The 54,459-nt window shown below is 45.1% G+C and carries 58 protein-coding genes (1 of these 58 cut by a window edge); 48 read left to right on the forward strand and 10 right to left on the reverse strand.

Annotated elements, in window-relative coordinates; translation table 11 throughout:
• The 14 genes from tolA to lptB form a co-directional block, all read left to right on the forward strand.
• Positions 1-153 carry the end of a cell envelope integrity protein TolA gene (tolA, locus tag K941_RS0101125; RefSeq protein WP_036387158.1) on the forward strand. The gene continues 909 nt to the left of window position 1, outside the view, so the window shows 153 of its 1,062 coding nt (coding positions 910-1,062); its start codon lies beyond the left edge, outside the window; it ends in the stop codon at positions 151-153.
• A 40-nt stretch (positions 154-193) separates the two neighbouring features.
• Positions 194-748, forward strand: a complete 555-nt coding sequence (locus K941_RS0101130) for a MotA/TolQ/ExbB proton channel family protein (protein ID WP_029102150.1) — start codon at positions 194-196, stop codon at positions 746-748.
• A gap of 9 nt (positions 749-757) precedes the next feature.
• A complete protein-coding gene (locus tag K941_RS0101135) occupies positions 758-1,159 on the forward strand; it encodes an ExbD/TolR family protein (protein WP_029102151.1) in 402 nt (133 codons plus the stop codon).
• A 136-nt stretch (positions 1,160-1,295) separates the two neighbouring features.
• On the forward strand, positions 1,296-1,904 hold the full coding sequence (locus tag K941_RS0101140) for a 6-pyruvoyl trahydropterin synthase family protein (RefSeq protein ID WP_029102152.1): 609 nt from the start codon (positions 1,296-1,298) through the stop codon (positions 1,902-1,904).
• Positions 1,901-2,155 carry a type II toxin-antitoxin system TacA family antitoxin gene (locus K941_RS0101145; protein WP_029102153.1) on the forward strand — a complete coding sequence of 85 codons (255 nt, stop codon included), beginning with the start codon at positions 1,901-1,903 and terminating at the stop codon, positions 2,153-2,155. Before K941_RS0101140 ends, K941_RS0101145 begins: the two co-directional genes overlap by 4 nt.
• A complete protein-coding gene (locus tag K941_RS0101150; RefSeq protein ID WP_051225775.1) occupies positions 2,136-2,648 on the forward strand; it encodes a GNAT family N-acetyltransferase in 513 nt (170 codons plus the stop codon). The genes K941_RS0101145 and K941_RS0101150 overlap by 20 nt, the downstream gene beginning before the upstream one ends.
• A complete protein-coding gene (gene tsaE / locus K941_RS0101155; protein WP_029102155.1) occupies positions 2,645-3,079 on the forward strand; it encodes a tRNA (adenosine(37)-N6)-threonylcarbamoyltransferase complex ATPase subunit type 1 TsaE in 435 nt (144 codons plus the stop codon). The genes K941_RS0101150 and tsaE overlap by 4 nt, the downstream gene beginning before the upstream one ends.
• Entirely contained in the window at positions 3,076-4,215 is a 1,140-nt protein-coding gene (gene miaA, locus K941_RS0101160) for a tRNA (adenosine(37)-N6)-dimethylallyltransferase MiaA (protein WP_029102156.1), read from the forward strand. Before tsaE ends, miaA begins: the two co-directional genes overlap by 4 nt.
• Positions 4,216-4,280: 65 nt before the next feature.
• Positions 4,281-4,886: an RNA chaperone Hfq gene (gene hfq, locus K941_RS0101165; protein ID WP_029102157.1), complete on the forward strand. Its 606-nt coding sequence runs from the start codon at positions 4,281-4,283 to the stop codon at positions 4,884-4,886.
• 161 nt (positions 4,887-5,047) lie between these two features.
• Positions 5,048-6,037 (forward strand): KpsF/GutQ family sugar-phosphate isomerase, encoded by a 990-nt coding sequence (locus tag K941_RS0101170; protein ID WP_051225776.1) that lies wholly within the window; start codon positions 5,048-5,050, stop codon positions 6,035-6,037.
• Between the two features lie 28 nt (positions 6,038-6,065).
• Positions 6,066-6,587, forward strand: a complete 522-nt coding sequence (locus K941_RS0101175; RefSeq protein WP_029102159.1) for a KdsC family phosphatase — start codon at positions 6,066-6,068, stop codon at positions 6,585-6,587.
• A 47-nt stretch (positions 6,588-6,634) separates the two neighbouring features.
• Positions 6,635-7,210 (forward strand): LPS export ABC transporter periplasmic protein LptC, encoded by a 576-nt coding sequence (lptC, locus tag K941_RS0101180; protein ID WP_029102160.1) that lies wholly within the window; start codon positions 6,635-6,637, stop codon positions 7,208-7,210.
• Positions 7,211-7,282: 72 nt separating this feature from the next.
• Positions 7,283-7,762, forward strand: a complete 480-nt coding sequence (lptA, locus tag K941_RS0101185) for a lipopolysaccharide transport periplasmic protein LptA (RefSeq protein WP_407662304.1) — start codon at positions 7,283-7,285, stop codon at positions 7,760-7,762.
• Positions 7,759-8,484 (forward strand): LPS export ABC transporter ATP-binding protein, encoded by a 726-nt coding sequence (gene lptB, locus K941_RS0101190; protein ID WP_029102162.1) that lies wholly within the window; start codon positions 7,759-7,761, stop codon positions 8,482-8,484. The genes lptA and lptB overlap by 4 nt, the downstream gene beginning before the upstream one ends.
• Before the next feature lie 546 nt (positions 8,485-9,030).
• Here lptB and K941_RS0101195 read toward each other — a convergent pair.
• Positions 9,031-10,338, reverse strand: coding sequence for an NCS2 family permease (locus K941_RS0101195; RefSeq protein ID WP_029102163.1), 1,308 nt, complete (start codon positions 10,336-10,338; stop codon positions 9,031-9,033).
• 228 nt (positions 10,339-10,566) lie between these two features.
• On the opposite strand from K941_RS0101195, the gene queC reads away from it, so the two are divergent.
• Both queC and K941_RS14310 read left to right on the forward strand, forming a co-directional pair.
• Positions 10,567-11,316 (forward strand): 7-cyano-7-deazaguanine synthase QueC, encoded by a 750-nt coding sequence (gene queC / locus K941_RS0101205; protein WP_051225777.1) that lies wholly within the window; start codon positions 10,567-10,569, stop codon positions 11,314-11,316.
• A gap of 679 nt (positions 11,317-11,995) precedes the next feature.
• The gene (locus K941_RS14310; protein ID WP_051225778.1) at positions 11,996-12,595 is read left to right on the forward strand and encodes a TetR/AcrR family transcriptional regulator; all 600 of its coding nucleotides are present in this window, start codon (positions 11,996-11,998) and stop codon (positions 12,593-12,595) included.
• Between the two features lie 132 nt (positions 12,596-12,727).
• Here K941_RS14310 and K941_RS0101220 read toward each other — a convergent pair whose 3' ends face one another.
• Positions 12,728-13,288 (reverse strand): hypothetical protein, encoded by a 561-nt coding sequence (locus K941_RS0101220; RefSeq protein ID WP_029102165.1) that lies wholly within the window; start codon positions 13,286-13,288, stop codon positions 12,728-12,730.
• A gap of 152 nt (positions 13,289-13,440) precedes the next feature.
• Positions 13,441-14,754 carry an NCS2 family permease gene (locus K941_RS0101225; protein ID WP_029102166.1) on the reverse strand — a complete coding sequence of 438 codons (1,314 nt, stop codon included), beginning with the start codon at positions 14,752-14,754 and terminating at the stop codon, positions 13,441-13,443.
• Between the two features lie 200 nt (positions 14,755-14,954).
• On the opposite strand from K941_RS0101225, the gene K941_RS0101230 reads away from it, so the two are divergent.
• From K941_RS0101230 to K941_RS0101265, 9 genes are all read left to right on the forward strand, one after another.
• Positions 14,955-15,452, forward strand: coding sequence for a peroxiredoxin (locus tag K941_RS0101230; protein ID WP_407662289.1), 498 nt, complete (start codon positions 14,955-14,957; stop codon positions 15,450-15,452).
• Complete coding sequence (locus K941_RS14315; protein WP_084137636.1) at positions 15,449-16,657, forward strand: glycosyltransferase; 1,209 nt, start codon at positions 15,449-15,451, stop codon at positions 16,655-16,657. The genes K941_RS0101230 and K941_RS14315 overlap by 4 nt, the downstream gene beginning before the upstream one ends.
• Positions 16,658-16,789: 132 nt before the next feature.
• The gene (locus K941_RS18060) at positions 16,790-16,924 is read left to right on the forward strand and encodes a hypothetical protein (RefSeq protein WP_407662288.1); all 135 of its coding nucleotides are present in this window, start codon (positions 16,790-16,792) and stop codon (positions 16,922-16,924) included.
• A gap of 14 nt (positions 16,925-16,938) precedes the next feature.
• Positions 16,939-17,511 (forward strand): hypothetical protein, encoded by a 573-nt coding sequence (locus tag K941_RS14320; RefSeq protein WP_407662287.1) that lies wholly within the window; start codon positions 16,939-16,941, stop codon positions 17,509-17,511.
• 127 nt (positions 17,512-17,638) lie between these two features.
• Positions 17,639-18,268 (forward strand): MarC family protein, encoded by a 630-nt coding sequence (locus K941_RS0101245; RefSeq protein WP_029102168.1) that lies wholly within the window; start codon positions 17,639-17,641, stop codon positions 18,266-18,268.
• A gap of 77 nt (positions 18,269-18,345) precedes the next feature.
• Positions 18,346-19,071, forward strand: a complete 726-nt coding sequence (locus K941_RS0101250) for a DUF1345 domain-containing protein (protein WP_051225779.1) — start codon at positions 18,346-18,348, stop codon at positions 19,069-19,071.
• 109 nt (positions 19,072-19,180) lie between these two features.
• The gene (locus K941_RS0101255) at positions 19,181-21,004 is read left to right on the forward strand and encodes a SurA N-terminal domain-containing protein (protein ID WP_228130344.1); all 1,824 of its coding nucleotides are present in this window, start codon (positions 19,181-19,183) and stop codon (positions 21,002-21,004) included.
• A 56-nt stretch (positions 21,005-21,060) separates the two neighbouring features.
• Complete coding sequence (gene mfd, locus K941_RS0101260; RefSeq protein ID WP_115341104.1) at positions 21,061-24,597, forward strand: transcription-repair coupling factor; 3,537 nt, start codon at positions 21,061-21,063, stop codon at positions 24,595-24,597.
• A 9-nt stretch (positions 24,598-24,606) separates the two neighbouring features.
• A complete protein-coding gene (locus K941_RS0101265; protein ID WP_029102172.1) occupies positions 24,607-25,218 on the forward strand; it encodes a manganese efflux pump MntP in 612 nt (203 codons plus the stop codon).
• Positions 25,219-25,236: 18 nt separating this feature from the next.
• Here the strand turns inward: K941_RS0101265 and K941_RS0101270 are convergent, their stop codons facing one another.
• Positions 25,237-25,944 carry a hypothetical protein gene (locus tag K941_RS0101270; protein ID WP_029102173.1) on the reverse strand — a complete coding sequence of 236 codons (708 nt, stop codon included), beginning with the start codon at positions 25,942-25,944 and terminating at the stop codon, positions 25,237-25,239.
• A 159-nt stretch (positions 25,945-26,103) separates the two neighbouring features.
• Here K941_RS0101270 and K941_RS0101275 point away from each other — a divergent pair, with 159 nt between their 5' ends.
• Positions 26,104-26,490, forward strand: a complete 387-nt coding sequence (locus tag K941_RS0101275) for a helix-turn-helix domain-containing protein (RefSeq protein WP_029102174.1) — start codon at positions 26,104-26,106, stop codon at positions 26,488-26,490.
• Positions 26,491-26,496: 6 nt separating this feature from the next.
• Here K941_RS0101275 and K941_RS0101280 read toward each other — a convergent pair whose 3' ends face one another.
• The gene (locus K941_RS0101280) at positions 26,497-26,961 is read right to left on the reverse strand and encodes an Lrp/AsnC family transcriptional regulator (RefSeq protein WP_029102175.1); all 465 of its coding nucleotides are present in this window, start codon (positions 26,959-26,961) and stop codon (positions 26,497-26,499) included.
• Positions 26,962-27,206: 245 nt separating this feature from the next.
• Here K941_RS0101280 and leuA point away from each other — a divergent pair, with 245 nt between their 5' ends.
• Positions 27,207-28,937: a 2-isopropylmalate synthase gene (leuA, locus tag K941_RS0101285; protein WP_036387189.1), complete on the forward strand. Its 1,731-nt coding sequence runs from the start codon at positions 27,207-27,209 to the stop codon at positions 28,935-28,937.
• A 189-nt stretch (positions 28,938-29,126) separates the two neighbouring features.
• Here leuA and nudC read toward each other — a convergent pair whose 3' ends face one another.
• From nudC to aroQ, 4 genes are all read right to left on the reverse strand, one after another.
• Positions 29,127-29,993 carry an NAD(+) diphosphatase gene (gene nudC, locus K941_RS16280; RefSeq protein WP_051225780.1) on the reverse strand — a complete coding sequence of 289 codons (867 nt, stop codon included), beginning with the start codon at positions 29,991-29,993 and terminating at the stop codon, positions 29,127-29,129.
• The gene (locus tag K941_RS0101295; protein WP_051225781.1) at positions 29,990-31,675 is read right to left on the reverse strand and encodes a hypothetical protein; all 1,686 of its coding nucleotides are present in this window, start codon (positions 31,673-31,675) and stop codon (positions 29,990-29,992) included. The genes nudC and K941_RS0101295 overlap by 4 nt, the downstream gene beginning before the upstream one ends.
• Before the next feature lie 109 nt (positions 31,676-31,784).
• On the reverse strand, positions 31,785-33,329 hold the full coding sequence (gene dnaQ / locus K941_RS14330) for a DNA polymerase III subunit epsilon (RefSeq protein ID WP_051225782.1): 1,545 nt from the start codon (positions 33,327-33,329) through the stop codon (positions 31,785-31,787).
• The gene (aroQ, locus tag K941_RS0101305) at positions 33,326-33,820 is read right to left on the reverse strand and encodes a type II 3-dehydroquinate dehydratase (RefSeq protein ID WP_029102178.1); all 495 of its coding nucleotides are present in this window, start codon (positions 33,818-33,820) and stop codon (positions 33,326-33,328) included. The genes dnaQ and aroQ overlap by 4 nt, the downstream gene beginning before the upstream one ends.
• Before the next feature lie 226 nt (positions 33,821-34,046).
• Here aroQ and K941_RS0101310 point away from each other — a divergent pair, with 226 nt between their 5' ends.
• From K941_RS0101310 to K941_RS16285, 19 genes are all read left to right on the forward strand, one after another.
• A complete protein-coding gene (locus K941_RS0101310) occupies positions 34,047-34,259 on the forward strand; it encodes a cold shock domain-containing protein (protein WP_029102179.1) in 213 nt (70 codons plus the stop codon).
• A 148-nt stretch (positions 34,260-34,407) separates the two neighbouring features.
• Positions 34,408-34,815, forward strand: coding sequence for a hypothetical protein (locus K941_RS0101315; RefSeq protein WP_029102180.1), 408 nt, complete (start codon positions 34,408-34,410; stop codon positions 34,813-34,815).
• Between the two features lie 140 nt (positions 34,816-34,955).
• Positions 34,956-36,131, forward strand: coding sequence for a DEAD/DEAH box helicase (locus K941_RS0101320; RefSeq protein WP_036387165.1), 1,176 nt, complete (start codon positions 34,956-34,958; stop codon positions 36,129-36,131).
• 121 nt (positions 36,132-36,252) lie between these two features.
• On the forward strand, positions 36,253-37,434 hold the full coding sequence (gene hemW / locus K941_RS0101325) for a radical SAM family heme chaperone HemW (RefSeq protein ID WP_029102182.1): 1,182 nt from the start codon (positions 36,253-36,255) through the stop codon (positions 37,432-37,434).
• 20 nt (positions 37,435-37,454) lie between these two features.
• A complete protein-coding gene (locus tag K941_RS0101330) occupies positions 37,455-37,985 on the forward strand; it encodes a tRNA (cytidine(34)-2'-O)-methyltransferase (protein ID WP_029102183.1) in 531 nt (176 codons plus the stop codon).
• A 289-nt stretch (positions 37,986-38,274) separates the two neighbouring features.
• Positions 38,275-38,805 (forward strand): hypothetical protein, encoded by a 531-nt coding sequence (locus tag K941_RS0101335; RefSeq protein WP_029102184.1) that lies wholly within the window; start codon positions 38,275-38,277, stop codon positions 38,803-38,805.
• Positions 38,806-39,326: 521 nt separating this feature from the next.
• A complete protein-coding gene (gene aceE / locus K941_RS0101340) occupies positions 39,327-42,158 on the forward strand; it encodes a pyruvate dehydrogenase (acetyl-transferring), homodimeric type (protein ID WP_029102185.1) in 2,832 nt (943 codons plus the stop codon).
• Positions 42,159-42,169: 11 nt separating this feature from the next.
• Positions 42,170-43,819, forward strand: a complete 1,650-nt coding sequence (locus K941_RS0101345) for a dihydrolipoyllysine-residue acetyltransferase (protein WP_029102186.1) — start codon at positions 42,170-42,172, stop codon at positions 43,817-43,819.
• Between the two features lie 68 nt (positions 43,820-43,887).
• Positions 43,888-45,057 (forward strand): hypothetical protein, encoded by a 1,170-nt coding sequence (locus K941_RS0101350; RefSeq protein WP_029102187.1) that lies wholly within the window; start codon positions 43,888-43,890, stop codon positions 45,055-45,057.
• Between the two features lie 162 nt (positions 45,058-45,219).
• Positions 45,220-45,849, forward strand: coding sequence for a GDSL-type esterase/lipase family protein (locus tag K941_RS0101355; RefSeq protein ID WP_029102188.1), 630 nt, complete (start codon positions 45,220-45,222; stop codon positions 45,847-45,849).
• Entirely contained in the window at positions 45,842-46,387 is a 546-nt protein-coding gene (locus K941_RS0101360) for a hypothetical protein (protein ID WP_029102189.1), read from the forward strand. The genes K941_RS0101355 and K941_RS0101360 overlap by 8 nt, the downstream gene beginning before the upstream one ends.
• 9 nt (positions 46,388-46,396) lie before the next feature.
• Positions 46,397-46,870, forward strand: coding sequence for a hypothetical protein (locus K941_RS0101365; RefSeq protein ID WP_029102190.1), 474 nt, complete (start codon positions 46,397-46,399; stop codon positions 46,868-46,870).
• Between the two features lie 90 nt (positions 46,871-46,960).
• On the forward strand, positions 46,961-47,119 hold the full coding sequence (locus tag K941_RS0101370; RefSeq protein ID WP_156892285.1) for a hypothetical protein: 159 nt from the start codon (positions 46,961-46,963) through the stop codon (positions 47,117-47,119).
• Between the two features lie 15 nt (positions 47,120-47,134).
• Positions 47,135-47,434 carry a hypothetical protein gene (locus tag K941_RS0101375; protein ID WP_029102192.1) on the forward strand — a complete coding sequence of 100 codons (300 nt, stop codon included), beginning with the start codon at positions 47,135-47,137 and terminating at the stop codon, positions 47,432-47,434.
• A 14-nt stretch (positions 47,435-47,448) separates the two neighbouring features.
• A complete protein-coding gene (gene yghU / locus K941_RS0101380; RefSeq protein WP_036387167.1) occupies positions 47,449-48,249 on the forward strand; it encodes a glutathione-dependent disulfide-bond oxidoreductase in 801 nt (266 codons plus the stop codon).
• A 152-nt stretch (positions 48,250-48,401) separates the two neighbouring features.
• On the forward strand, positions 48,402-48,917 hold the full coding sequence (locus K941_RS0101385; RefSeq protein WP_029102194.1) for a hypothetical protein: 516 nt from the start codon (positions 48,402-48,404) through the stop codon (positions 48,915-48,917).
• 21 nt (positions 48,918-48,938) lie between these two features.
• The gene (locus K941_RS0101390) at positions 48,939-49,244 is read left to right on the forward strand and encodes a hypothetical protein (protein ID WP_029102195.1); all 306 of its coding nucleotides are present in this window, start codon (positions 48,939-48,941) and stop codon (positions 49,242-49,244) included.
• A gap of 163 nt (positions 49,245-49,407) precedes the next feature.
• Positions 49,408-50,817, forward strand: coding sequence for a type I glutamate--ammonia ligase (glnA, locus tag K941_RS0101395; protein ID WP_029102196.1), 1,410 nt, complete (start codon positions 49,408-49,410; stop codon positions 50,815-50,817).
• A gap of 120 nt (positions 50,818-50,937) precedes the next feature.
• Positions 50,938-51,465, forward strand: coding sequence for a hypothetical protein (locus tag K941_RS16285; RefSeq protein WP_029102197.1), 528 nt, complete (start codon positions 50,938-50,940; stop codon positions 51,463-51,465).
• A gap of 47 nt (positions 51,466-51,512) precedes the next feature.
• On the opposite strand, the gene K941_RS0101405 is transcribed toward K941_RS16285, so the two are convergent.
• Positions 51,513-52,190: an alpha/beta hydrolase gene (locus K941_RS0101405; RefSeq protein ID WP_029102198.1), complete on the reverse strand. Its 678-nt coding sequence runs from the start codon at positions 52,188-52,190 to the stop codon at positions 51,513-51,515.
• Positions 52,191-52,313: 123 nt separating this feature from the next.
• On the opposite strand from K941_RS0101405, the gene ypfJ reads away from it, so the two are divergent.
• Both ypfJ and K941_RS0101415 read left to right on the forward strand, forming a co-directional pair.
• Complete coding sequence (gene ypfJ / locus K941_RS0101410) at positions 52,314-53,216, forward strand: KPN_02809 family neutral zinc metallopeptidase (protein ID WP_029102199.1); 903 nt, start codon at positions 52,314-52,316, stop codon at positions 53,214-53,216.
• A gap of 190 nt (positions 53,217-53,406) precedes the next feature.
• Positions 53,407-54,318, forward strand: a complete 912-nt coding sequence (locus K941_RS0101415) for a LysO family transporter (protein WP_029102200.1) — start codon at positions 53,407-53,409, stop codon at positions 54,316-54,318.
• Positions 54,319-54,459: the final 141 nt, after the last annotated feature.

Raw genomic sequence — 54,459 nt, forward strand, 5'->3', positions numbered from 1 at the left:
ATTACCAGTGTCTCTGGCGTGAATACAGGCGATAAAGGCTTGGATAGACAAATCTCCCAAGCCCTTCGCCGAGCCAGATTGCACCCCTTTAAATCATCAAGCGGTCAGCCGATGTCGGGAACAGCGACATTCTCTACGACAGTACAATTTTAAATACAACATTCACTTAACCCATTCTTTATAAGGAATGATTATGGATTTTGCGCATTATTGGCAATATACTGACGCTGTCAGTAAAACATTATTTTTTATCTTGATTGCTTTGTCATTGGTTTCATGGTTTGTGGGTATCACTCGCCTGCTGAGTTCTCGCCAAATGGCAGGCGTGATTGGCAATGAACTCACTGCCGAGATTGATAACGTTAGCAAAGATTTTGATGGGCTTGATTTTAATCAACGCAAAATCATCACTGAGCAGAGCCTGTTACAGAACATCGCTCGCTACCGTTTTGAGCTTGAAAAGGGTTTATCGGTACTCGGCACGACCGCTGCCATTGCTCCATTTATCGGGCTGTTTGGCACGGTGTGGGGGATTTTTCATGCCTTGCATTCTATCGGTCAGAGCGGGCAGGCAGGACTTGCCCAAGTGGCAGGGCCGGTGGGCGAAGCCTTGATTATGACGGGTCTGGGTCTGGTGGTGGCGATTCCTGCGGTGGTGTTTTTTAACATCATCACACGTATCAATAAGCGTGCCATTCATCACGCCAATGATACCGCTCACGCACTGCTTGCCCGTGTGGCACGCTAGGGGGTTATCATGGCGTTTGAACTGGGCGACAACGACAATGGGGGCATGAATGAGATTAACCTTATCCCCCTAATTGACATCATGCTGGTGCTTATGATTATCTTTTTGGTAACAGCAACGGTGCTAAACCCGACCGTACCGCTTGATTTGCCAAAGACATCGGCACAAGTCAATGACGTACCGCCAGAAGTGATACAGATTAGCATTGATGCGGACGGTCAAATTTATTGGGATAAAACGGCTTTGAGCCTAGATGAGCTTAATGCTCGTTTTGGCGAAGAAGTGGCAAAAGGGGCTGACCCCCAAGTTCATCTGCGTGCCGACAAAGAAGGCAAATATGACACAGTCGCCCAAGTGCTGGCAACAGCAAGCGGGGCAGGGCTGACTAAGATTGCTTTTGTCAATGAATGAACTGTTAAAAATAAATCATCATCAAATAAAGCCCTACATTATGTGGGGTTTTATTTATTTGGGCTAAAAATGCGTATCCGTCCAAAAACAAAATTTCATGATATAATACAAAAAATTAACCACATAACATTCAAAAATGCGTATCCGTAAACTCTTTAAATTTGAAAATGCCCACATCGTCCGCAACTGCACGTCCGACCGTTGCAGTCGCTCCATCCATGGGCATAGCTATCAGGTGGAACTTATCCTAGAAGCCCATGCCTTTGATAACGGGCAAATGGTCTATGATTTTGGGCTATTAAAGTCGCACATTAAGGACTTGATTGACAGCTTTGACCACGCAATTACTTTTTGGGATAAGGACGATGGCGATTATATCCGTGCGTGCAAGGACTTTTCGGCTCGCTGGATAAGTCTGCCTGTGTCGCCATCTGCCGAGCAGTTTAGTCGTGTGATTTTTTATTGGGCGGATAAAGTGCTAGCCAATACCACAACCCAAAATGGTGAAACGGACGTATCTGTCTATTCGGTCATCGTTCACGAGACCGCCACAGGGTATGCCCAATGTTTTAAAGAAGACGTAGACAACGAACGCATGGGTAAATTGTCGCTGGATATGTTTGAATTTAGCGAGCAAGTCAAAGCCGAGTGGGGCGATAGCGAGCTGTTTGATAAGCTAAAACGTGGCGAGAAATTTGTCAATCCACAGCCGTTAAGACAAGTGAATTTTAAGGATAAACTATGATAGTATTAGACATTACTCCTAGTGAGCAAGTGATTATTGAAAAAGCAAGTCAAATTGTTGGTATGCCATTGAGTGATTTTATTACTGAGCAAGCCTATCAAACCGCTTTAAAAATAGTTGATAAAGACAAAGGTATTTATTTGACTGATGAAGAGTGGAATAATATGATGGATTTTTTAAATAATCCCCCAGAGCCAAATGAAAAAATGAAAGCGTTAATTGCTCGGGGTTATGAACTTGATAAATCGTAAGCATTCATTGGTATTTGAACCGTTAAATAAAAATCACGATAGGTTTTTATTTGACTGTGGTAATGACATATTAAATCGTTTTATTAAACAACTTGCCAGTCAAATTATAAAAAGACAGGAAGCGGTTATTTATGTTAGTCATGAAAATGGTCGTGTCATTGGATTTTACACTTTATCAGCGGATAAAATACAAAAATCGGACAGTCCTGATGAATTAAAAAATCAATCACCACATACTGCCATACCTTGCATATTGATTGGGCGTTTGGCGGTTGATAAAAATTATCAAGGCATGGGAATCGGTATTGATTTGTTGGCACACGCCTTACGGCGAGTAAAAAGAACAGCTGAGTTGATTGGTGTGGCTTTTGTGATTGTTGATGCCAAAGATGAACAGGCAAAATCATTTTATCAAAGTTATGGATTTTTTGAATTGCAAAATACACCATTGAGAATGGCTTTTCCTGTTTCTAAAATTGAACGTGAAGAATGAAAACTTTAATCCTAAAAAACGAAACCGACACCCAGCGCCTTGCCAACGCCCTTGCCAAAACCAATCCCACAGGCAGTCTGTGGCTATCGGGCGATTTGGGGGCGGGCAAAACGACCTTTACCCGTTATCTTTTGCGTGCATTGGGGCATACAGGGGCGGTAAAAAGCCCAACTTATACCCTAGTTGAGCCGTATAACATCAACGGCAAGCCTGTGTACCATGCCGACCTATATCGCCTAAATGACCCAGAAGAGCTGGATTTTATTGGGTTTTTTGAATATTTTGATGAGCCAAATTCACTGGTCATCATCGAATGGGCAAGCCGTGCCGAGAGCATTTTGCCAAAGCCTGATATAACGATAAACATCACAAGACAAGCTGATGAAAGTCGGGTGGTTCAGATTGTTGGGGTGGATTTGGATTTGTCATGAATTTACATTATCAATCCCTACCCGACAACACCGTCCTATCGCTTATCGCCCCAACCGCTAGCGGTAAGACCGATTTGGCGTGCCGTCTGTATGAGACAGGGCGGTTTGAGCTGATTTCGGTGGATAGTGCCCTGATTTATGAGGACATGAACATTGGCACGGCAAAACCGACCGATGATGAGCTTGCCCGTTTTCCGCATGATTTGGTGAATATCATCAAGCCGACCGAAACTTATAATGTGGCGACTTTTGTGGCGGAGGTGGAGCGACTCATTGGCGACATTCACGCACTGGGCAAGATTCCGTTACTTGTGGGCGGTACGATGATGTATTATATGGCGTTACTTGATGGCTTATCCGCCGTGCCTGACACCGACCCTGCCATTCGCCAAAAGGTCATGGTGTGGCTGTCTGATAAAGGCATTGGCGAGCTGTACGCCTATCTGCAAACGCATGACCCCAAGATTTGTGAGCGTCTAAAAATCTCCGACACCCAGCGTATCACAAGGGCGGTGGAAGTTCATGTACAGACAGGCACACCCATGAGCGCATGGCAAGATACGCCCAAAGTCGCCCCTTGTCATAATCCACGCCAGCATTGGCTGACTCTATCGGTTGAGCCTGAGCGTGCGTGGTTACATGAGCGTATCGCCAAACGCCTTGACATCATGTGGGAGCAGGGACTGGTTGATGAAGTGATTCATCTTTTGCAAAAATACCCCGATTTAACGCCCAATATGCCGTCCATGCGGTGCGTGGGCTATCGGCAGGTATTGGAGTTTTTGGCGATAACCGACCATGAGATTATGCAAATCTCCCCCATTTGGCAAGCATTTGCTCTAAATTTACAAAAAAACAACAAAATGACTGCCAAAAATGGCAAGAATTTTGTAACAAAAGGGCAAAATATGCATGATATGGCTTGCCAAGACATGAAAAATAAGGCATTATATGCAACAAGGCAACTGGCAAAACGCCAATCAACATGGCAAAGACAACTGACCAGTTTACCCCAATTTATAAACGCCAATGAAATGAATAAAACAAAGGCTAGCATAACAAGTGACCCCCAGTCACAGCAACGGATTTTTTCATTTGCAAGCATGAAAGATGCACAAAATGAGCTTTTGGCGTGATTTTTAACGTATTTTTCCAAGCACCGTTGGTTGCTTTTTTCTTGTGTTAATTTTGGAGAACAACAATGTCAAAAGGGCAAAGCCTACAAGACCCCTTCTTAAACGCTCTGCGTAAAGACCGCATTCCCGTGTCTATTTTTTTGGTGAATGGTATCAAGCTACAAGGTCAGATTGAGTCATTTGACCAGTATGTTGTATTGCTTAAAAATACCGTCAGCCAAATGGTCTATAAGCATGCCATTTCTACCGTTGTCCCCACTCGCAACCCACGCACAGATGGTGCAACCCCTAGCACAGGTACGGGCTATCCGTCATCGGTGGGCGTGATGAGTGGCAGTAACTATCAAGGCACGGGCTATCCTAATGCAGGCTTTGACCGTCAAGGCTTTGGCGGTGGAGCAGGCACAACCCGTCCTGTGGGTGGCTTTACTCGCACTCCGCCAAACCAAGGTTTCGGTGGCAATCAAGGCTTTGAACGTGGTGGCTATCCACAAGGGGGCATGGGCTTTAATCAAGGCTTTGAGCGTTCGGGTTTTGAAGAGCGTGGCTTTGATGGTAAAGGCTTTGAGAAAAATGAACGTGGCTTTGATGGCAAGGGATTTGATAATAAAGCCTTTGACAACAGCACCTTTGACCGCCAAGGGTTTGACAAAGCCAGTGACGATGAATAATGTCGCTTGTGGTAACTAACCATAAAAAGCTCACATGATGTGGGCTTTTTTATCGTAAAAGTTTTTATGATAAAAGTTATCGCAGTTTGATAAAAATGTACCATAAAACATCGCCAAATATGGTATCATACCCATTTTATTTTACAAACCATCCGTCACTCATGAACGACCAAACCCCGAACACAGCCGATCTTGATACTGATTTTATCAGCGTGGGCTTGACCGCCATTAACACCGAACAAGAAGCATTGGCACTGCTTAAAGATGAGCTTGATGAGCGTTTTGTGCAGGCGTGTCAGGCGATTTTGGCGTGTCGGGGGCGTGTCGTGGTGACAGGCATGGGCAAGAGTGGACATATCGGGCGTAAGATAGCGGCGACATTGGCAAGCACGGGCACGCCTGCATTTTTTATGCACCCAGGGGAGGCGGGGCATGGCGATTTGGGCATGCTGGTACAGGGCGATGTACTGATTGCCATTTCTAACTCAGGGCAGTCCGATGAGATTAAAATGCTTATCCCTGTCGTTAAACAGTTGGGCATTCCCCTGATTAGTATCAGCCGTGACCGTCGTGGGTTTTTACCCAAATCTGCCAATATCGCTTTGACCCTTGGTAATTTTGAAGAAGCCTGTCCGCTCGGACTGGCACCGACATCAAGCACGACCGCCACACTGGCACTGGGCGATGCGTTGGCGGTGGCACTGTTGCATGCTCGGGGTTTTACCAGCAATGATTTTGCCTTGTCGCACCCAGCAGGGGCATTGGGGCGTAAACTGTTGACCCGTGTCAAGGATGTCATGCACACCGAGAACCTGCCTGTGGTGCGAGCCGATACCAGTCTTGATAAAGCCTTGCTTGTGATGACAGGGGGGAGACTGGGCTTGGCGGTGGTGGTTGATGAACAGGATGGTGTGGTGGGTATTTTTACCGATGGCGATTTACGGCGTAAACTGGCGGATAACGTGTCGCTATCGGCCCCCATGAATACGCTCATGACCAAGCATCCTAAGCATACCACGGGCGAGATGCGAGCGTCTGATGCCCTAACGCTGATGAATGAGCATGCCATTAGTCAGTTATTGGTACTGGACAACGGTAGGCTTGCAGGCGTGATTAGCATTCATGACTTGCTAAAAGCAGGCGTGAGCTAAATTTTGTAAAACAACAAAAGGAAAAGGCATGAGCGACTTAACCAAACGATTGCAAGCGGTCAAACTTTTTGCCATGGACGTGGATGGGATTTTGTCAGACGGGCAAATCATCTACGATGCCAATGGGATAGAGACCAAAGCCTTTTATGTCCAAGATGGTGTGGGATTAAAGGCATTAAAAGAGCAGGGCATTATCCTTGCCATCATCACAGGTAGAAACTCGCCCATGGTGGCACGTCGTGCCGATGAGCTGGGCATTGACCATGTGGTGCAGGGGCGAGATGACAAATTTACCGCTTTATCCGCTCTTGCCGATGAGCTTGGACTGTCTGTGGGCGAGTGTATGTACATGGGTGATGATTTGCCTGACCTAAAAGCCGTGCGTGAAGCGGGCGTGGGCGTGTCTGTGCCAAATGGCTGTGCTGAAACACAAGCGGTGGCGGACATCGTAACTACCAAATCAGGCGGTCATGGTGCGGTGCGTGAAGTGTGCGAGCAGTTGTTAAAGGCAAAAGGGGCTTATGATGCCTTTATCGCCCAATACATCTAAACGTTTAAGCTAGCAATAATCAAGCTCAAAGATAGAGATAATCACTCATGAATCTAAAAATTCTCAGCGTGCTTGGTGTGATGGCACTCATGGTCGGGGCATGGTTTTTTTACAAAGAAGACGTCAAAATCGAACCTGCCGTGCCATCTGCCCCTGTCGTCTCTTATGAAGTAACCGAGATTAAGGCGGTGCAGACCAGTCCTGAGACGGGCGAGATTGAATACACGCTAACGGCGGACAGTTTGGCAAAAAACAGTGCGGGCGTTGATGAGATGAAAAATGCCAAAATGGACTGGACACCACCAAATAGCGAAACTTATCATTTAGAAGCCAGCCTTGCCAGTTTGGAGCAGACCACGGGCGATTTGTTATTACAAGAAGGTTTTGTGTTGGTGCGACAAGGCGATGACACTAAGCCTGATATGACCATCAAAGGTAATCTACTAACAGGCAATACCAAACAGCGTCAAGTGGCAAGCAGTGAACCTATCAGCGTCACCCAAGGGGAAGACAGCTTTATGGCACAGGGTTTTACAGGGGATTTACAGACAGGAGAGTATGAATTTTATCGCATTCAAATGGAATTTGCCCCACCCAAGCGTGAAGACAAGCCCTTATTTTAATTCATTTATCATGGATATCTTATGAGAACATCACACTTAATATCAGCCCAATTCCTACTTTTTGTGGCAGGGATGGGTATGGCGTTATCCGCCCATGCTCTGCCATCGGACGCCAGTCAGCCTATTCGTCTGCTTGCTGACAAAGCGACATACAGCGAGCGTACAGGCGTAACCAGTTATTCGGGCAATGTCATCATCGAGCAAGGTACGCTCAAAATCACCGCCGATAACATCACGCTAAACCTAGATGACAAACGCAGTATTAACACTGCCCTAGCAACAGGTCGCCCTGCAACCATGCAACAAGTTGTCACTCAAGAAAAGGGTCTTGCCAAGGGGCAGGCAAATAAGATTGATTACAACGCCGTGACAGGTATCATCACGCTCACAGGTAATGCCAAGCTGACCCAAGCAGGGGCGAGCTTTTCGGGCAATACCATTCGTTATAGCCTAAAATTGGGCGATGTGGAAGCCAATGCTGGCGGTGGTCGCCGTGTGGAGTTGGTGTTTCCGCCAAGCGAGTCCAACAGTCAAACAGGTGTTCGCCCATGACCACGCTTGCCATGCACCATTTGGGCAAACGCTATGGACAGCGTTGGGTGGTTAAAGATGTCTCTTTTGAGATAAACGAAGGGCAAGTGGTGGGTATCTTAGGGCCTAATGGGGCAGGTAAGACCACCAGTTTTTATATGGTTATCGGGCTTGTGCCGATGGATAAAGGGCAAGTCATGTTGGGCAATACTGATTTGTCCAAAAAAGCCATGCACGAGCGTGCCAAGGCAGGTATTGGCTATCTACCCCAAGAAGCATCTATTTTTCGTAAGCTGACCATTGAGCAGAATATTTTAGCGATATTGCAGACCCGTCAGGATTTGGATAAACCTGCCCAATTTGCCGAGCTTGAAAAGCTCATTGGCGAGTTTCATTTGGAGCACGTACGGCATTCGCTGGGCATGAGTGTGTCAGGGGGCGAACGTCGTCGCTGTGAGATAGCCCGAGCGTTGGCAAGCAACCCTAAGTTTATCTTGTTAGATGAGCCGTTTGCAGGGGTTGACCCCATTTCGGTGGGTGACATCAAGGAGGTCATCACCGCCCTAAAACAGCGGGGCATTGGCGTACTGATTACTGACCATAATGTGCGTGAGACCTTATCCATCTGCGAGAAGGCTTATATCGTCTCCGAAGGCAACATCATCGCCCAAGGCTCGCCCAGTGATATTTTACAAAATGAGTTGGTGCAAAGAGTGTATTTGGGCAGAGATTTTATGGTGTAGGCTGGGCATGCCTACCATTAAATCTCTTTTCAAACTAAGTATAAATCCTTGTGAATACTAGGGCGTGCCTCACATTGAGAACATTCTTATAAAAATAAGGATAGTAGTCCAAAAAGTATGCTGAACTAGGTTTTCCGTTCGCCCTGAGCCTGCCTGCGGGTAGGAAAACCGTTAGGTTTCCCAAGCTCGCCACGAACGGTTTTCTTTATAGCATATTTTTTGAACCAGAGCCAAAATAAGATGAAAACTTGAAAACTTCAATCAATTTTTGCATGAAAAATGGCTATCCGACCACTTAATCGTGTAAATTTTCAAGATTTTACCTTAATTTCTTTAAATTAAGTGGTCGGATTGTTTTTCTGTGTCACTTGTCTGATAAAAGACTCATAGCCTGCGATTTCTCTTAAAAAACGGGCGATTTTTCGTGATTTTCATTGCAAATACCAAAGGCACGCCCGCCTGAGGGTTGAAGTTTTTAAAAATCCACAAAAATCTGGGTTTGGAAGGCAGTCTATTGATGGTGTTTTTATAAAAGAATACACGCACCTAGCCCATCCACGCAAATTTAATAATAAACAATAGGGCAACCACCGCAACAGGAGCGTTGATTTCTTTGTAGCGACCTGTGGCAAGCTTCATCACGCAGTAGCTGATAAAGCCAAAAGCAATGCCTTCGGTGATGGAGTAAGTAAATGGCATCATGGCGGTGGTAATAAAGGCAGGCGTGGCTTCGGTCAAATCATCCCATTCTACCTTGATGAGACTGCTCGCCATCAAAATCCCCACAAACACGAGCGAACCTGCCGTGGCATAAGCAGGCACGATACTGGCAAGTGGCGAGAAGAAAATGGTAAGTAAAAACAGCACGCCCACGACCACAGCAGTCAGTCCCGTGCGACCGCCGACCGACACGCCCGAACCACTTTCGATGTAGGTACTAATGGCGGATGTTCCCATGAATGACCCTGCCATGGCACTGGTGCTGTCCACGAGCAGGGCTTGTTTCATTTTGGGGAATTTACCGTCTTTGTCGGCAAAACCTGCCTTGTCCGCCACCGCAATGAGCGTGCCTGATGAATCAAACAGGTTCACGAGCATAAATGAGAAAATAACCCCAAACAACGCCACATCCAATGCCCCCATGATGTCCACCTGTCCGACCACGGGCGTGAGAGCAGGGGGTAGTGAGAGAATTTCTCCTGAGAATTTGACGTTGTCATCAAACATCAGAGCAAGGGCGGTAACCACCACGATAGAAACCAATACCCCAGAGTGACGACCTTTGGCTGCCATGACAACGATGATAAAAAAGCCAAGTACGCCCATCAGTAGCGTGGGCGAATGTAGGTTGCCCACTGTCACAAGCGTGGCTTCATTAGGCACGACCAGTCCCATGTTCTTAAAACCAATCAAGGCGATAAATAGCCCAATGCCTGCACTGATACCCACGCGCAGTCCCAAAGGAATGCTTGCCATGAGCCAATAACGAATCTGAAAAATCGTCATCAAAAACAGCCCCACTGACCCCCAAAAAATCGCCCCCATGCCCGTCTGCCACGAATAGCCCATCTTAGAGACGACCACAAATGCAAAAAAGGCATTAAGCCCCATGGCAGGAGCAAGAGCGATGGGCAAGTTGCTAAACAGTCCCATCGCTATCGTGCCAAAGGCGGCGATAAGGCAAGTGGTAACAAAAACGACCTGTGTGTCCATGCCTGTCACGCCCAAAATGGACGGATTGACAAAGACGATATAGACCATGGTAAAAAATGTGGTAATGCCAGCGATGAGTTCGGTTTTGGCGGTGGTATGGTGTGCGGATAATTTAAAGAAGTTGTCTAGGAGGGTTTTCATTGGTGAGCCAAAAGATAAGCGAGATGTAAAAAGACCAATGAAAAACAAAAGGCTTGTTTTTCTGGCAAATTGTAGCAAATTGTTTGGGTAAACACAATCATTTTATTTCTTGAACTTTCTAAAATGTAAATAAGTTTGTAAAGGCTTAATACGCCCTATTAAAATTGAACGATTTTTTGAATTTTATGCTAAAATTGACCGTTTGATTCTTTGCATGGTTTGTATTTCATGACGACATTTTGCTCCGATAATAATAGCCTTAATATCCCCCATTCTGATGATTTTGCCCACCAAAAGGCGGTCGTTTTGCTCTCAGGGGGGCTTGACTCCACCACTTGTCTGTATTGGGCGAAAGCGGTTTTTAAAGAGATTACCGCCATCAGTTTTCGCTACGGGCAGCGGCATTCAAGCGAACTTGCGTTTTCATCCGCCATCGCCCAGACACTTGGCGTGTCACACCGTATCATTGACATTGACATCGCTCAGCTTGGCGGTTCGGCATTGACCGACACCAGCATTGATGTGCCTGATTATCAAGCGGACAGTGATGCCGTGCCTGTCACCTACGTCCCTGCTCGTAACACCATTTTTCTATCCTATGCCCTAGCCGTGGCAGAAGTGACCGAAGCCTGTGCCATCATCATCGGGGTAAGTTCGGTTGATTTCTCGGGCTATCCTGACTGCCGAGACGACTACATTCGTGCCTTTGAGACCATGGCAAATCTTGCCACCGTGGCAGGGCGAGCAGGCAGACGCCTATCCATCATCGCTCCCTTGCAACACTTATCCAAAGCTGAGACCCTAACGCTTGGACTATCACTGGGCGTGGACTATGCCCAAACCGTGTCATGCTACCGTGCCGATAGTGACGGGCGAGCTTGTGGCGAGTGCGACAGCTGTGTGCTACGTCATCAAGGCTTTGTGCAGGCAGGTGTTCCTGACCCCACCCGTTATCAAAATAAACCAACGCAAGGATAAACCCCATTCTCAATTTTTTATAAGTGCTTGATTTATCAAGGGGCAAATTGAAATTCGCCCCTTGTATATCCAGACTAATCATAGACAATCGATAAGTTATAGTCTGCCAACTTTGAAATAATGCTGTGTCAAACTCGCTCGTAGTGCTACTTGTACAACTTCGCTCGTTTTCCTTGTCTTATTTCAAATTTGTTTGACTATACCATTTTAAGTTGGGAATGAAGCAAGGATAAATAGGGCGTGCCTGCCCTTTATAACACTATTTACAATATAGAAATATTTTAGAAAAAACTAATCGTTTTTGCATGAAAAATGGCTACCCGACCACTTAATCTTATAAGATTAAAGATGGTCTTGGATTTTACGGATTAAGTGGTCGGGTGTTTTTCATAATAAAAACTTGTCTGATAGAATGACTATCAGCCTGCGTTTTTTCCTTGAAAAACGGGCGATTTTTCTCATTTTTCACTGCAAATACAAAAGGCAGGCACGCCCTAACTTTCAAAATTAGGTAGTGGTCTAAAAAGTATGTTGAACTAGGTTTTCCGTTCGCCCTGAGCCCTGCCCACGGGCAGGAAAACCGTTAGGTTTCCCAAGCTCACCACGAACGGTTTTTCTTGTAGCATACTTTTTGAACCAGAGCCCAAAATTATTTTTTATTTTAACCCAAGAGATTCTCATGAACGACTTATTTAACGCCAACACCCCCACGCCTGCACCTGATGACAAAACCAACAAACGCAAAAACAACCCCGAGCTGTTACGCCACACCATCCTAGTCTGTGCCAAAAATCTCATGCTAGATGTCGGCATTGGCAATCTGTCCATGCAAAAAGTGGCAGACATGGCAGGCACGAGCAAAGGCGGACTGTTTCATCATTTCAAATCCAAAGACGAACTCATCACCAGCGTGGCAGAGCTGTTCATCGCCCAAATCAACACCGCCATATTAGCCGACATGGACGCACACCCCACCGAGATGGGAGCGTTTACCAAAGCCTATGTGCGGGTAATGTTTGACAACCAAGAGATTGGACTACAAAGCGACTGGGCGGGACTTATCCGAGCGATGAACGCTGACAGCCAGATGAATGAGTTGTGGATAAGTTGGCTCGCCCAAAAAATCAAAACCCACGCAAGCACCGACAGCGACCCACGTCTGCCCGTCATACGCTGTGCTGTGGACGGGGCGTGGCTCAATAACATTCCCCATGATGAACTGCCTGCCATGCGAACGTATCTGCTGGCATTGGCAGATGATGTTTCGCCAAATCTTTAAAATCATGACAAGCTCAATGATATGCGAACGGTAAGAATAAAACCATTAAAAAAGGGCGTGATGAACACGCCCTCACAAGCTCGTGACAAATATCAAGCTCGTTAGCCATACAGCCAAAATCAGACAGACCCATCAACCCACCGATACCGCCACATCATAATTGGCAAATACATCGGTGAGCTTTTTGATGTCGTCATCATTGTTATGTACCAGCAGAAAAAAGGCATTTTCATGCGAGCCAAGCCCCACCAATTTTAGCCCATGCCCTGCTAATTGTTCATTGAAATAGTTAAAAAACAGCTCACGCATGGCTTCAAATCGTGCCATCTGTTTTTGTATCATGGCATCAAACATCATGTTAATGTCAGTACCATCAAAATCATCGTCTTCATCATCGTCATCGCCACATATTTGGGCATAATGCTCCAAAAACTCATCTTCAATGGCAATGCCACGCTGTTTTATCAAAGCGAATTTGTCAAAATCCAAATAAGGCTCTTTCCACTCCATGTATTCCATAAATTGCCCATCGGCAGGGGTTTGATAGTTATTATCGCTATCCCAACCCAGCACAGGAAACAGCACATCTGCCACCAAATCACATTCGCCATCATAATTAATGCCATCTAGTAACGATATCGGCACACTTGCACACTGCTGTAATACTCCTTTGATGTCGGTCAAATCAGACATAAATTTACTCCCAGTTAATATTTAAAAACGATTCTCATTGTAGCATAGCAAATAAAGCTTGTAAATCCATCAAGCCATCAATGCCATTAATAACACCAACAAAAACCATTCACCGCATGGCAAATGGTTTTTTGTTGTTACCGTGCCCAAATCTAAATGGCATAACCCAACGCATAGAACGCCACCAAGGCAATGGCAATGATGACCGTACCGATGTTAAGCTTTTTAAACTCACCAGAGATGACACGACCCAGCACGAGCGAGCCAAAGCCTAACATGATACCTGTGACGATGTTAGCAGTCAAAACAATAAACACCGCACAAATAAGTCCGCTCATCGCCTCCACAAAGTCATCAAAATCAAGTTTGGAGACGTTACTTAGCATGAGTAGTCCCACATACATGAGTGCAGGGGCGGTGGCATAGTTTGGCACCAAAAATGCCAATGGCTGAAAGAACAGCATGAGCAAGAACAGACCACCCACGACCACTGCCGTCAGCCCTGTTTTACCACCGACTGCCGTACCTGCCGCCGACTCGATGTATACCGCCGCAGGGGCGGTACCGAACACACCCGACATGAGTGATGACACCGAGTCTGCCGTGAGAGCCTTACCGCCACCCACGATTTGCCCGTCTTTGTCAATGAGACCTGCCTGCCCCGCCACCGCACGAATCGTCCCTGTGGCATCAAACACCGCCGTCATGACAAGGGCAAACACCGCAGGCAACACCGTCGCATTTAACGCTCCCATGACATCCATCGCCCCAAACAACGACTCATCGCCAAAACTTGGCAGTTTAAAAATAGAACCGCCAAATTTGACATTCGGGTCAAAAATCAGCCCGATGATGGTAATGGCGATAATCACCCATAAGATACCGCCCTTGACCTGACGTTTTTCAAGACCGACAATCGCCGCCAGACCGATGAGCGACATGATGACCCCAAAGGAGGTAAATTCACCCATCTTGACAGGCAGTCCTGCATCATTTTTGATGACAAGCCCCACGCCATTGGTAGCGATGAGTAGCAAAAATAAGCCAATCCCAATCCCTGCACCATGAGCTATAGAACTGGGTAGGTTCTTTAAAATCCACGCCCGAATGCCTGTGATCGATATCAGCGTAAACAGCAACCCCATTAAAAAAATCGCCCCTAAGGCGACAGGAATACCAATGCCTTGACCCAGCACCAAGCTAAATGCGGTAAATGCCGTCAAGCTAATGGCACAGCCGATTGCCATTGGCACATTGGCAAATACGCCAATCAAAATAGAACCAAACCCTGCCACCAAACACGTGGCGATAAAGACCGACTCGGCAGGAAAGCCAGCATCAGCGAGCATCCCCGGCACGACAATCACTGAATACACCATCGCCAAAAACGTGGTCAAGCCTGCGATGACTTCTTGGCGTACCGTTGAGCCACGTTCATTGATGTTAAAAAAAGAAAGCAAAGACATAAATCGCCTTATCTTAAATTGCTCAAAAAATAGCGGGTAATTTTACCGTATAATTACAATTTTTACAAATATTAACGAAAATTTTTTTATGACATATGCCTTGTTTTATGATTGGTAATTTAGGCAATTTTTGGGTAAAATAGGCGGATTATCTTATTATCTTTTACCCCACTTAAATTCTTAAATTGCAAAATACCATCATGAAAAATTCCCAAGAAAATATCCGCCTACCCAACTTTCATGTTCATCTGGTGCGTCAGCATGATGATGACTTTATCAATGAAGACATTGCTTTGGCAGAGTATATTGGCACCTATGGCAAAGGCTTGATTTTGTATTTTTATCCCAAGGACAACACCCAAGGATGTAGCGTGCAGGCGAGCGACTTTACCGCCTTGTCTGATGAGTTTGCCAAACTTGGCTATGTGGTGCTTGGTGTGTCTCGTGATGGCGTACGCTCGCATCAGAATTTCATCAGCAAAAAAGAGCTGGGCATTGGGCTTATCAGCGACCCTGATGAGACGCTGTGCCAGCATTTTGATGTCATCAAAGAAAAAATGATGTACGGCAAAACCCACCTAGGCGTGGTGCGTTCGACGTTCGTGTTTGACAAAACAGGGGAGATGGTCGCAAGTTTTCGCAACGTCAAAGCCAAAGAACACGCCAACGCTCTACTGGATTTTTTAAAAAATCTATGAAAGTCATGCACTTATCATCATCGTTAAAGCACGATGAAGCCGAACGGGGTATTTTTGCCATCACGCATGCCCTGTCCAAAGCAGGGCATGAATCCGTGGTCATTGGCTCTGCCACCACCGATGATGAGCTTGTACTTCGCTTGCTTCGTGATGACACTGAGTATTATCGCATTCCCATGGCAAAAAAATCGTGGCTGTCATTGGTACACGTCCTAAAACTTAGACGACTCATCAGCGAACACGAACCCGACATCGTCCACGTCCATTCTCGCACGCCTGCATGGGTGCTACATTGGGCAATCCGTCCGCTACCTGACGACAAAAAACCCAAAATCGTGGCGACCATCTATGGCTTTTACCCATTTAACAACTACGGCAAAGCCCTGTTTTTCTCTGACGTCATCATCAGTGCGTCTCGCAGTATTGACAAATATCTCAAAGAAAAACTCGCCATCAAAAAAGAAGAATACAACATCCAAGAATTCCCCTTTAAAATCATCTGCGTCCGCCGTGGTGTGGACACTCGCAAATACCCCTATCGCCATCATGCATCCGTGCATTGGCTTCATGGCGTGTTTGCCGAATATCCCGAACTTGAACACAAAAAATGGCTCGTATTTCCCACACCTGTCGGACATGAATACGGTCAAGACTGGCTTGTGGACATTTTGGGCAACTTACAAGAAAAATTCCCAAGCATCCACGCCATCATCATGGAAGATGATTTGGCGAATGCCACCGACCAAGACATCGCCCACGAAGAGTTTGTCCAACGTCTGCACGCTTTGGGACTAAATAGCCGTGTGACGTTCATCGGACGGCGACCCCCTGACATGAAAGAATGGCTGTCATCTGCCAATGTGGTGCTTGCCCTTGCCGAACGCCCCGAGAGTATTGGCATTACCGCCATTCAAGCGATACATCTTGGCACGCCTGTCATCGGTTGGGCAAGGGGGGCATTTGCCGATATCCTACAAACCACCTACCCCCAAGGACTGGTCAAAGAAGAAACTGCCCTTGCTCTGTGCAAAAACATCAAATTCCACCTACAAAACAAAACTCGCCCCCCAATGACGCACGAATACACCATCGAGCAGATGACTGCTGAGACTTTGGCGGTGTATCAGTCGCTTGTGCCAGACTGTCATTTGGTTGATAAAGATAGACATGATAATCTGGTCTGTGTCAAAGCCGAAAGTGCCTAAAAATCATGGTCTTACAAGTTATTTTTGCACGGAGCGTTTACAGGCGTTTTAAAGTTATTTATAATCGGTTTTGTAGATTATTTGGTTTTATAAAAATAATCTACCTTTTTATTGGTTGTATAAGGCTGTTTTATGAAAAAACTAAGCAAGCTTGGCAAAATCGCCCTAACATCTGTCCTATCAGCAACCCTGCTGTCAGGCTGTGCAACCAGTGCATTGTTAGAAAAGGACTCAGGCGGTACTTACCCACCCAAAAGAGGGTACTAACCAATGACGTCGTTGTGGCATTTGGTAAGCCATCATTAAAGCTACCCAACATCCCATCGGATGCGGTCGTGATTGTCGGTCAGCGTAACAGCTATGTGTTGGTTGAAGGTGGGACTCGCTTTAACAATCTCATCACTCGCCTTGATCCACGCCATATCAGCCTTACCAAAGGCTTGGACTTTTATTCTGCCAATAATGACGGCAGTTTTACCGGTGAACTTGCCTTTAAATACACCAAGTTAAAAGCCGAAGTGACCAACGAAGAGCTAAACTTCTTTTTGCAAAATGGCGTCAAAGAATGCACCAATCACAGCGAATCGAATCTTTGGGCTCAAAGCTACTGCTTTGATATTCCCCTAAAAGGTCATACCTATCCTGCCGTGAGCAATCAGTCCAGCCTAAAAGCACTGAGTAAAGCCTACCCTGTCACCATCTACACCAATGAGCAAACCACGGCTTACCGTGAAGGGCAAAGCAGTTCTGTTGAAAACTGGTGCTGTTTCCTTTCGCCGCCGCTTTTGATGTGGTCACCTTGCCACTGCAAATCATCGGGCAAATTTTTGACTGATATTAAAGTTTATGGTTGATAAATAGGACGTATTTGGGTGCGTCCTATTTTTGTGGATAATTGCTCTATGATGATTGCCATAGGAAAAACATAGAAGTCATGATAAAATACGCCTTTTGCCATGACAATGGCATCAAGGACATCTTGTGGATACCGAACTCATCAAAATCATTCTTGCCTTTGTGGTGCTGATAAATCCGTTTAGTGCCTTGGGGCTTTTTTTAAACCTAACCAAAGGTTATCCTGCCAAAGACCGCCAAAAAGTCGCCCAAATCGCCTGTGTGACGGTGTTTATTGGCATTGTCTTTTTTACCATTTTAGGTGAAAGCCTGCTAAAAGTACTGGGCATTTCGGTGGGGTCGTTTCAGGTGGCAGGTGGGATTTTGGTATTCTTGATTGCCATTAACATGATGAATGGCGGTGGCAACCCTGTCAAGCCCAACGAAGAAGAAGTGGAAGTTAGCTCATCCTTGACAGCGTCAGCGGTTGTACCCCTTGCCATCCCCATGATGATAGGGCCGGGCGGTATCTCAACGGTCATCATTTATTCCAGCCAAGTCAAAGGCGTGTTTGAAGTAGGCATGATTTTGGCGGCGGGGCTGTGCATTAGTGTGTTTTGTTATGCATCACTCATGGCGGCAGGTAAAATCAGTCGCTTTTTGGGTGATACAGGGCTTAACATCCTAAGTCGTATCATGGGCATGCTACTTGCTGCGGTGGCGATTGAGATTTTGATTAATGGACTTAGAACCTTATTTCCACAGCTGATGAGCTAAGCACGCTACAAAAAGCAAACATGACAAAACAAGGCTTGTGTTATAATTTTTGACTTTTTGCTTGTTTAAACATACCCATGCCAATATTTAACATCAAAACTCCCAAAAAAGGCACCTTGCTTTATAAAATCTATGACTTTTTTCGGGATAACATCAACCTTGTTATCTCAATCATTGTCGCTATTTGTGTGTATTTTTCTTTGTCTGATGTGCGTTTTTTAAAGCGGTTTGTGCCAAGCATTAACATGGAGACGGTGTATTTGTTGGCGTGGGACAGCTTTTTGGTGGCGTATTTGCTACTGGCACTTAGAATGTTCATTACAACGAACTCCGAAGACATCAAAAAACGAGCTCATGAGCAGTATGAACGCAAACGCATCATGATTATTTTGATACTAATCACGTCTTTTATTAGCATGATTGCCATTATCAATGAGATGCGTATCAGTGCTCAGTATGAAGGTTGGCTTTCCACCTTACATGTTTGCATCACTTTTGGTACGCTCATTGTCTCATGGTTGTTTATCCATACTTTATTTGCCTTGTATTATGCCCATGGTTATTATGATGCCACTCATGACGATAAATATCCGCTTGATTTTCCTTATGAAAACAACCCTGATTATTGGGATTTTTTGTATTTTTCGTTGGGTATTGGGGCGACAGGGGGCGTGCCTGATGTCTCATTTACCAGTAAAAAACTCCGTCGTGTGGGGACGTTTCATAGTGTATTGTCCTTTTTCTTTAATACGGCAGTGTTGTCGCTTGTGATGGAAATGATGGGGTCGCTGGTTTCGCCATAAAATGATTTAATGTGATGAAATGGGTGTGAAAATTGGTAGAGAATTTTGCCAAAATGTTGTATCATAAAGAGTTTTTTATGATTTTAAAAAGTGATGTATTATGGAAAAAATGCGTAATTTTATGCAGAGTTGGGCGGGTAAGGCGGTGCTTGTCATCACGCTTATTCCTATGGCATTTTTGGGTGTGCAGTCATTTAGCGGTGGCGGGCAGATTGCCCCCAACCAAATCGTCAAAGTGGGTGATACTGCCATTGATACTACAACCTTTCAGTCAGAAGTCAATAACTATCGGACTCGTCTGCTTGAACAAGTGGACGGCAGTCTGATTAATGATAAAGCCCTAAATGATGAAGTGCTAGACAGCATGATTGACAGGGCGTTGTTAGAAAACCAAGCTCAGTTTTTTGGTATGACGGTCTCTGATGATGCCATTACTCGTCTACTGCAAGCTGACCCGACTTTCCATGATGCTAACGGCAAATTCTCTAATGATGTGTTTGCTCAGTATTTACAAAGCCGTGGCATGACCAAGGACATGCTCTTTACCATGTTTCGCACGCAGTTGTCGCTACGACAGCTCACGAGCAGTATTTTGGGAACGGCTGTTTATCCTGACAGCCAAATCAGTCGTCTGATAGACCTGCAAACCCAAAGCCGTGAAGCATGGGTGGTGCGTTACAACTGGCAGGATTTTGCCGATAAAGTGACGGTTAGTCCTGCTGAGATTGAGGCTTATTATAACGCCAATAAGCAGAACATGACTCAGTCGCCAAGCGTGGATTTGGCTTATGTCACTCTAAGCGATGCTGACATTAAAGTGGATGCTGTGAGCGAAGATGAGATTCGTGCAGAATATCAAGCCAGCCTACAAGGTCAGGGCGACGGCAGACAGTTGTCGCATATTCTCTTGACGGGAGATAATGCCGAGCATCGTGCCAAAGACATCAAAGCAAAACTGGACGCAGGCGAGTCTTTTGAAGCACTTGCCAAAGCACATTCGGATGACCCCACAGGCGAGAGCGGTGGCGACATCGGAAGCTATAACCCTGCCTTTTTTGGCGACAGTAGCAGTGCTGTGGAGAATGCCATCAGTGGGCTGACAGCAGGGGGCGTGAGCGAGCCTGTGCAGACAGGGTTTGGTTATCACATTTTTAAAGTCACCAAAATGGGCGATGCCCCAAGCCTTGATAGCATGCGTGACGAGCTAACCAAACGAGCGACCGAGCGTAAACGTGCCAATGCCATGAACGAGATGATTACCAAAATCAACACCATGGCGACCGACAGTATGGGCATTAGTGACATCGCTCAAGAGACGGGACTGACCGCCCGTAGCATTAAAGGCTATACCAAGGACAATAACACCAGCGAGCTGTCCGCTCCTGTGGTGGTGTCGGCAGCCTTTGACGACTTTGCCATCAACGACCAGTCGGTCAGCCCCAACATCACGCTCGCTGACAAAACGGTGTGGGTACAGCCGACCAACTACCAAGATGCCAGAGAGCTGACATTGGCAGAAGCGAGTGAGCAAATCAAGGCGACTCTAACCAAACAAAAAGCCATCAAACTTGCCCTAGACACAGCCAATGCTCGTGCCAAAGAAGACCCAGCGACCCTTACCAAGTCTGCCCAGCGTCTGGGCGTGGTTACTCGCCAAAGCCCAGAGCTACTACCTGCCGAGCGTGCCAGTCTGTTTGTACATAACAAAGACGGCATGAGTGCTTGGGTAGTAGAGACGGACGCAGGGGCGAGTGTCATGGTGGGCGATAAAGCCCAAAGCACGGCAACCGCCCAAATCTCGGATGCAGAACGTCTGTCAGCCTCACAAATTATCCGTGATAATGTCGGTCAAGACCAACTCCAAGATTATTTGCACTACTTGCGTGATACCAAAGAAGTGCAAATCAACGAACAAGCCATGTCTGGACACTAAGACAAGCATAATACCAAAACCCATATGCCAAATATGGGTTTTTCATTAGACGAGTCATGTTAATGATAAATATCAATACCCCTACTCATAAGCCTAACTTTCACACCCACTTTACTGCCCAAGCGGACGCAAGTTTTGCCCTATGGCTTGCCACCCTTGCCAAAGACAGCACGGATTTGACCTTAGTCATTTGCCAATCCCAAAGTGAATTGCAACGCCTTGCCGATGAGTTACATTTTTTTGGCATATCCGCCCATGTGTTTGCCGATTATGAAACGCTTGTTTATGACAATCTGTCGGTACACCAAGACATCATCTCCGAGCGGATTGACCTTTTGACGCATATGCCGACAAGGGGCGTGCTACTGGTGAGCGTGCAGACACTCATGCAAAAAATCACACCGCCAAGATATCTTTTGGGGCGGTTTTTTGATTTGAATGTGGGCGATACCTTTGATATAGAGCATGAGCGTGAACGCCTTGCCAAGGCGGGCTACAAGGCGGTGGATAACGTCTATATGGCGGGCGAATTTGCCGTGCGTGGGAGTATTGTGGATATTTTTGCGGTGGGGCAAGCTTTACCGTTTCGTTTAGAATTATTTGATGATGAAATAGAAACGATTAAATTTTTTAATCCTGATACTCAGCGAACTGTTACCGATGAAGAGCTTGATAAGCTCAAAAAAGACGGCGTATTTGACGACAAAACCGCCCCAATATCGCCCAAAGTGGCAAGTTTTCGCCTACTGCCTGCCCGTGAATTTGACTTAGACGACAAAGAGACGTTCCGCCAAAATTTTGCAAGCCTATTCCCCAATGCGTCCGCTCGCAAGGTGGAGTTTTATAATGATGTCATGAATGGCATACAGCCGTCTGGGGTGGAGTATTACGCACCGCTATTTTTTGATTTGCATGAATGGCAGACGACAGGCACGCTGTTTCATTATTTGCCCAAAAATACACTGGTTGTCTGTGATGACAATTTGTCCGCTCATCATCACGACTTTTGGGAGCAGGTAAACGCACGCTATCATTCTCGGGCGTTTGATAAGGACGTGCCGATTTTACCGCCTGATTATTTGTATTTGCCAAGCAATGAATTTTTTCAAGCCTTAAAAACTTACCCAAGGGCGGTATTTGGCAATAAAGAAAATTCACTGACCTTATTTTGTCAATTTACCGCCCACACCGTCCCCAATTTGCCAATCAATCATCAAAAAGATGAACCGTTGGGCGAGTTTTTGGACTTTGTGGGGGCGTGCGATGAGCCGATTTTATTGGTGTGCGAAAGTGCAGGTCGCCGTGAGATTATTTTAGAATTATTAAAAGGCAAACTTGACAGCGACACGGTGGCGGATTTTGACGAGTTTTTGGCAAATTTGGATAAATTTACCCAAAAAATTGCCTTAACTGTTGCCCCGATAGAGCGTGGATTATGGCTAAAAAATAAGCAAAATCAAGGCTTTTGTGTCATTAGCGAAACCCAAATTTTTGGGCGAGTGGTCGCCACCACCAAACGCAAACGCCAAAATGCCTTATCGCAAGCCTTTTTGATAAAGTCGGTAAGCGAGGTGACCGAGGGGTCGCTTGTTGTGCATTTGTCCTATGGCATTGGGCGGTATCAGGGGCTTGTCGTGCTTGACGTGGGTGAGGGCGAGCAGGAATTTATTCATATCAAATATGCCGATGATGCCAACGTCTATGTGCCAATTACCAATCTTGCTTTAATTGGGCGGTATAGCGGTACCGATAGCGAGGCGGTGCAATTGTCAAAACTGGGCTCAGGCAAGTGGGACAAGGCACGCCAAAAGACCTTGACTGACATTTATGATGTGGCGGCGGAGCTGTTGAATGTGCAGGCAAGGCGAAATGCCAAGCAGGGCATTAGCTTTGACATTGACATGGCAAGCTATGAGCTGTTTGCCAGTGGGTTTGCCTATGACGAAACACCTGACCAGCAAAGTGCCATTGAAGCGGTGATGTTTGACATGAAACAGACTAAGCCCATGGATAGGCTTATCTGTGGTGATGTGGGTTTTGGCAAGACAGAGGTCGCCATGCGGTCGGCATTCATTGCGGTGCAGGCGGGCTATCAGGTGGCGGTGCTTGTGCCAACCACGCTACTGGCGGGGCAACACGAGGACAGTTTTAAGGACAGATTTGCTGATTGGGCGATTAAGGTGGAAAGCCTGTCTCGTTTTGTTGGCAAAAAAGCCCAAGACAAGGTACTGGCTGACCTAGCAGATGGTAAGTTGGATATTGTCATTGGTACGCACAGGCTGCTACAAGACGATGTCAAATTTAAAAACTTGGGCTTGATGATAATTGACGAAGAGCATCGTTTTGGCGTACGCCATAAAGAAAAAATCAAAGCCATGCAAGCGGACGTGGATACGCTCACGATGACCGCCACGCCCATTCCACGCACGCTGAACATGGCGTTATCGGGTATGCAGGACATTTCTATCATTGCCACACCGCCTGCCAGACGGCTTGCCATTAAAACTTTTGTCGCTGAAAAAAACGAGCAGACAACCAAAGATGCGATTTTGCGTGAGATTTTGCGTGGGGGGCAGGTGTATTATTTGCACAATGACGTGGCGAGCATTGACACGGCGGCGGAGAACTTGTCTGAGCTTATCCCTGAGGTGCGTGTGGGCGTGGCTCATGGGCAAATGGCGGAAAAAGAACTCCACGATGTCATGAGTGATTTTTATCACAAAAAAACGAACGTGCTTGTTGCCAGTACCATTATTGAGACAGGCATTGACGTGCCAAATGCCAATACGATTATCATCAACCGAGCCGATAAGTTTGGACTTGCCCAGTTGCACCAACTGCGTGGGCGAGTGGGGCGGTCTCATCATCAGGCGTATTGTTATTTGTTTGTGCCGTCCATTAAGGGGCTGACGGCTGATGCCAAAAAACGCCTTGATGCCATTAGCCGAGCCAATACGCTTGGGGCAGGGTTTATGCTGGCGAGCGAAGATTTGGAGATTCGTGGGGCGGGCGAGATTTTGGGCAAGGAGCAGTCGGGCAATATGCAGACCATTGGTTTTGGGCTGTATATGGATATGCTAGAACGTGCCACAAAGGCGATAAAATCGGGCAACACGCCAAGTCTAGCGACCCCGCTTGATTTGGTGAGTGATATTAACATTCATGCGTCTGCCTTGATACCGAGCGATTATTTGGCGGACGTGCATGAGAGGCTTTTGTGCTATAAGCGTATCGCCAATGCCGAGACGGTGGACGAGCTAAATGAGATGCGTGCCGAGATGATAGACCGTTTTGGGGCGATGCCGACCGCCCTTGCCAATTTGTTTTTGGTGCACAAAATGCGAGTGCAAAGCATACCACTTGGCATTAGCAAAATTGACGTAACTGCTCATGGGCTTAGTATGGAATTTAAAGCGGACACGCCTGTGGACGGTTTGGCGATTATCAAGCTCATTCAGTCTAATGACGGCTATCGCATGAACGGGGCGACAGGGCTAAAATACACCTTTAAAGACGAAAAAGACGTGGTGGGGCGGACGAATGCGGTGTTTGAGCTGTTAAAATATTTGCATGGGTATATTGTCAAAGAATAAGGATAAACCATGAACGCACTTACACTCACCACCCTATCTTTTGGCATGGCAATGGATGCCTTTGCGGTGGCAGTGGCAAAAGGGGCGAGCGAGCAACGCCCACGCCTATGGCAAACGGTGCAGGGTGGGCTGTTCTTTGGGGTGGTGGAAGGGTTTGCTCCGTTTATCGGTTATTGCTTGGGTAAGGCTACTGAGAGTTGGGTGCAAACCTTTGACCATTGGGTTGCCTTTGGACTGCTTGGGGCGTTGGGCGGACGGTTTATCTATGAAGCGGTGTATTATGATGAACAAGCAGATAAGCAAACCAATGAACAACAAGCCGAGCAACAGGATAAGCAAAAACAGACAAGTACTTCAAACATCGCCCTAATGCTCATCACTGCCATTGCCACAAGCATTGATTCGGTGGTGGTGGGCGTGTCGTTGGCGTTCTTGGACGTGAACATCGTTTTGGCGTGCGTACTGATAGGGTTTGCCACGACCATTATGGCGACAGGCGGGCTGTATCTTGGCAACCGCTTGGGAGCGAGCTTTGGGCGTTATGCCATGGGCGTGGGCGGGGTGGTGCTGATTGGCATTGGCGTGTTTATTTTGGGGACACACTTGGCGGAGCATGGTTGATATTCCGTCAGTTTGATGTTAATTTTCTAGTTTTTCTGCCCATCTTTGCTGAAATAGTTCTATGTCGTCTTTTAACTGTTTAATTTCTTTGGTAGTAGCAAATATATGAGCTGGGTAGCAAGTATCAGGAATGCCACGTCGGCGAATGTTATCCTTGATGATGTTGCGGTGATTTCTACCAACGATATTTTCTAATGAAAATTCTATGATTTTTAAAATAATCCAAGTTATGAGAAATCCTGCGAACATATCAAAAAAATTTGCAATCAATAAAACAAAGGAAATCAAGAAAAGAAAATTAAAAATTTTTCTAAATATTTTGTATATGGTAAAGATGCTATGTGTTCCCGCTAATATAGCATGAAAGCCATGTTTAGATTCTTTCTTGTATTGTTTAAGACACCATTTGTTTTCGTACATAATTTTAATAGTGCTTAATGTTTTTTCTAATTCTGCAACGTAAGATAATGCTTTGGTGCAATAAGCATTTAGTTCAAAAGTATCTGTAAAGTCATTGGGTTGTTTCTTATACCAAGCATCTTTTAAGTGAAGAGATTGGTCGGATAAGACTTGGCTGGGATAAGAAGGGTAGGGGTAATCATCGTTGATATACCAAGTTTCTTCGGGGTCAATCCAATCCATATCTGCCATTTCGGACAATTTGCTTGAAGCACCGAAACTTATACGTATACCACTTGAATAAAATCTATCAATTTTTTCAGGCATAAACATCACTCCATTTTGAAATTAATATATCTACCATATCATTTCCGAAATTTTTATGGTACAATAATTCTAGTCAAATTTAATTCCCAAAACCACACACAAATCGGTTAGGTGTCTAACCAGTTTGTTGTGATAATACTCCATTTTGTAGGTAATACCATGAAAACTCATGAAAAAATTCGTGAATTGCGTGAAAATTTAGATTGGTCGCAAGAAAAAATGGCGGAGCAACTACATATGTCTGCTAATGGTTATGCTAAGATTGAGCGTGGAGAAACAAAACTTAAATTGGATAAATTAGAACAAATCGCTCAAATATTTAACATTGATATTGCTGAGTTGTTATCAGATAAAGGTATTTTTGTCATGATGAATGAAAATAGTGATAATAATAAAGCAAATTATTACAATAATAATCCTATATCTTTGGTTGCTGAAATAGAAAAACTTAATGCCATTATTGAGCAAAAAGATTTATTATTAAGTGAAAAGGAACGTCAAATACAAATGCTAAACGATTTTATTAAGACTTTAAAAGGTGAGTAATCAAATTTATACCGCCCCCCGACTAAACACTTCCCGTAACTCAAAACTCGTGTGTAACTGACTGACCCCGTCAATTTTGCTTAGTCTATGGAGTAAAAACTCTTCATAATGGCTCATATCACGCACCACGACCTTTAACAGATAATCTTCCGACCGCCCTGTAACAAGACTGCACGACACCACTTCATCAAAGGTTTTGATGTGATTTTCAAATTCGCCAAAGCGTTCGGCGGTGTGCTTATCCATGCTGACCGCCACAAAAACCGACAATGTGTTACCCAGTGAGCGTGCGGACGTATGAGCGTGATAGCCTGTGATAACACCCATATCTTCAAGCCGTTTAATTCGGCGAATGACAGGCGTGGCGGACAGATTGACTTGCTCGGATATGTCGGCAATAGCAAGGCGAGCGTTGTCCGTGAGTAGTTTTAGGATTTTGTGATCAATGGGGTCTAGATTAATGGCGTTCATGTTGGAAAATTATCAAAATTTGGCGGATTTTACCATAAAATCAGCATTTTTTGGTAAATATGGCTAAAATCTGCCAAAAATTTTTGTAAAATTGGTAAAAATTAGTGCAAAATTTTGGTATGATAATACAATGATTTATTAAGGTTTCCCGTTTGTCCTGAGTTTATCGAAGAGCAGGAAAACCCTTGTGGTTCGACAAGCTCACCACGAACGGTTTTAATTTAAAAAATATAGCGAGCCTAGCCATGCCAACACCTAAAATCACCCCAAAAAATCCTGCGTTTGATTTTACCAAATACCGCCCCTTTGAATTCGCCCCGCACCTGCCCGACCGCACATGGTGCGACAAACGCATAGAAAAAGCCCCAATTTGGGCGAGCGTGGATTTGCGAGACGGCAATCAAGCATTGATTGACCCCATGACCATTGAACAAAAGTTAAAGTTTTTTAAACTTTTGGTGGCGGTCGGTTTTAAAGAGATTGAGATTGGTTTTCCGTCTGCCGCCCAAGTGGAATTTGACTTTACACGCTTACTTATTGAAGGCGGTCATGTGCCTGATGATGTTACTTTGCAGGTGCTTGTACAGGCTCGTGAGCATTTGATTGAGCGCACCTTTGAGAGCCTAAAAGGGGCAAAACGTGCCATTGTTCACGTTTATAACAGTACGTCAAGGGTACAACGTGATAAGGTGTATCAGCTTGACAAGGACGGCATTAAGGCGATCGCGGTGGGTGGGGCGACTTTGCTAAGAGACATTGCCAAACGTTATCCTGAGACCGAGTGGATTTTTCAGTACAGCCCTGAGAGTTTTAGCCAGACTGAGACTGATTTTGCCGTAGAAGTGTGCCAAGCGGTGTGCGATGTGTGGCGACCCCAAGACGGTCAAAAAGTGATTTTGAACCTGCCTGCAACGGTAGAAGCGTCCACGCCCAATCTATATGCCGACCAGATTGAGTATTTTTGTCGTCATTTGCCAAGCCGTAAAGACGTGATTGTGAGCCTACATACGCACAACGACCGTGGCTGTGGCGTGGCGGCAAGTGAGCTTGGCGTGATGGCAGGGGCTGACCGTGTGGAAGGCACGCTACTGGGTAATGGCGAGCGTACGGGCAACATGGATATTTTGACCATGGCGATGAACCTGTACACACAAGGGGTAGACCCTGAGCTTGATTTGTCGCAGGTGAGCGAGATTGTACAAGTGGCGACCGACTGCACCAATCTGCCCGTACACCCACGCCATGCCTATGTTGGTGAACTTGTGTTTACAGCTTTCTCAGGTTCGCACCAAGATGCCATTAAAAAGTCGCTGGATTATAATGAAAAGCACCCTGAAACCGAACAGCATTGGGATGTGGCATACTTGCCGATTGACCCTGTGCATATCGGACGTAGCTATCAAGACGTGGTGCGTATCAATAGCCAGTCGGGTAAGGGCGGGGCGGCGTATATCTTACAGCGTCATTATGGCTTTGATTTGCCACGTTGGACGCAGATTGATTTTGCCAAAGTGGTGCAGAACCAAGCCGAGAGTTTGGCTCGTGAGCTAAAAACGGACGAATTGCTTGACATCTTTACCAAGACTTATTTGACCCAAGAGACCTTTAAATTAAGCGATTATCAGATTAACAACAGGGGCGGAGATGTGTCATTTAACGGGCAAATCGCCACGCCCACAGATGTGCTAGAAATCATCGGGCAGGGAAATGGGGCGTTGTCGGCATTTATTGACGGACTGGTCAAGGCGACAGGTAAGGACATTCACGTGACCAATTACTCCGAACACGCCATTAACACCAAGGCGACCGAGAGCCTGCTTGATGATGAGCTGGGCGACAACCAAACCAACTCAGCGGCAGCGGCGTACGTTCAGCTTAATGTGGCAGGCAAGGTGTATTCAGGCATTGGCGTGTGTAGCAGTACCGTCTCTGCCATGCTAAAAGGCGTATTGTCGGCATTGTCGCAGTCGTGGTAATTGTTGTAATATAATGATAAAAAGAGCGAGAATATTCGCTCTTTATTTTTTCAATATGGGGCGTGAGAATGAATTGTGACTTATTCAAGCACAATAGGTCATAAGGGTAAATTGCAATTTTTTATTATAACTACATCTAAAGGTAAGGTAAATCAATAGTGTTAAGATGTCATCAATGATAGGCATGCACTAGCATTCATTTAGCCCTAATGTTTGGCTGATTAGCTCATAAGCAATTGTCCCTTGCTTGGGAATTAGTGGCAGGTTATCTTTACCAAAGAACTGAGCATGGGACAACTCATCTTCATCGATGATGATATTTCCCGACTTATAGGTGGCACAAAAACCAAGCATGAGATTGGTTGGATACGGCCAGGCTTGGCTTTTGATGTAGTGAATGTTATCCACGAGAATGCCAGTCTCTTCTAGTGCTTCACGATGAATGGCCATCTCGGCACTCTCGCCCACTTCCATAAATCCAGCGATCAGTCCATACATGCCTGTTGCCTGATGGCGATGATGTTGTGCCAACAGGATTTGGGGCTGACCCGTCACAGGGCAGGGACGAGTGATGGCGATGATGACACAAGGCTGTATCTTGGGATAAAAATGCTGATGGCAGGTAGGACATGCCATGGCGTTTTCTTTGTGGCGACTTACTGTTTTGGTGCCACAATAGCCACAGAATTGATTGCCCTTTTGCCATAATAACAGCTGAATGCCTGCCGAGATTTCATGGGCGGTGTGACTGTCGGTTACGGCAACGGCATGGCGATAAGCGATAAACTCGCCATCAAGAGGATGTGGCTTAGTCATCTTTTGATAATCAACGGCAAATACCCGTCTGCCATCATGTCCAAAATGTAGCAGTTCAACCACGCCTAGTGCGTCATTTAAACCATCATCCAAGCTATCTAAGCCATCTATGCCTATCTTAGTATGACAAAACGCATAAGGTTTGCCGTCACGACAAAAAACACGCTCGCCATCAACGACCCATATTACATGGGTAGCCGATGACTGGGTGTCTACTGTGTTGATGCTTTGATGCTTCATGCCACGAGCTGATTTAAACTATTTTGGCTGATGAGAATGCTTTGTTCATTGGTGGGACGGTTTTCTTCAAAGTTTTCAAATTCAAAGTCTGCCGCCACTAAGACATCCGCCCAAGCGTTACTGATACGAATCAGCTCATTATCAGGGGAAGTTTTAACCTTATCAAGCAGTCCGTTTTCTAAGCGACGAGCCAACAGGTATAGCTGAGCTGAGATAGCAGATAGGCGTAGGAACGCCGCCGCTCCTGCCACTTGGCGAATCATCTCAGGCGTGTTTTGCAGATTCATGATGTCGCGGTTACTGTCTGTGATATAGTCAGTCAATGCCAAAGTCGCCGCAGTTAGGTTGCTACGTGCTTCTTTGACCAAAGTTTCATAAGAAGTATCGAGCTGATGTAGTGAGATTTCACGGTTGTGCAGGGGTAATTTAACCGCCCCAGGGGTGTGGCTCTTGGCAAGGAAGATGGCAGAATTTTCAGCGACCAATAACTTATCTAAAAAAGTATCCAAGTCTTCTAGGGTGGGATTTTGCCATCCGCTCACTTGTGCTGAGGCTGCTGTTAGTGCTTGGCTAGCGTCGGCAAGCTCCAACAAGGTCATGGTCTGGGATAAGGTATTAAGCTCGGTTTTGATGCTATCAATGCTGACCATATCGCCAATCTCACCCATGCCGTTAGAGGCACGCACGAATTTATCTACTTTTTGTTTGATGGCTTCTATTTGCTCTTGAATCAAGTCGTTGAGTGTGTCGGTGATTTCACGGTTGGGCCCGAATAAGAAACGTTGCATTTCGCTAAACTTGGTGTCGCTTACTCGGTTTAGAGCGTACTTTTGATTGGCAAGGGTGGCAAATTCTTTGTTTTTGTTGCAAGCAAAGCTGACCATCTCGGCAAAACGACGGTCCTCAATCGGCAAATAGTCAGAAAATTGCTGTTCTAGATAAACCAAGATACGCTTTTTGGCATGGCTTAGCGGTAGGTCGTTGGCGATGTTTTGGGTGATGGTTTTTGCCGATTGCCAAAATAGGGTGTCAGAATGCTGGGCAATCAAAGCACAGGCTTTGGTCATACCATCTAATTTTTGGCGTTCATCATCAGAGATGACGCCGTCTTTATTTTCAAGGATGACAGATAGGCCTGCACGATAGGCTTGGGTTAAGGCTTTGACATTGAGTCCAAGCGTGCTAAGAGAAGCGTAGTTTGCTTGGGGGTCGGCGATGATGACGCTGTTAATGTTTTGGTTTAGGGTGGTGGATTCGATGACAGCATGTCCCAAATGTCCGCCCAGTTTATTGATGATGGGTAGTAGCAAGGCAGGTTCGGGCGTTTCTTTTAATAAGACAAATTCAACATAACGGTCTAGTAGCATGATGGCTTCTGAGATGTCCGTCATCAGAATCTCATTTTCATCTTCGTCGCTATCGGCATTACCATGCAACAGCGTGTAACTTGCTGATAGATTTTTGGCAAGCAGTCCTGCTCCGTTAAAGGCAATCAATTCAAAAATGGCAGACAGCTGTGATAGGTTATTTGCTGAGTCTAACAGCAGGGGGGCTTGGTCAGGGTCATCATAAAACTCACGCAAATGCACTTCGGCGTCTTTTAGCACAGAGCCGATTTCATTACGCAAAATATGAAGTGATGATAAGTCAAAATTGGTGGCGGTTTTGGCTGATTGAGTCATGATAATCCTGTTGTTTTACAGCACGCATTAATAATCGCTACATTTAACCATGTTTGGCGAAACTTGGCAAGTAAAATTATGCTAAATAGGGCAAATATCGGATAAATTGTTATTTAAGTACGCTCTTGCGCCATGCCCCATCGGCAGAGAAGTCATCTTTTGAGCGGATTAGTTGGGCGGATAAGGTACTTAAATCACTAAAACTAATCTCGCCCCTGTTGTCATCTTGGCTTACCCCTTCTTCTTCCATGCTCATGGCAATCTGTCCGCTGGTCATGGCAAGATAGACTTCAAGCAAAATCTGCGAGTCCTTTAATGCCCCGTGGTAAGAACGGTCAATGTCCTGACCGACATCTAGGCGTTTGGCAAGGGCGTCCAAATTGTTCTTTTGCCCTGCGTACATTTTGCGGGCAAGCATGAGTGAGTCGGTGACTTCCACGACATCGGCAAAGTCGGTCATGCCCACTTTGTCAAACTCATGCGATAAAAATTTCATATCAAACTGGGCGTTATGAGCGATGATTTCCGCCCCTTTCATAAACTCATAGACATAAGGGGCGACATCGGCAAACCGAGGCTTGTCCACCAAAAATTCATTGTGAATGCCGTGAACGCCAATGACTTCATCATCCATCTCCCTGTCAGGATTTAGGTACACATGTAATTGAACCCCAGTTGGCTTACGTTTGACCATCTCAACAATGCCAATCTCAACGATACGGTCGCCCGTGGCAGGGTCAATGCCTGTCGTCTCTGTATCCATAATCAGCTGACGTTCTGACGCCCCACGATGAATGGGGTCGGGCAGTACCGCCCAAAACGGCTCACGAATCTCATCGGTGCGTCCGTCATAGTCTGGGTTTTGGTGGTTGTGGCGAACCACTTGCATGGGGGCAGGCGGTGTTTTTTTCTTGGATTTTTTGCTGGGAGTTTTATTTTGCGTTTGGCTGACTGGTTCGCTGTCATTAACATCCGCTCCCACATCTGCCATTGGGCCGGTGGGGTCAAATTCATCATCTGCAACCATGTTTGCCATGTCAGCATAATAACCCATGTCATCACCCAAATCACTGCTGTGAAAATTACTGTCATCAAGGGCGTGGTTGGTGGTCTCGTTCATTGTGGTTGTCTCGTCTGTCTTTTTTAATGGAGCGTTTGCCTTGGTATCGCTTGCAGAGTTATTTGTCGGGGCGTGGCTGATAAACAGCTCACCACTGCCAGTAACGCCATCATTGGCAAGCTTGTCCGCCATCTCATTGCCGATGTGTCCTGCATGTCCTTTTATCCATTGCCAATCAATGGTGCGACGTTGGCAGGCGTTGTCTAGGCGTATCCATAGGTCTTGGTTGAGCACCGCCTTGCCGTCCGCTTTTTTCCAGCCTTTGGCTTTCCAGCTGTTAATCCACTGGGTAATGCCGTTTTTGACATAGCCTGAGTCCGTCCAAATCTGTATCGGTGTATCGGCAGGCGTGCGTTCTAGGGCGGTGATTGCCCCCATGAGCTCCATGCGGTTGTTGGTGGTGTCGCTCTCACCGCCCCAAATGTTTAGCACGTCGCCTGTGGGGTAGATGATGTGCGTGCCAAACCCACCAGCGGACGCCCCTGCCTTGCCGTTGCCTTTGCATGCTCCGTCAGTATAAGCGATGATGGTCATGAGTGTACGCCATTTGTTTTATATAAATTTTTTAAAAACCATGCCAATGCCATGTCATAACCCATGTCGCCAAGCCCACAAATCACGCCCACCGCCTTGTCCGAAAAATATGAATGACTGCGAAACGGTTCACGAGCGTGGATATTGGATAAATGCACTTCAATAAAGGGTTTGCCACTGGCAAGCAAAGAGTCACGAATGGCAACCGACGTATGGGTAAAGGCAGCTGGATTGATGATAACCCCATCAAATTTGTCGTGGTCGTCCGCCAATACGCCTTGGCTACCGATGATGTCCACGATGTCGCCTTCGTGGTTGGATTGAAAATGGTCAAGTTGGATGCCGTGCTGATGAGCGGTGGTAGATAGGCGGTGAATGATGTCTTGTAAGGTGGTCGTGCCATAAATGTGCGGTTCACGCTTGCCCAGTAAGTGCAGATTGGCACCGTTTAGCACTAATAATTTACGGTTTAGGGGGGTGGTTTGGTTCATGAGTGCTGATGTCTATGTGTGTTTATGTGAAATGCTGATTATTTTAACAAATTTTTAAAGGTGGTGGGGTGTAAATTTTTTGTTAATGTTTGGTTACATACGTTTACAGACATTTAAAAGTGTGCTATATTTAGGCGCGAGTTTACGATAACTGCGTAGTGCGTAGGCTTATTGGTTATTTGTATCATTGTAAGTGTTACAATGTGGTATTTTTTAAGGAAGTGTTATGTCTGCTCGTGAACAAGGTCAGGTTAAATGGTTTAACAATGCCAAAGGTTTTGGCTTTATCCAGCGCGCCACTGGCGAAGATGTGTTTGTGCATTTTCGTTCTATTGTCGGTGACGGCTATCGCTCGCTAAGAGAAGGTGAAATGGTGGAATTTGTCGTGACCGAAGGCGATAAAGGATTGCAAGCCGAAGAAGTCACCAAATTAATGTGATGTTTAAATCACGCAAAACCTGCCCTTGGGGTGGGTTTTTTATAAGGTTTTAAAATTGGGCTTTAATATTAGCTTTTAAAATTGGGTTTTGCCTGTTATGATAAGTTATGATAAAATATAAGATTGATTCTTTTATAAAGGCGTGATTATGCAAAAGCCAAACAAACTTATCCATACACTTGGTATCCTAGCGTTGCTTGGTGTTGGCGGTACGGCTCATTCGGCAGTGACCTTATCAGCGGATGAATCAGCCAGAATCGAAGAGATAGCAGGGATTTGCATGCTTGCCAGTAAAGGCGTTTATGACATCGCCATCGACCATCAAAATGGTGTCAGCAAAGACAAAGCCAAGAAAAACCTTGATAAAGCCTTAAAAAGAGTGGAAAAAAGTTTTTCAAAAAAAGACATGGTATCATTTATCGACGAGACATGGCAAAACGGCTTGAACATCATTTATAAAATGCCCGTTTATGATGACAAAGATGACAAAGAGCGGTTTGTTCAGCAAGCTGTGGAAGGCTCACTTAATGCCTGTTTTAATGATTTGGATGGATGATTTAAAAATATCAAAAGATAAAAACGTAAATGTTGCCAATCACTTTTGATTTTTATCATTTTTAAAAATATCATTGATAAAAACCTGACAAACATTTGGTAAAACACCAAACAATATTCGCCCATTTAGTTTAAAAGGACATGCCCTTGACCGAGCAATTTAGCACGTTTCGTGACTTACCCCTAGCAGAACCCATCCAAAAGGCAGTATCGGCTTTGGGTTTTGAGACTCTCACGCCCATTCAAGCCCAAATCTTGCCCCATACCCTAGCAGGACAAGATGCCATTGGGCAGGCACAGACAGGCACGGGCAAGACCGCCACGTTTTTAATTACCATCATCCAAAGTCTGCTGTCTCGCCCGTTTGGTGATGATGAGACACGTTATTTGGGTGAGCCACGGGCGTTAATCCTAGCACCGACCCGAGAGTTGGCACAGCAGATTTATAGCGACTGCCGAGAGCTCGTCAAATACAGTGGGTTGTATGCTTTGTGCATGACTGGTGGGGCGGATTATGACAAGCAAGCAAATGAGATAAACCGTCGCCCGATGGATATTTTGATTGGCACACCAGGGCGGATTATTGACTGGGTGCAAAAGGGCGTGCTGTTTCTTGACCGTGTGGAAGTGTTGGTGTTAGATGAAGCCGACCGCATGCTGGACATGGGATTTATCCCTGATGTTAAGCGACTGATTAGCAAAATGCCTGCCAATACGCACCGCCAAAGTTTACTGTTCTCAGCAACGTTTAACACCGACGTCATGAATTTGGCGTATCGCTGGCTGTATCAGCCGACTTTTGTGGAAATCGCCCCCGAGAGTCGTACCAATAAGAACATTGAACAGCGTTTTTATCTATTGACTGACCGCCAAAAACTGACAGCATTAAAGCAGTTGCTTGGCAGTGATGATGTCAAAAAAGCCATTGTTTTTGCCAATCGCAAAGACCAAGTTAAACGCCTGTATGACAACCTACGCAAGCATGTGGACGTGACCATGCTCTCAGGCGATGTTGCCCAAGCCAAGCGAGAGCGTTACCTAAAACGCTTTAAAGATGACGAAGTGAATGTACTGGTGGCGACCGACGTGGCAGGGCGTGGCATACATGTGGATGACGTGACCCATGTCATTAACTACACTCTGCCTGATTTGCCCGATGATTATGTTCATCGTATCGGACGCACAGGGCGAGCAGGACAATCGGGTGTATCTATTAGCTTGGTGGGCGAAGATGATGCCTTTAACCTGCCTGCCTTAGAGAAGCATTTGGGGATGAAGTTTGGTTTGTTGCAATTTGATGATTTGGTGCAAGACTAGGCGTGAGATGATGTGATGGCTAAATACAATACCAAATAGTATGGCAACTTAACACAAAAATCATAACAACCAATCATTAAAAACAACAAAAGGCATGGCATGTGTCACGCCATATAAACCCATGAACGAACATAGCCTAATCCTTGACCCTGCCAATATCCCATTGTCTTTGTACATTCACATTCCGTGGTGTGTCAAAAAATGCCCGTATTGTGATTTTAACTCGCACGCCTTGCCCGAGTCTGCTCCCTTTGCCGACTATGTCACGGCACTTTTGGCTGACGCTCGCTCGCAGGTTGCCTTAACAGGGGGGCGTGCGATACAGAGTGTCTTTATCGGTGGGGGGACACCGTCGCTGTTGCCGATAGAGCAGTATCGGGTGCTTTTTTTGGGGTTGCGTGAGATGCTCTCTTTTGCCGATGATATTGAGATTACCTTAGAAGCTAACCCTGGTACGCTAGAACACGCCCCTTTTGCCGACTATTTGGCACTGGGTATCAACCGCTTATCGGTGGGTGTGCAGTCCTTTGATGATGGGGCGTTGACGACATTGGGGCGAATACATCGCCATGATGAAGCGGTCAATGCCATCAAAAACGCCAAACAAGCAGGCTTTACCCGTATCAATGCCGACTTGATGCATGGCTTGCCCAATCAGACTGCCACGCTTGCCGTGCGTGACATTGACATGGCATTATCGGCAGGGGCGACGCACATCTCATGGTATCAGCTAACCATTGAGCCGAACACCGCCTTTTATCGCAGTCCGCCCGACCTGCCCTGTGATGATGAGCTAGAACGCATAGAGGATGCAGGGCGAGAGCGACTTTTGCAAGCAGGTTTTGCCAATTATGAAGTGTCGGCATGGGTCGGACGTGATGATGAGCCGTGTCGTCATAATGTCAATTATTGGCAGTTTGGCGACTATCTTGCCATTGGGGCAGGTGGGCATGGCAAAGTAACACTGCGTGGACATGATGATTATCCAGATGGCATTTATCGTTATGCCAAATCTCGCCTGCCCAAAGACTATCTAAATTATGATAACGCCCCAAAGATGGTAGGCTTTGAACGGGTAGCGGATGAGAGCCTGCCCTTTGAATTTATGATGAATGCCCTGCGTTTGGCAGATGGCACGACGACTTGCACCTTTGAAGAGCGGACGGGGCTACTTATTAGCACCATTGATAATGAGCTTTTACCCCTGCAACATCAAGGGCTGATGGTGTTTCACCCTGACATCATCTCCCCGACCAAGATGGGCTTTAAATACGTCAATCATTTGGTGCGGGCTTTTTTATAAAAAACCATGAAATAACAACCATGAAACAAATTCATATCGTTCTCTACACCCCCAAAATCCCCAACAATACCGGCAATGCCATTCGTCTGTGTGCCAATACAGGGGCGAAACTGCACCTTATCAAGCCCTTAGCCTTTGAGCTTGATGATAAAAAGCTAAGACGGGCGGGTCTTGATTATCATGAATATGCCAACATGCAAGTGCATGATGACTGGCAGGCGTGCCGTGCTTATTTGGCAAGTGTGGGCGTGGATACGGTCGTGGCGATGACGACCAAGTTTAGCCGTCCGTTTTATGACTATGATTTTAAAGTTGGTAACAGCTCGGTGGCACTGGTGTTCGGTTCGGAAACGGACGGTTTGCCGTCTTTTGTGCGTGATGACATTGGGGCGGATAACTGGCTAAGATTGCCCATGCTCCCCGACTCTCGCAGTTTAAACCTGTCTAACAGCGTGGCGATTTGTCTGTATGAAGTGTGGCGACAGCTTGGCTTTGTCGGTGATGTTGGTGAGAGCGTGGGCTATCATCGTCTGTCTAGCCGTCCTGAGTGATGGTTTGGTTTGTTATTTGAATAATTTTTCAAATAACAAATATCGGTAACAGTCGCATTTGCCAAAAATAATAAGATTTTAACATAAACAAATTGCAATGCATTCCGATGGGGATTGTCTAAAAATATTGTTGATTGCAATTTTGTTTTTTTTAAAATTTACCTCTTAACAAACTTATCATTTTTTTAAATGATGTCAGTGCTTGATGATTTGCTTTTAAAATTAATAAAATCATCTAAAATCAAAAACTGACAAGAATCAATTTAACTTAACCTTTATTAATCACACCATGTCTATCAAATCTTATTCTTGTATCCTATCCATTTTCTTTGCCCTTAGCTTAACCGCCTGCAACCAAACCGCCCCAACCGATAATGCCTCGACTGCCAAAGCAGATGGGCAGGCAGGGGCATTTGTCGGCTGTTATGGCGTTGAGAAAAATAGCCCTGCTCAGATAAAAGTGAGTGAGCAGGCAGGCGGTTTTGTCATGCAAATGAAAGAGCCTGACGGAGCAAAAACGCTGTGGGATAACCCTGAACCTTTGGATGAGATAAGCGTGGATGAGGCGTGGGATTATTTTGGTGTGAATGCCTTATCGCTTGATAAATCTGATGTCGAGCGTGTACTGGCACGCCCTGATGAGATGATGGTATTGGCAAAGATCAAGGACGCCAGTCAGAACATCAATCCACTGCTTGACAGTCCTTATGTGGTCTATATTTTTAAAGGGGCGAACACCATTTATCAAGTGCCGTGCGATGATACGCCTGTGGACATTGTCAAAGATGGCGAGAAAACAGTACAAGCGTTTTATCAGTGACTTGTTCTGCTTGGTCATCCTTTGGTGGTAGTTGATACGTGTTTGGCTAGTGGGCTTGGGGTGAGATGTCTGTTATGATTTCATCCAAAATTTATTTTCACTAGGACGTGTTGAATGTTGGTATTTGCAATGAAAATCACGAAAAATCGCACGTTTTTCAAGGAAAAAACTTAAGATTGATAGTCATTCTATCAAGCAAGTTTTTGACTTCGAGCCACAAGATTTAGCCATTTTTCATGCAAAAATGGATTAAAGCATTCAAATTTTCATCTTATTTCATAAAAATGTCATCAATGTTCAGCACGCCCTATTTATTTAAAAAATAGTTCAATGATAAACATTTACCAAAAGACATAACAAATTTTAGGCAAAGTCTTTTATAATATATGACTAAAATTAGCTTTTATAAAAAGTAACTTTTCACAGCTTTTCACAAAAGTGACACAGTTTTCTGTCAAGCTATCTGTGCTTGACATTCATCGCTAAGTTTATCTTAGCATTCACAACAGTAGGAAAATTTTATGACGACCTATTACAACGATTCCGACCATGTAGAAACCCAAGAGTGGCTTGATGCATTTGAGTCGGTCATCAAAAACGCCGACAAAGAGCGGGCTCAATTCTTATTAAAAGCCCTATATAACAAAGCAGTACAAGAAGGCTTGCCTTTTAACCGCCTAGATACTGCTTATGTCAATACCATTCCCGCCGAGGACGAGCCTGCTTACCCAGGGGATTTGCACCTAGAGCGTAAAATCCGCTCAATCATGCGTTATAACGCCCTAGCGATGGTGATGCGTGCTAACCTAAATGACGACGATTTGGGTGGGCATTTGGCGACATTTGCGTCATCGGCAACCCTGTATGAAACTGGCTTTAACCACTTTTGGCGAGCTCCAAGCGAGAACCACGGTGGCGACATGATTTATTATCAAGGTCATGGTGCCCCAGGTATGTACGCTCGCTCCTTTATGGAAGGTCGTCTGTCAGAAGAACAACTCAAAAACTTCCGCCGTGAAGTGGACGGCAAAGGTCTATCAAGCTATCCGCACCCTTATTTGATGCCTGACTACTGGCAGTTCCCGACTGTATCGATGGGTCTTGGGCCTTTGATGAGTATCTATCAAGCCCGTACTCAAAAGTACCTAACCAACCGTAGCTTGATTAAGGACGAAGACCGCAAAGTGTGGGCGTTCTTGGGCGACGGCGAAACAGACGAGCCAGAGAGCTTGGGTGCGATTAGCATGGCAGGTCGTGAAAAGCTTGATAACCTAATTTGGGTCATCAACTGTAATCTACAACGCCTTGACGGTCCTGTGCGTGGTAATGGCAAAATTATTCAAGAGTTAGAATCGGTGTTCCGTGGGGCAGGCTGGCGTGTGATTAAAGTCATTTGGGGTGACCATTGGGACAGCCTACTTGCCAAAGACACATCAGGTGCGTTAAAGCAACGCATGGAAGAGGTGGTGGACGGCGAATATCAGCTTTATACCGCTCGTGACGGTGCGTTTGTACGCAAAGAATTCTTTGGTAAATACCCAGAGCTTGCCGACATGGCGTCTGCCTTGTCTGATGATGAAATCATGCGTCTAAACCGTGGCGGACACGACCCCAAAAAGGTGTATGCTGCTTATGCCGAAGCCATGAAAACCAAAGGTCAGCCAACCGCTATCCTTGTCAAAACTGTCAAGGGCTATGGTCTATCCAAGCAAATCCAAGCGGTAAACAAAGCTCACCAATTAAAAAAACTAGACGAGAGTGGTCTAAAATACTTCCGTGACAGATTTGACCTACCAATCAGCGATGATGAATTGCAAAACTTGCCATTTTACCGCCCAAGCGAAGACAGTCCTGAATACAAATACCTCATGGGCCGCCGTGAATCTTTGGGCGGACATTTGCCTGCTCGCCGTAGCGGTCATATCCCACTAGAAATCCCCGAATTGTCTGTGTTTGACGGTGTGTTACAAGGCAGTAAAGGCAAAGAACAATCCACGACCATGGTATTTGTGCGTTTGCTTTCGGCACTATTAAAAGACAAAGGGCTAAACAAATACGTTGTGCCTATCGTCCCTGATGAAGCTCGTACCTTTGGATTGGAGGGCATGTTCCGTCAGCTTGGCATTTATTCATCAGTCGGTCAAAACTATGTTGCCGAAGATGCCGAAGCACTCATGGGCTACAAAGAAGCCAAAGACGGGCATATGCTAGAAGAGGGCATTAACGAAGCAGGGGCGATGAGTTCGTGGATTAGCCTTGCCACAAGCTACTCGACCAATGCTCTGCCGATGATTCCGATGTACATCTACTACTCGATGTTTGGCTTCCAGCGTATTGGTGACCTAGCATGGGCAGCAGGCGATATGCAAGCCCAAGGCTTCTTGTTTGGGGCGACCGCAGGACGTACCACGCTAAACGGCGAGGGCTTGCAGCACCAAGACGGACACAGCCATATTCTATTTGGCACCGTGCCAAACTGTGTCAGCTATGACCCATGCTTTGGCTATGAGCTTGCTGTTATCATGCATGACGGTCTAAAACGTATGTATGGCAATGGTGAACGTGTGTACTATTATATCACACTCATGAATGAAAACTACGACCAACCTGCCATTGGCGACAACAGACAAGCCATTGAGGAGGGTATCAAACGTGGTATGTACCTACTAGAAGACAACGGCTCAACCCAAGTGCAGCTACTTGGCTCAGGCGTGATTCTAAGAGAAGTGCAAAAAGCGGCTCGTATCTTGGCAGAAGAGTTTAACATCAAAGCCAACGTATGGAGTGTAACGAGCTTTAACGAGCTGACTCGTGACGGCATGGCGTGCGACGATTACAACCGCTTGCACCCAACGGACGAACCAAAACTGCCTTGGGTCACCACACAGCTTGCCCCACACAAAGGTATCGTGGTTGCTGCTACCGACTATATGCGTAACTATCCTGAGCAGATTCGTGGCTGGCTACCTGACACACGCCCTTATACCACGCTAGGCACAGACGGTTTTGGACGTTCGGACACTCGTGCCAACTTGCGTAGCTTCTTTAATGTGGATGCAGCTCATATCGTGGTCGCCACCTTGAAAAAGTTGGCGGATGAGGGCGAGATTGACGTGCGTTTGGTTAAAGATGCCATTTCTAGCTTTGGTATTGATGCCGACCAACTTCCTGCATGGCAGCCGCAACCACACCATGACTACTACCCAGATGCCCCAGCTCCTGCACGCCCAACACCAAAAGCCGTGCCTGAGCTAAAAGATGAGCCAGACAGTGCCATCAGCACCGAAGGGCGTAGCGAAGATAAGGCAGATGCCAAACTGCTTAATGACAGCAATATTACCGAACCCAAATAAGGAGACAGATCATGCAAATTAAAGCCCCCGATTTGGGTGTAGACAGTGCCGAAGTGGCAGAAATTTTGGTGAAAGTTGGCGATGTTATTTCTGAAAATGACAGCCTAATTTTGGCAGAATCTGACAAAGCGTCCGTAGAAGTGCCGTCCCCTGTGGGCGGTACCGTAACCTCCGTTTTGGTAAAAGTTGGCGACAGTATCTCTGAGGGTACAGCCCTTTTTGAAGTAGAAGTAGGTCAATCTGACTCTACTTCAAAAGCAGAAGCTCAAGAAGTCCCACAAGAACCAAAAGAAGAGCCACAAGCTCCAACAGCTGAAGAGCCAAAATCTGAACCAGCACCAAGTGCGGTCTCGGGCGGTGCAAGTCAAACGCACAGCCTACCTGATTTGGGCGTGGATAGCGCCGAAGTTGCCGAAGTGCTTGTTAAGGTTGGCGATAGCGTTACCGAAGGTCAGTCTTTGCTACTTGTCGAGTCTGACAAAGCATCTGTGGAAGTGCCAGCCCCACTTGACGGCGTGGTAGAGGCGATTTTGGTAAATGCTGGCGATACCGTAACCAACGGTCAAGCCTTTATTACCATTAAAGGTGGTTCTGCCCCTGCCCAAACGTCTGCCCCAAGCGAACCCAAAGCAGAAGTCAAAGCTGATACGCCTAAGGCAGAAGCACCAAAAGCCCCCGCCCAAACTTCTGCCCCTGCAAGCGGTGCCAAACTGCCAGAAGCAGAAGTGAACGCTCGTGCCAAAGACGCTCACGCAGGGCCTGCCGTGCGTAAGTTGGCTCGTGAATTGGGCGTGGATATTAGTCTTGTTAAAGGAACAGCTCCACACGGTCGTATCCTAAAAGAAGACTTGTTTGGCTATGTCAAGTCGGTCATCAGCAGTGCCAGCACCAAGCCCACTGCCAGCGTGGCAAGCGGTTCGGCGATTAGTCTGCCACCACTGCCTGACATGAGTAACAAGGAAATCTGGGGTGAGATTGAAGTTCAAGACCTATCTCGCCTACAAAAAGTCTCTATCCCACAGCTTAACCTAAACACGCTTTTGCCACAGGTTACGCAGTTTGACTTGGCGGACATTACCGACACCGAAGCCATGCGTAACGAGCTAAAAGCCGAGTTTAAGGCACAAGGCGTGAGCCTTACTATTTTGGCGTTTATCGTTAAGGCGGTGGCGTATGCTCTGACTCAGCACCCCAAATTCAACAGCCACGTGTCGGATGACAACACCCAAATGATTATCCGTAAATCGGTGAACATGGGTATTGCGGTGGCGACCGATGACGGCTTGATTGTGCCTGTGATTCGTGATGCCCAAGCCAAAGGCATTCGCCAGCTTGCCATTGAGATTGGTGAGCTTGCTAAAAAAGCCCGTGATAAGAAACTGTCCGCCAAAGACTTGCAAGGTGCGTCATTTACCATTTCAAGTCAAGGCAACATGGGTGGTACTTACTTCACACCGCTGGTTAATCACCCACAAGTGGCGATTTTGGGGATTTCTGAATCTACCTACCAGCCACGCTGGAACGGCAAAGAGTTTGAACCACGTCTTATGCTACCGCTATCGTTGTCATACGACCATCGTACGATTAACGGAGCGGATGCGGCGGTGTTCACTCGCTATATTGCCAAACTTTTGGCTGACCCAAGACGGATTTTGCTTTGATTGAGTGAAATTTTGATATAAAAAGGGCGGAAATTTTTCGTCCTTTTTGTTACCAATAAGGAAATAAAATGACAATTCGTATTTACAAAAATATTTTAAAAACACTTGTATTAACTACTGTATTTTTTGCAGTTTCTACCAATGCCGATGAACCCAAAAATAATGCATTTAAGCAATTGGAAAACATTCGTGCCGAACAGTTAAATAATGCAACTAATGATAACATAGAAAGTTTTTATTTGTTGTATGGCTTGGCATATGATAGTGATGATATTATTACCAATGGAAAATACCTTTATCATCAAATACTAAACCTGCAAAATGTTACTGATGAAGAAAAAGAAATTTTCTCCAAAAACATAAGGGGGAGTTATCCAGCATTGCCAGAAGTGCCAGAGCAACTACATTCAACTGTATTTTGCACCTTAACCCAAAAAGAATGCTTTAAAGATTTTATTGCCAATAAAGAACATTGGCAGTCTTTGACCAATGATAACCAGAAATTTATTACACGCTATAAGCTATTTTTAAATAAACCACCTGCGGTTTATTTGGACAAAACTTATTTTCCATCTTATACTTATATTGCTTTGCTACGCACCCAACGCTTATGGCATTTAGAATTACTACAATTAAATGATAAAGAAAAAATCAGGAAAGAGTTAACCCGTGAATTATCAATATTAAAAAATCAATTAAAATACTCCAGTGACTTTCTTCAAAAATTGAGAATTAATTGGTTGATTCAGAATAATCTACAAGTTATTATATTTTCTAATCGTTATTTATCCATAAATTTTGATGCTATTAATTATTTAACAACCGATGAAAAATCGTTAAAATTACCATTGGCTTATGAATTTATGTTTCACAAAAGTTTGATGGAAAAACAAATTGAAAAAATGACATTTAATGATTATAATCACATTGATACTTATAATGGTATTGCTAATTATTTTGCTAATCAAATAGGTATTTCTGAAAAATCAGAAAATGAAATTGGAAAATATCAAATCACCTATCAGCAAGAAGAATACCTGATTAAGATTAATGAAGAAGATAATTTTACAGGTTTTCAGCTTGCGAATAGTGGTATGATTAATTATGCAGATTATATTCAAGAGTTGAATGAAACCAACAATATTATAACTAGCCTTATGGTTCGACAAGCTCACCACGAACGGTTTTCCTTATTTTTGGGTTTTGCAGGAAGTCTAATATTACCAATTATATTTTAACCAATGACAAAAAACATTTAAAAGATGTATTTGGTTTAAATGATGATAAGATTGAATTGGGCGATGATGAGATTTGCATTTTGATACCAAAACCACGCCGTAATGAAACAAAAAATTGCGTGTATTTGTGATATACTAATCTTTTTTAACCAAGCTAAAATTATGAAAAGTCGCCGATTATTTTTAAAAACCCTTGCCATTTCGCCCATCGTCCTAGCGATGGCGTGTAGTGATACGCCCAAAGTCGCCAAACTTGCCCAAGGCGGTAGGGTGGTGGCATTGGGCGACAGCTTGACCTTTGGCTATGGGGCGGACAAATCCCAAAGCTATCCTGTTGTCCTTGCTCAAAAAACAGGTTGGAACATCATCAATATGGGCGTTAATGGCGATACGACCAAAGACGTACTTAACCGTATGGACAGCGTCATTAGCGAAAATCCCAAATTGGTGCTACTAGGCATTGGCGGTAATGACGTGCTAAGACGAGTAAATGCCAGCGAAACCCGTGCTAATTTGGTAAGCATTATCAAGGCTCTGCAAAACAAAAATATCCCTGTGGTGCTGATTGCCGAGCCACATTTATCCGCCAGTGCCCTGTTTGGCAAGGCAAGCGATAACCCTGTGTATAAAGACGTGGCGAGCGAGATGGGCGTGCCGTTACTTGAAAAAGCATGGTCAACTATCTTATCGGACGATAAACTCAAATCCGACCAAATCCACGCCAATGGGGTAGGGTACGCCAAATTTGCCGATGAGTTATATCAGTTTTTAAAGGAAATTGGCTATGTCTAAACGCATGATGAGTGCCAGTCTAAGTCTGTGCATGATACTGCCGATAATGGGTCTTGCCAATCCGTCATATAGTCCCCATGCCGATAGCGATAAAGCCCTGATTGGCAAATGGCAATGCCATGTCAAACACGCCAATCCGCTCATCAAACAAGAAAGTCAGTTGCAGTTTTTTAAAAACCACACCATGCACGAGCATATTCGCATTTATTATGGACAGCCCAGCGATTATGCCTATCAAATCGAATCCGCCACTGCCAAATCGTCATGGATATTGGCACAAGAGACCCTGTATTATGGCAATCATCAATTTCATAATTATGCCGTCAGAATGCCAAATGCCAATAAAGATGATTTGGAGCAGGCAAATATCGCCCTACAAAAATCCTTGCCAATGGTGCAGGACATGATGAATAATGACATTAACAAAAGAACGTTTGATATTCATTTTATTAATAAAAAATCTTTTATCATGAATGATGTGGACAGTCAGACATTTACCACGTGTCATAAACAAGGTTTATTTGGTTTTATTTTATAAGGAATAATCATGCAAAAATCTCTTTTATGGGCGATGATATTACCCATGACAGCCTTAGCAAATAGCAATATATCTGTCCCTGATGTGGTAGGTGATTGGCGTTGCGTGGCAGATAGTGAATATCATTCGGTGAAAACACTCATGCGTTATTATGCCGATGGTACGGCAACTGAGTTTATGGAAATCAAAGAAAAAGCAGATAATTTGCCTGAATTGGAATTTAGTATCATGAATTATCAATGGCAACTCAAAGATAATAAACTATTAATGAGTAATCCAGACATCACTTATTATCAATATTATTTTATTTTACCTGATGGTGGCTTTTATAAATTTGACGATAAAGTAAATGCAGAAGGTAGGGCATTAATGATGGAGAGTTTTGAAGAAAACAATTGGCATTATCTTGAATTTGATGGCAAAGATAAACACCGTTATTATTTTGAAGATGGTTTTGAAGGGTATTGCCAACGCTTAAAATAAGTTTGGTTTTAATGATTGATTGTATATTAATTGAAGATAATAATGCTTAAAAATTTTCTTGCGTGTATTTTGTTTTTACCAACATTAGTAATGGCAAATCTTGAACAGAGTTTGGTGGGTAAATGGGAATGTAAGGGCGTAGAAGATGAATATTTTCACCATACCAGCGATATTGAATATCGTGATGATGGCATATTGTCCGAAAAATCTATTGTGCATCAATGGGATAAAGATGATGATTTTTATTAAATAGACACCGTCAGAATGTTGTTTAAATATCGTGTGATGGGCGATAAGGTTGTTTATTATGATGGGGTTGTTCAATCTTATGCGGTGGATATGCCAAATTACAACAGTACAGACGATTTTCCCAAGCACAGCAAGGATTCAATTTTGATTGCAAAATCCATCATAGAGCGGGCAAATTTTGAAAAAGAGATGGCAGATGAAATGATGGTTCGCATTCGTTTTATCGACAAAGACACTTATATTACCGCCTTTGAAAGCATTGATGAAGATTTTCCAACCGATATTGAAAATAACCATTGCAAACGTAAAATTTAATTTGGAGTAAAGTTATGAGCTACACACCCCCAAAAGTTTGGACGCCTAATGACATGGGCGGAAAATTTGGCGGTATCAACCGACCTAGTGCAGGGGCAAGGCACGAACAGACCTTGCCAAAAGGCGATAAGCCTTATCAGTTATACAGCCTAAACACGCCCAACGGCATTAAGGTTAATATCATCTTAGAAGAGTTAAAGGCGTTGGGGCTACTTGACTATGACGCTTTTAAAATCAATATCATGAATGGCGAGCAGTTTGGCACAGGCTTTGTGGAAATTAACCCCAATTCCAAAATCCCTGCACTCGTGGATTATAGCACCGACACGCCCATATCGGTGTTTGAAAGTGGGGCGATACTACTTTATCTTGCCCAAAAGTATGACAAATTTTTACCAAAAAATCCAACCGACCACACCCAAATGCTGTCGTGGCTCATGTGGCAAATGGGTTCAGCTCCCTTTGTTGGTGGTGGCTTTGGGCATTTTTATGCCTATGCTCCCACACCGATTGAGTACGCCATTAACCGCTATGCAATGGAAACCAAACGCCAGCTTGATGTGCTAGACAAGCATTTGGCGGAGCATGACTATATGGCGGGCGAGTACAGCATTGCTGATATGGCGATTTATCCGTGGTATGGGGCGTTGGTGCTAGGCAATTTGTACATTGGCGAGAATGACTATGCCAAATATAACGCGTCTGAATTTTTGAGTGTATACGAATACCAGAATGTCATACGCTGGGCGAATACCATAAAAAATCGCAAGGCGGTAGAGCAGGGCGAGAAGTTGGAATTATTGCCAATGGCATGATAAATCCAATGTTAATTTAAAAGATTGATTGATTATTGGTTAATTTTTAATTTGATATAGGGTGAATTAATTTGCCCTATATCAAATTAAAAATTGTCGCTTAATTTATATTAGTCATTTTAATATTAAAAACATAGGAATAAATATCAGCCATGAAAAAATTATTCATCACCAGTATCATAAGTCTCATGGCGACCATGACTTATGCCAACACCGCTTTTAATAAAGATGATTTGGTTGGGGTTTGGCAATGTGATTTATTGATAGAGCAAGTAGACGGCAATGTTACCAAAAGTCAAAATATGCACCATTTCTTTGCTGATGGGCGTTCGGTAGGTTATGGCGAAACTCGGCAGATTTATCAAGGGATAGACATTCAATCGGTCTTTATGAGTACGCAAGATAATTGGGATTTTGATGGTAAGCATTTGACAGTAAATGCGGGGAATATTAATCATGTAATGATTTATAATGCCATATCAAAACAACGAGAATATGAGAAGGAGCCAGAAATGCAGGCTTTATTTACAGAGATGTTTAGAGAAAATAGCCCAATAATACAAGCGGTAACGGTGATTGATAAAGATAATTTTAGTTATGAGCTGGGGGCGATTAATTATGGTGAGATAAAACAAAAAACGGCTCACTGTAAACGTTTGGGCGGATAAGGTAAATTAAGGTAAATAAAGATGGGTTTTCTTGGTTATTTGATATTGGGTAGTGCGGTATATGTCATCGGATTTATGATAAATTTAAAAATCCTAAATCCCAAACGCAAAGCAGGCACAAATTACACACTCACACACCCGACCATGATACAGCTATTATTGGCGTGTTTTGTGGTCATGCTTGCGGTATCGGCACTGCTTGGGCGGTTTGTGATGGGGCATGAGAGCTTGGATTTGGCATTTATTTTGGCAAATAGCATGGTGGCGACGTTTGTGTTTTATTTTGGGTTAAATCCCGACCAGTCGCAGATGAATTTACCAGATTAATGTTGGTTTTGGAGTATATTTGTTTTCTTAGGCTAAAAGTGGTGCTGATAATTTTTCATGAATAAACACAAATTTATCATAAAATACCGTTTGCATAAAAGCCAAAGCGGTGGTAAATTATAGCAGTTTAACCGATTAACTAAGTTACAAATTTGGAGCGAGCATGGCGAATAAGTTACTTGACTTGATTGAATCATCAGGGGCGAAATGGGTGGATTTTCGTTTTACCGACACACACGGCAAAGAAATGCACCTAACCTTTCCTGCATACAGCGTGGACGAAGACACCCTAGAAGACGGTAAGATGTTTGATGCGTCAAGCGTGGCAGGGTGGAAAGGCGTGGAAAGCTCGGACATGATTTTGTTGCCGGACGCTGATACCGCCTATCTTGACCCATTTTTTGAAGTACCAACGGTGGTGGTGGCGTGCGACATCATCGAACCTGCCACCATGCAAGGCTATGCCAAAGACCCACGTTCTATCGCCAAGCGTGCCGAAGTGTACCTAAAATCGACAGGTCTGGGCGATAAAGCCTTGATAGGCCCTGAACCTGAATTTTTTGTCTTTGATGAAGTCAAATGGGACATTGACATGTCAGGAGCCAGACACGCCGTCATTTCTGAAGCGGCGGCATGGAGTACCAACAAAGACTATGCGTGGGGCAATAGCGGTCAGCGTCCTGCCGTCAAAGGGGCGTATGCCGTCGTACCGCCCATTGACCATTATCATGACATGCGTGCGGTGATGTGCGACCGCATCGATGAAGTCATGGGCGAAGGTCGTATTGAAGTACATCATCATGAAGTGGCGAGCAGTCAGCTAGAAATCGGTATCTCGTTTAATACGCTCGTTAAAAAAGCGGACGAAGTACAGCAGTTTAAATACATCGTACAAAATGTTGCCAGTCAATTTGGCAAAACCGCCACTTTTATGCCCAAACCCTTAGTTGGAGACAATGGCTCGGGCATGCATGTGAATATGTCTATCTCAAAAGACGGTGTAAATACATTTTCTGGCGATGAGTACGCAGGATTGTCCAAGACCGCTTTGTACTTTATTGGTGGGGTCATCAAGCACGCTCGTGCCTTGAACGCCATTACCAATCCTAGCACCAACAGCTACAAACGCCTTGTACCGCACTTTGAGGCACCGATTAAGCTGGCTTATTCTGCCTCCAACCGTTCTGCCAGTATTCGCATTCCGCATGTCAATAGCCCCAAGGCGGTGCGTGTGGAAGTGCGTTTTCCTGACCCATCAGCCAATCCTTATTTGGCGTTTTCGGCACTACTTATGGCAGGGCTTGACGGCATTGAAAATAAAATTGACCCTGGTGAAGCGTCTGATAAAAACTTGTATGATTTGCCCCCAGAAGAAGAAATGCTTATCCCAACGGTGGCAGAAAATCTAGAAGTGGCACTAAATGCCCTGCGTGATGACCATGACTTTTTGTTAAAAGGTGGGGTCTTTACCAAAGAGATGATTAACGACTATATCGCTCTAAAAATGAAAGAAGTACAGCGTATTAATGAAGCGGTACACCCCTTAGAATTTGATATGTATTATCGTTGCTAATCGTTAGGGTACGCCCTAAAAAGACAGACGGCATGAATTTGGTTTTATGCCGTTTTGTTTTGCGTGCATTTTTGGTGATTTTTGGGTACAATAAGATTATTTTGTAACATTGGAACTTAGATGACTCATTTTTCAAAATCAACCTTTTTCAAATCAGCGATGTGCGTGGCATTATCTATCCTGCCGACATTGAGCTTTGCTTATGACATCCAAATCACCGAGCCTGCCGAAGACCGTGCCTATCATCGCCCTGCCCAGAGCATTGATGTGCAGGCTACTGTGTCGCCAACATTGGAGATGGGCTATACCACAGCGGTGCTATTAAATGGCAAAGTGGTGGGTGATGGGCTAACCGCCAGCGTACCAACCATTGATTTGGTGGCAGGCGAGTACACGCTAGAAGCCATCGTGATGGACAAAAACGCCCAAACGGTGGCGAGCGATACTCGCACAGTCTACGTCATTCAAAACAACCAAATCCAACGCAAAAAGAAAGCAGCCATTGCCGAGCGAGAAGCGTATGATAATTCGTCAATTTGGCATAAGATTGCGGTGGGTTTAAATCCCAAAGTTCAAGCCCCACCAAAGGTCTATGAATCCACGCCGACATGGGAGATTAGAGATTTGCCAAATAAACCAAATAAATAAGCCCTGTTTATGAATAACAAAACCCTGTATAAACAGGGTTTTGTTATTTAGCTTTTATCAAACACCTTATTCATCCATTTGCCAATGTCTTTAATCTGCTCCATGCATACTTGATGAGCCATGCCGTAGCGTTTAAATTCAGGCGACAGACCCAAAGTGGTGAGTTTTTCGTTTGCCTTGACCCCAAGCACCGACGGCACGACATCATCGTAATCGCCATGGTCGATTTTAACAGGTAGGGATGCATTAGTGCCAAGCTCGCCAATCTCCTGCTCGGTGGCAAGATAAGTGGATAAGGCAAGTAGTCCTGCCAATGGTCGGCTGTTGGTCAGGGCGTTGTGATAAGCAACGGCACCACCTTGGGAAAACCCTGCGATGATGATGTTCTGGCTGGGTATGCCGAGACGCACTTGTTCATCAATCAAGTCATTAATACGCTCGCTAGATGCTTTGATTTGGGCGGTGTCTACCTTTCTGTCTAGGCTCATCTCCAAGATGTCATACCATGCAGGCATGACATAACCGCCATTGACGGTCACAGGAATTGATGGGGCGTGCGGAAAAATGAATCGCACACTAAGCTCATCAGAGAGTCCAAGCTCAGGTACGATAGGCACGAAATCATGACCGTTCGCCCCTAAGCCATGAAGCCATATCACGGCGTGTTCGATGGGTTTGTCTTTGGGGTTATGAATGACTGTTTCAAAAGGAAGTGGTGAGACCATGTCAGTTCCTAAGCAAGGCTCAATGTTCAATACACGCTAATTATACATAATTTTTAAAAATTCTTACAGATTTTTTGCAATTTTGCCTTATAATAGGCTGATTTTTATGATAATAGGTGAGCTATGCAGTGGCGTGGTCGCAGACAGAGTAATAATATCGAAGACCGCCGTGGCGGTGGTGGTATGAAGGCAGGTGGGCTAAGTATTGGCAGTATCATCCTTGCCCTTGTTCTGTGGAAAGTATTTGGAGTCAGTCCCGAGACCACGCTAGGGGTCACTCAGCAGATAGGGCAAGCGACCCACCAACAATCCGCCCCTGCCAATGAGACTGCCGACCAAACTGAGAGCCGTGAGTTCGTGGCGACTGTGCTTGCCGATACCGAAGACGTGTGGACACCCATTTTTACAAAACTCGGTGGTACTTATCAGCCACCAAAATTGGTGATGTTCACAGGTTCGGTCAAGTCAGCGTGTGGGGCAGCGACATCTGCCAGCGGTCCTTTTTATTGCCCTGCCGACCAAAAAGTGTATCTGGACACGCAGTTTTTTGTGGACATGAGACGGCACATGGGTATTGGCAGTGAGCGTCATGGCAGCACCGAGTTGTCTCGCCAAGACCAAGTGGGCGACTTTGCCCAAGCCTATGTCATCGCTCATGAAGTAGGACATCACATTCAGACACTGCTTGGAATATCCCAAGAAGTGCGAAAAGCCCAAATGCAAGGCAATGAGCGACAGGCAAATGAGCTGTCCGTCCGCCAAGAGTTGCAAGCCGACTGCTTTGCAGGCATGTGGGCAAAGAAAAACCATGAACGCACTGACTTTTTACAACAGGGCGACATCGAAGAAGCCCTAGACGCTGCTGAGAAGATTGGTGATGACTATCTACAACACAAATCGCACGGACACGTGATGCCTGACAGTTTTACTCATGGCACGAGTGCTCAGCGTCAGCGTTGGTTCTATCGGGGCTTTGAGACGGGCGACATCCAAGCCTGCGATACCTTTGGCACCAATCAGCTCTAAGTGCTTGATTTGTAAAATACACAAGGACGGTTTTCGCCGTCCTTTTTGATTGAATGGTTTGGACTTTGATTGAATGTACATCACTTATTTTGAATAAATTTTAATCAAAATCTTGTCTATTTGTCAAAAAATGCTATAATCTTACGCTCACTCTCTGATGTTTCAAAAATCATTCACCAGCCGTCACGCCATGCAAGGTATCATCACACTTCTGCTTATCCTAACCCCGATGTTTGTTGGTTTTGCCCTACCAAACAGCAAAAAAAGCACGCATTTGGCGGAGCGTGGGCTTAATTATCTGGTGTTCATCATCTTGGTGGTGATTGGCATGGAGCTAGGACTGGTTGATGATTTACAGCATAAACTTGCCAATATCGCCCTGTATCTGTCGGTACTTATGGTACTAACCATCGGCTCAGGGTTGATGGCTTTGGTAGTTTTTGACCGTATGTCGCCTTGTCAGTATCGCTCACAGCAAAGCCCGACTGCCAAGCCCAATGTCAGCATTCACGGCAGTCTGACCCAAATCCTGTGTTTGGCGATGGGCTTCATTATTGCTAAGTTTTTACCTACCACGTGGCACCCGCCAGAGAAGACCACGACGGTGCTACTCATGCTACTGTTGTTTTTGGTGGGTATTTCACTCAAAGGCTCAGGTGTCAGTCTCAAACAAGCACTGCTAAATAAGCGGGGCTTGCAAATCAGCTCGATCTTTGTGGGGGTAACACTGCTCTCAGGTGTCCTTTTTGCCCTGCTTTTTGATGACGTGTCAGTCGCTCAGGGCTTGGCGTTGTCATCGGGTTTTGGTTGGTACTCGCTCTCAGGCACGATAATGACGGACGCTTATGGGGCGGTGTGGGGCAGTGTGGCACTGCTAAACGACCTAGGGCGAGAAGTGTTGGCACTCATCTTTATCCCATGGGTCATGCGACATTCATCATCGGCAGCGATAGGGCTTGGGGGTGTGACCAGCCTTGACTTTACTCTGCCAACACTCACGCAGGCGGGCGGAGTTTCTATTATTCCGCTAGTCATCAGCTTTGGTTTTATTACCAATCTTATCTCACCTATTTTAATGGTGTTTTTTGCCAGTTTTTCTTAGATATTTTTAAGGTTTATTAAAAAATTATAGGGCGTATTGAACTTTTGTATTTGCAATGAAAAATGAGAAAAATCGCACGTTTTTCAAGGAAAAAGTGAAGTTTGATAGTCATTCTATCAAACGAGCTTTTATTATGAAAAA

Source organism: Moraxella caprae DSM 19149, assembly GCF_000426885.1.
GTDB lineage: Bacteria > Pseudomonadota > Gammaproteobacteria > Pseudomonadales > Moraxellaceae > Moraxella > Moraxella caprae.

Excerpts from the sequence above, each read along its gene's own strand:
- K941_RS0101330 (WP_029102183.1), top strand. The coding sequence starts at position 37,455 with ATGAAACAAATTCATATCGTTCTCTACACCCCCAAAATCCCCAACAAT.
- K941_RS0101415 (WP_029102200.1), top strand. The coding sequence starts at position 53,407 with ATGCAAGGTATCATCACACTTCTGCTTATCCTAACCCCGATGTTTGTT.
- K941_RS0101360 (WP_029102189.1), top strand. The coding sequence starts at position 45,842 with ATGTCTAAACGCATGATGAGTGCCAGTCTAAGTCTGTGCATGATACTG.
- K941_RS0101140 (WP_029102152.1), top strand. The coding sequence starts at position 1,296 with ATGCGTATCCGTAAACTCTTTAAATTTGAAAATGCCCACATCGTCCGC.
- K941_RS0101175 (WP_029102159.1), top strand. The coding sequence starts at position 6,066 with ATGAGCGACTTAACCAAACGATTGCAAGCGGTCAAACTTTTTGCCATG.
- K941_RS0101135 (WP_029102151.1), top strand. The coding sequence starts at position 758 with ATGGCGTTTGAACTGGGCGACAACGACAATGGGGGCATGAATGAGATT.
- hfq (WP_029102157.1), top strand. The coding sequence starts at position 4,281 with ATGTCAAAAGGGCAAAGCCTACAAGACCCCTTCTTAAACGCTCTGCGT.
- K941_RS0101150 (WP_051225775.1), top strand. The coding sequence starts at position 2,136 with ATGAACTTGATAAATCGTAAGCATTCATTGGTATTTGAACCGTTAAAT.
- aceE (WP_029102185.1), top strand. The coding sequence starts at position 39,327 with ATGACGACCTATTACAACGATTCCGACCATGTAGAAACCCAAGAGTGG.
- mfd (WP_115341104.1), top strand. The coding sequence starts at position 21,061 with ATGTTAATGATAAATATCAATACCCCTACTCATAAGCCTAACTTTCAC.
- nudC (WP_051225780.1), bottom strand. The coding sequence starts at position 29,993 with ATGAAGCATCAAAGCATCAACACAGTAGACACCCAGTCATCGGCTACC.
- K941_RS0101365 (WP_029102190.1), top strand. The coding sequence starts at position 46,397 with ATGCAAAAATCTCTTTTATGGGCGATGATATTACCCATGACAGCCTTA.
- K941_RS14310 (WP_051225778.1), top strand. The coding sequence starts at position 11,996 with ATGAACGACTTATTTAACGCCAACACCCCCACGCCTGCACCTGATGAC.
- K941_RS0101250 (WP_051225779.1), top strand. The coding sequence starts at position 18,346 with ATGCCAATATTTAACATCAAAACTCCCAAAAAAGGCACCTTGCTTTAT.
- K941_RS0101295 (WP_051225781.1), bottom strand. The coding sequence starts at position 31,675 with ATGACTCAATCAGCCAAAACCGCCACCAATTTTGACTTATCATCACTT.
- K941_RS0101275 (WP_029102174.1), top strand. The coding sequence starts at position 26,104 with ATGAAAACTCATGAAAAAATTCGTGAATTGCGTGAAAATTTAGATTGG.
- leuA (WP_036387189.1), top strand. The coding sequence starts at position 27,207 with ATGCCAACACCTAAAATCACCCCAAAAAATCCTGCGTTTGATTTTACC.
- yghU (WP_036387167.1), top strand. The coding sequence starts at position 47,449 with ATGAGCTACACACCCCCAAAAGTTTGGACGCCTAATGACATGGGCGGA.
- K941_RS18060 (WP_407662288.1), top strand. The coding sequence starts at position 16,790 with ATGAAAAAACTAAGCAAGCTTGGCAAAATCGCCCTAACATCTGTCCTA.
- aroQ (WP_029102178.1), bottom strand. The coding sequence starts at position 33,820 with ATGAACCAAACCACCCCCCTAAACCGTAAATTATTAGTGCTAAACGGT.
- hemW (WP_029102182.1), top strand. The coding sequence starts at position 36,253 with ATGAACGAACATAGCCTAATCCTTGACCCTGCCAATATCCCATTGTCT.
- K941_RS0101195 (WP_029102163.1), bottom strand. The coding sequence starts at position 10,338 with ATGAAAACCCTCCTAGACAACTTCTTTAAATTATCCGCACACCATACC.
- K941_RS0101320 (WP_036387165.1), top strand. The coding sequence starts at position 34,956 with ATGCCCTTGACCGAGCAATTTAGCACGTTTCGTGACTTACCCCTAGCA.
- K941_RS0101335 (WP_029102184.1), top strand. The coding sequence starts at position 38,275 with ATGTCTATCAAATCTTATTCTTGTATCCTATCCATTTTCTTTGCCCTT.
- tsaE (WP_029102155.1), top strand. The coding sequence starts at position 2,645 with ATGAAAACTTTAATCCTAAAAAACGAAACCGACACCCAGCGCCTTGCC.
- K941_RS0101270 (WP_029102173.1), bottom strand. The coding sequence starts at position 25,944 with ATGCCTGAAAAAATTGATAGATTTTATTCAAGTGGTATACGTATAAGT.
- K941_RS0101280 (WP_029102175.1), bottom strand. The coding sequence starts at position 26,961 with ATGAACGCCATTAATCTAGACCCCATTGATCACAAAATCCTAAAACTA.
- K941_RS0101375 (WP_029102192.1), top strand. The coding sequence starts at position 47,135 with ATGTTGTTTAAATATCGTGTGATGGGCGATAAGGTTGTTTATTATGAT.
- dnaQ (WP_051225782.1), bottom strand. The coding sequence starts at position 33,329 with ATGACCATCATCGCTTATACTGACGGAGCATGCAAAGGCAACGGCAAG.
- K941_RS0101350 (WP_029102187.1), top strand. The coding sequence starts at position 43,888 with ATGACAATTCGTATTTACAAAAATATTTTAAAAACACTTGTATTAACT.
- K941_RS0101345 (WP_029102186.1), top strand. The coding sequence starts at position 42,170 with ATGCAAATTAAAGCCCCCGATTTGGGTGTAGACAGTGCCGAAGTGGCA.
- K941_RS0101310 (WP_029102179.1), top strand. The coding sequence starts at position 34,047 with ATGTCTGCTCGTGAACAAGGTCAGGTTAAATGGTTTAACAATGCCAAA.
- K941_RS16285 (WP_029102197.1), top strand. The coding sequence starts at position 50,938 with ATGACTCATTTTTCAAAATCAACCTTTTTCAAATCAGCGATGTGCGTG.
- K941_RS0101255 (WP_228130344.1), top strand. The coding sequence starts at position 19,181 with ATGCGTAATTTTATGCAGAGTTGGGCGGGTAAGGCGGTGCTTGTCATC.
- ypfJ (WP_029102199.1), top strand. The coding sequence starts at position 52,314 with ATGCAGTGGCGTGGTCGCAGACAGAGTAATAATATCGAAGACCGCCGT.
- K941_RS0101405 (WP_029102198.1), bottom strand. The coding sequence starts at position 52,190 with ATGGTCTCACCACTTCCTTTTGAAACAGTCATTCATAACCCCAAAGAC.
- K941_RS0101230 (WP_407662289.1), top strand. The coding sequence starts at position 14,955 with ATGAAAAATTCCCAAGAAAATATCCGCCTACCCAACTTTCATGTTCAT.
- K941_RS0101315 (WP_029102180.1), top strand. The coding sequence starts at position 34,408 with ATGCAAAAGCCAAACAAACTTATCCATACACTTGGTATCCTAGCGTTG.
- lptA (WP_407662304.1), top strand. The coding sequence starts at position 7,283 with ATGGGTATGGCGTTATCCGCCCATGCTCTGCCATCGGACGCCAGTCAG.
- K941_RS0101130 (WP_029102150.1), top strand. The coding sequence starts at position 194 with ATGGATTTTGCGCATTATTGGCAATATACTGACGCTGTCAGTAAAACA.
- K941_RS0101355 (WP_029102188.1), top strand. The coding sequence starts at position 45,220 with ATGAAAAGTCGCCGATTATTTTTAAAAACCCTTGCCATTTCGCCCATC.
- K941_RS0101370 (WP_156892285.1), top strand. The coding sequence starts at position 46,961 with ATGGCAAATCTTGAACAGAGTTTGGTGGGTAAATGGGAATGTAAGGGC.
- K941_RS0101145 (WP_029102153.1), top strand. The coding sequence starts at position 1,901 with ATGATAGTATTAGACATTACTCCTAGTGAGCAAGTGATTATTGAAAAA.
- K941_RS0101170 (WP_051225776.1), top strand. The coding sequence starts at position 5,048 with ATGAACGACCAAACCCCGAACACAGCCGATCTTGATACTGATTTTATC.
- queC (WP_051225777.1), top strand. The coding sequence starts at position 10,567 with ATGACGACATTTTGCTCCGATAATAATAGCCTTAATATCCCCCATTCT.
- K941_RS0101265 (WP_029102172.1), top strand. The coding sequence starts at position 24,607 with ATGAACGCACTTACACTCACCACCCTATCTTTTGGCATGGCAATGGAT.
- K941_RS0101225 (WP_029102166.1), bottom strand. The coding sequence starts at position 14,754 with ATGTCTTTGCTTTCTTTTTTTAACATCAATGAACGTGGCTCAACGGTA.
- miaA (WP_029102156.1), top strand. The coding sequence starts at position 3,076 with ATGAATTTACATTATCAATCCCTACCCGACAACACCGTCCTATCGCTT.
- lptB (WP_029102162.1), top strand. The coding sequence starts at position 7,759 with ATGACCACGCTTGCCATGCACCATTTGGGCAAACGCTATGGACAGCGT.
- K941_RS0101385 (WP_029102194.1), top strand. The coding sequence starts at position 48,402 with ATGAAAAAATTATTCATCACCAGTATCATAAGTCTCATGGCGACCATG.
- glnA (WP_029102196.1), top strand. The coding sequence starts at position 49,408 with ATGGCGAATAAGTTACTTGACTTGATTGAATCATCAGGGGCGAAATGG.
- K941_RS14315 (WP_084137636.1), top strand. The coding sequence starts at position 15,449 with ATGAAAGTCATGCACTTATCATCATCGTTAAAGCACGATGAAGCCGAA.
- K941_RS0101220 (WP_029102165.1), bottom strand. The coding sequence starts at position 13,288 with ATGTCTGATTTGACCGACATCAAAGGAGTATTACAGCAGTGTGCAAGT.
- lptC (WP_029102160.1), top strand. The coding sequence starts at position 6,635 with ATGAATCTAAAAATTCTCAGCGTGCTTGGTGTGATGGCACTCATGGTC.
- K941_RS0101390 (WP_029102195.1), top strand. The coding sequence starts at position 48,939 with ATGGGTTTTCTTGGTTATTTGATATTGGGTAGTGCGGTATATGTCATC.